The 44,759-nt window shown below is 72.0% G+C and carries 36 protein-coding genes; 17 read left to right on the forward strand and 19 right to left on the reverse strand.

The features are described 5' to 3' along the window. From ACFHWE_RS21045 to rimP, 4 genes are all read right to left on the reverse strand, one after another. Nucleotides 1-829, reverse strand: an 829-nt coding sequence (locus ACFHWE_RS21045; RefSeq protein ID WP_416603496.1) for a translation initiation factor IF-2 N-terminal domain-containing protein, incomplete at its 3' end; no start/stop codon positions are given. A gap of 212 nt (nucleotides 830-1,041) precedes the next feature. Continuing rightward, nucleotides 1,042-1,371, reverse strand: coding sequence for a YlxR family protein (locus ACFHWE_RS21050; protein ID WP_416603497.1), 330 nt, complete (start codon nucleotides 1,369-1,371; stop codon nucleotides 1,042-1,044). A 13-nt stretch (nucleotides 1,372-1,384) separates the two neighbouring features. Next, nucleotides 1,385-2,407 (reverse strand): transcription termination factor NusA, encoded by a 1,023-nt coding sequence (gene nusA, locus ACFHWE_RS21055; RefSeq protein ID WP_416603542.1) that lies wholly within the window; start codon nucleotides 2,405-2,407, stop codon nucleotides 1,385-1,387. 24 nt (nucleotides 2,408-2,431) lie between these two features. Next, nucleotides 2,432-2,914 carry a ribosome maturation factor RimP gene (gene rimP / locus ACFHWE_RS21060; RefSeq protein WP_416603499.1) on the reverse strand — a complete coding sequence of 161 codons (483 nt, stop codon included), beginning with the start codon at nucleotides 2,912-2,914 and terminating at the stop codon, nucleotides 2,432-2,434. 347 nt (nucleotides 2,915-3,261) lie between these two features. On the opposite strand from rimP, the gene ACFHWE_RS21065 reads away from it, so the two are divergent. Beyond that, nucleotides 3,262-3,855 carry a hypothetical protein gene (locus tag ACFHWE_RS21065; RefSeq protein WP_416603500.1) on the forward strand — a complete coding sequence of 198 codons (594 nt, stop codon included), beginning with the start codon at nucleotides 3,262-3,264 and terminating at the stop codon, nucleotides 3,853-3,855. Then, a complete protein-coding gene (locus tag ACFHWE_RS21070) occupies nucleotides 3,848-4,312 on the forward strand; it encodes a DUF4439 domain-containing protein (protein ID WP_416603502.1) in 465 nt (154 codons plus the stop codon). Before ACFHWE_RS21065 ends, ACFHWE_RS21070 begins: the two co-directional genes overlap by 8 nt. A gap of 52 nt (nucleotides 4,313-4,364) precedes the next feature. On the opposite strand, the gene ACFHWE_RS21075 is transcribed toward ACFHWE_RS21070, so the two are convergent. Continuing rightward, on the reverse strand, nucleotides 4,365-6,101 hold the full coding sequence (locus ACFHWE_RS21075; RefSeq protein ID WP_416603544.1) for a proline--tRNA ligase: 1,737 nt from the start codon (nucleotides 6,099-6,101) through the stop codon (nucleotides 4,365-4,367). Between the two features lie 151 nt (nucleotides 6,102-6,252). On the opposite strand from ACFHWE_RS21075, the gene ACFHWE_RS21080 reads away from it, so the two are divergent. Both ACFHWE_RS21080 and ACFHWE_RS21085 read left to right on the forward strand, forming a co-directional pair. Next, on the forward strand, nucleotides 6,253-7,101 hold the full coding sequence (locus tag ACFHWE_RS21080; RefSeq protein ID WP_416603504.1) for a spermidine synthase: 849 nt from the start codon (nucleotides 6,253-6,255) through the stop codon (nucleotides 7,099-7,101). A gap of 736 nt (nucleotides 7,102-7,837) precedes the next feature. Beyond that, nucleotides 7,838-8,188 carry a hypothetical protein gene (locus tag ACFHWE_RS21085; RefSeq protein WP_416603505.1) on the forward strand — a complete coding sequence of 117 codons (351 nt, stop codon included), beginning with the start codon at nucleotides 7,838-7,840 and terminating at the stop codon, nucleotides 8,186-8,188. Between the two features lie 34 nt (nucleotides 8,189-8,222). On the opposite strand, the gene ACFHWE_RS21090 is transcribed toward ACFHWE_RS21085, so the two are convergent. From ACFHWE_RS21090 to ACFHWE_RS21105, 4 genes are all read right to left on the reverse strand, one after another. Continuing rightward, a complete protein-coding gene (locus ACFHWE_RS21090) occupies nucleotides 8,223-8,522 on the reverse strand; it encodes a Dabb family protein (protein ID WP_416603507.1) in 300 nt (99 codons plus the stop codon). Between the two features lie 426 nt (nucleotides 8,523-8,948). Continuing rightward, on the reverse strand, nucleotides 8,949-9,218 hold the full coding sequence (locus ACFHWE_RS21095; RefSeq protein WP_416603509.1) for a DUF6406 domain-containing protein: 270 nt from the start codon (nucleotides 9,216-9,218) through the stop codon (nucleotides 8,949-8,951). A gap of 180 nt (nucleotides 9,219-9,398) precedes the next feature. Beyond that, the gene (secA2, locus tag ACFHWE_RS21100) at nucleotides 9,399-11,705 is read right to left on the reverse strand and encodes an accessory Sec system translocase SecA2 (RefSeq protein ID WP_416603510.1); all 2,307 of its coding nucleotides are present in this window, start codon (nucleotides 11,703-11,705) and stop codon (nucleotides 9,399-9,401) included. A 133-nt stretch (nucleotides 11,706-11,838) separates the two neighbouring features. Further along, nucleotides 11,839-12,453: a GTP-binding protein gene (locus ACFHWE_RS21105; protein WP_416603512.1), complete on the reverse strand. Its 615-nt coding sequence runs from the start codon at nucleotides 12,451-12,453 to the stop codon at nucleotides 11,839-11,841. A 569-nt stretch (nucleotides 12,454-13,022) separates the two neighbouring features. Between ACFHWE_RS21105 and hisS the strand changes: the two genes are divergently transcribed. The 4 genes from hisS (at nucleotide 13,023) to ACFHWE_RS21125 (ending at nucleotide 20,779) form a co-directional block, all read left to right on the forward strand. Continuing rightward, a complete protein-coding gene (hisS, locus tag ACFHWE_RS21110) occupies nucleotides 13,023-14,336 on the forward strand; it encodes a histidine--tRNA ligase (protein ID WP_416603513.1) in 1,314 nt (437 codons plus the stop codon). A gap of 190 nt (nucleotides 14,337-14,526) precedes the next feature. Further along, nucleotides 14,527-16,965, forward strand: coding sequence for an ATP-binding protein (locus ACFHWE_RS21115; RefSeq protein WP_416603515.1), 2,439 nt, complete (start codon nucleotides 14,527-14,529; stop codon nucleotides 16,963-16,965). 149 nt (nucleotides 16,966-17,114) lie between these two features. Continuing rightward, the gene (locus tag ACFHWE_RS21120) at nucleotides 17,115-19,637 is read left to right on the forward strand and encodes a LuxR C-terminal-related transcriptional regulator (RefSeq protein WP_416603517.1); all 2,523 of its coding nucleotides are present in this window, start codon (nucleotides 17,115-17,117) and stop codon (nucleotides 19,635-19,637) included. A gap of 293 nt (nucleotides 19,638-19,930) precedes the next feature. Next, the gene (locus ACFHWE_RS21125; RefSeq protein ID WP_416603518.1) at nucleotides 19,931-20,779 is read left to right on the forward strand and encodes an AMP-binding protein; all 849 of its coding nucleotides are present in this window, start codon (nucleotides 19,931-19,933) and stop codon (nucleotides 20,777-20,779) included. 55 nt (nucleotides 20,780-20,834) lie between these two features. Here ACFHWE_RS21125 and ACFHWE_RS21130 read toward each other — a convergent pair whose 3' ends face one another. Beyond that, entirely contained in the window at nucleotides 20,835-21,347 is a 513-nt protein-coding gene (locus ACFHWE_RS21130; protein WP_416603519.1) for an ATP-binding protein, read from the reverse strand. A gap of 650 nt (nucleotides 21,348-21,997) precedes the next feature. Between ACFHWE_RS21130 and ACFHWE_RS21135 the strand changes: the two genes are divergently transcribed. From ACFHWE_RS21135 to ACFHWE_RS21170, 8 genes are all read left to right on the forward strand, one after another. Then, nucleotides 21,998-22,708, forward strand: coding sequence for a Crp/Fnr family transcriptional regulator (locus ACFHWE_RS21135; protein ID WP_416603521.1), 711 nt, complete (start codon nucleotides 21,998-22,000; stop codon nucleotides 22,706-22,708). A 95-nt stretch (nucleotides 22,709-22,803) separates the two neighbouring features. After that, nucleotides 22,804-23,550, forward strand: coding sequence for a hypothetical protein (locus ACFHWE_RS21140; RefSeq protein WP_416603522.1), 747 nt, complete (start codon nucleotides 22,804-22,806; stop codon nucleotides 23,548-23,550). Nucleotides 23,551-23,569: 19 nt separating this feature from the next. After that, entirely contained in the window at nucleotides 23,570-26,215 is a 2,646-nt protein-coding gene (locus ACFHWE_RS21145; RefSeq protein ID WP_416603523.1) for a hypothetical protein, read from the forward strand. Then, the gene (locus ACFHWE_RS21150) at nucleotides 26,212-27,261 is read left to right on the forward strand and encodes a hypothetical protein (RefSeq protein WP_416603524.1); all 1,050 of its coding nucleotides are present in this window, start codon (nucleotides 26,212-26,214) and stop codon (nucleotides 27,259-27,261) included. Before ACFHWE_RS21145 ends, ACFHWE_RS21150 begins: the two co-directional genes overlap by 4 nt. A 130-nt stretch (nucleotides 27,262-27,391) precedes the next feature. Further along, nucleotides 27,392-28,612 (forward strand): OmpA family protein, encoded by a 1,221-nt coding sequence (locus tag ACFHWE_RS21155; RefSeq protein WP_416603525.1) that lies wholly within the window; start codon nucleotides 27,392-27,394, stop codon nucleotides 28,610-28,612. 5 nt (nucleotides 28,613-28,617) lie between these two features. Continuing rightward, a complete protein-coding gene (locus ACFHWE_RS21160; RefSeq protein ID WP_416603526.1) occupies nucleotides 28,618-30,093 on the forward strand; it encodes a hypothetical protein in 1,476 nt (491 codons plus the stop codon). After that, nucleotides 30,090-31,196, forward strand: coding sequence for a hypothetical protein (locus ACFHWE_RS21165; protein WP_416603527.1), 1,107 nt, complete (start codon nucleotides 30,090-30,092; stop codon nucleotides 31,194-31,196). Before ACFHWE_RS21160 ends, ACFHWE_RS21165 begins: the two co-directional genes overlap by 4 nt. Then, nucleotides 31,196-31,747, forward strand: a complete 552-nt coding sequence (locus tag ACFHWE_RS21170; RefSeq protein WP_416603528.1) for a Pycsar system effector family protein — start codon at nucleotides 31,196-31,198, stop codon at nucleotides 31,745-31,747. Before ACFHWE_RS21165 ends, ACFHWE_RS21170 begins: the two co-directional genes overlap by 1 nt. Nucleotides 31,748-31,785: 38 nt before the next feature. Here ACFHWE_RS21170 and ACFHWE_RS21175 read toward each other — a convergent pair whose 3' ends face one another. The 8 genes from ACFHWE_RS21175 to dxr form a co-directional block, all read right to left on the reverse strand. Next, nucleotides 31,786-32,628, reverse strand: coding sequence for a GNAT family N-acetyltransferase (locus tag ACFHWE_RS21175; protein ID WP_416603529.1), 843 nt, complete (start codon nucleotides 32,626-32,628; stop codon nucleotides 31,786-31,788). A gap of 80 nt (nucleotides 32,629-32,708) precedes the next feature. Further along, nucleotides 32,709-34,346 (reverse strand): alpha/beta fold hydrolase, encoded by a 1,638-nt coding sequence (locus tag ACFHWE_RS21180; protein ID WP_416603531.1) that lies wholly within the window; start codon nucleotides 34,344-34,346, stop codon nucleotides 32,709-32,711. 167 nt (nucleotides 34,347-34,513) lie between these two features. Continuing rightward, complete coding sequence (locus ACFHWE_RS21185) at nucleotides 34,514-35,290, reverse strand: IclR family transcriptional regulator (protein WP_416603533.1); 777 nt, start codon at nucleotides 35,288-35,290, stop codon at nucleotides 34,514-34,516. A 38-nt stretch (nucleotides 35,291-35,328) separates the two neighbouring features. Beyond that, nucleotides 35,329-36,453, reverse strand: coding sequence for a PDR/VanB family oxidoreductase (locus ACFHWE_RS21190; protein ID WP_416603534.1), 1,125 nt, complete (start codon nucleotides 36,451-36,453; stop codon nucleotides 35,329-35,331). Next, complete coding sequence (locus tag ACFHWE_RS21195; RefSeq protein ID WP_416603535.1) at nucleotides 36,450-37,520, reverse strand: Rieske 2Fe-2S domain-containing protein; 1,071 nt, start codon at nucleotides 37,518-37,520, stop codon at nucleotides 36,450-36,452. Before ACFHWE_RS21195 ends, ACFHWE_RS21190 begins: the two co-directional genes overlap by 4 nt. Before the next feature lie 174 nt (nucleotides 37,521-37,694). After that, nucleotides 37,695-38,849 (reverse strand): flavodoxin-dependent (E)-4-hydroxy-3-methylbut-2-enyl-diphosphate synthase, encoded by a 1,155-nt coding sequence (gene ispG / locus ACFHWE_RS21200; RefSeq protein WP_416603536.1) that lies wholly within the window; start codon nucleotides 38,847-38,849, stop codon nucleotides 37,695-37,697. A gap of 251 nt (nucleotides 38,850-39,100) precedes the next feature. Beyond that, complete coding sequence (locus ACFHWE_RS21205) at nucleotides 39,101-40,453, reverse strand: M50 family metallopeptidase (protein ID WP_416603537.1); 1,353 nt, start codon at nucleotides 40,451-40,453, stop codon at nucleotides 39,101-39,103. A gap of 21 nt (nucleotides 40,454-40,474) precedes the next feature. After that, on the reverse strand, nucleotides 40,475-41,689 hold the full coding sequence (gene dxr / locus ACFHWE_RS21210; protein WP_416603546.1) for a 1-deoxy-D-xylulose-5-phosphate reductoisomerase: 1,215 nt from the start codon (nucleotides 41,687-41,689) through the stop codon (nucleotides 40,475-40,477). A gap of 244 nt (nucleotides 41,690-41,933) precedes the next feature. Here dxr and ACFHWE_RS21215 point away from each other — a divergent pair, with 244 nt between their 5' ends. Then, the gene (locus ACFHWE_RS21215; protein ID WP_416603538.1) at nucleotides 41,934-43,574 is read left to right on the forward strand and encodes a CocE/NonD family hydrolase; all 1,641 of its coding nucleotides are present in this window, start codon (nucleotides 41,934-41,936) and stop codon (nucleotides 43,572-43,574) included. 272 nt (nucleotides 43,575-43,846) lie between these two features. Here ACFHWE_RS21215 and ACFHWE_RS21220 read toward each other — a convergent pair whose 3' ends face one another. Beyond that, on the reverse strand, nucleotides 43,847-44,419 hold the full coding sequence (locus ACFHWE_RS21220) for a DUF6879 family protein (protein ID WP_416603540.1): 573 nt from the start codon (nucleotides 44,417-44,419) through the stop codon (nucleotides 43,847-43,849). Between the last annotated feature and the right edge of the window lie 340 nt (nucleotides 44,420-44,759).

A 44,759-nucleotide genomic window follows, 5' to 3' on the forward strand; every position in this document is an offset into this window, starting at 1 on the left:
GGTCGCCGCCCTGGGGACCCGGACGCGGACCGCCCGGACCACCCGGACGCGGACCGGGACGGGGTCCCGGACGCGGGCCGCCGGAGGCACCGCCGGGGCGCGGGGCGCGCTGGTCGCCGCCCTGGGGACCCGGACGCGGACCGCCCGGACCACCCGGACGCGGACCGGGACGCGGAGCGTTCCCGCCCGGACGCGGGCCCGGACGCGGAGCGGTCGGCTTGGACCCCATGCCGGAGGCGTTGGACGCGAACGGGTTGTTGCCCGGACGCGGGCCGGTGGGACGCGGACCGCGGCCGCCCTCGGAGCGGCCCGCGCGCTCGCCGCGCTGCGGACGCTCGCCGCGGCCGCCCTGCGGGCCGGGCTTGGGCGCGGCGGGACGCGCGCCGGCGTCGCCGCGGGGCGCCTTGGGCCCCGGCTTGGGCGCGGCCGCCCGCGGGGCCGCCTCGCTCTTGGCCGCCTCGCTCTTGGACGCCTCGCTCTTGGACGCCTCGGCCTTGGCGGCCTCACCCTTGGGCGCTTCGCTCTTGGGGCCGGGCTTGGGCGCCGCGGGGCGCGGTCCCGGCTTGGGTGCGGGCCCCGGCTTGGGGGCGGCCGCACGTGTGGATCCGGACGCGGCGGAGCGCGGCCCCGGCTTGGGAGCCGAACCGCTCTTCTTCCCACCGCCCTGGGATCCGTCGTTGAAAGCCTCTTGCAGGCGTCGTACGACCGGTGCCTCTATCGTCGAGGACGCCGAACGGACGAATTCGCCCATCTCGTTGAGCTTGGCCAGGACGGCCTTGCTCTCTACTCCGAACTCCTTGGCGAGTTCGTACACCCGGACCTTCGCCACTACTCTCCTTCAGCTTCGGTCCGGGACATGGGCACGTGCCGGACCGTTGTCAGCTCGAGTTACTCATCGCTGCGTACTCATCAGGCGCTCATCGCAATCTCGACCTGCTTCCTCATCGCTACACAACAATGGGCCGGTTGTGCGTGCCGACACAGCACGGCACGCCGACCTCGGTGAGTACAACACCGACGATCGGCTCAGACATTCCAACCCTAACCGGAACCGGGCACGGTTCCGCCACTCGGGGCGGAGCCGATCAGCGCCTCCACGCGGGAGAGGTCCCACTGGCCGGAGCCGTGGGCGCCCCGCTCCCGGAAGGCCCGCGACCACACTCTGCGACGCACGGCGAGCTCCAGGCAACGCCGGTCGTCGTGCAGGTAGGCACCGCGCCCTGGAAGACGGCCCCGGGTGTCGGGCGTGATGACCGTGCCCTCGGCCACCAGCCTCACGAGGCCGGACTGGACTGCCCGTGACCGGCACCCCACGCACGTGCGCACGGGTCGGCCAAGACCGCCTTCTCCCACCCTATCGCGTCGTGACACGGGTTCGATCCGATCAGTCGGCCACCGGAGCGCCGTCGGCGTCCGCGCCGGTCCCGTCGGCCCCCTCCGCCGTGTCGGCGTCGGGCTGGGCGTCGGAGCGGATGTCGATGCGCCATCCGGTGAGTCGCGCGGCCAGGCGGGCGTTCTGCCCCTCCTTGCCGATCGCCAGGGACTGCTGGTAGTCGGGGACGATCACGCGGGCCACCTTGGCGGCCATGTCCAGGACCTCCACCGAGTTGACGCGTGCGGGCGAGAGCGCGTTGGCCACGAACACTGCCGGGTCGTCGGAGTGGTCGACGATGTCGATCTTCTCGCCGTGCAGTTCGGCCATGACGTTGCGGACGCGGCTGCCGAGCGGGCCGATGCAGGCGCCCTTGGCGTTCACGCCGCCGCGGTTGGAGCGGACCGCCATCTTGGTGCGGTGCCCGGCCTCGCGGGCGATGGAGGCGATCTCGACGGTGCCGTCGGCGATCTCGGGCACCTCCAATTGGAAGAGCTTGCGCACCAGGTTGGGGTGGGTCCGCGACAGGGTCACCGACGGACCGCGGTGGCCCTTGCGGACCTGCACGACGTAGGCGCGCAGCCGCTCGCCGTGCGTGTAGGTCTCCGTGGGCACCTGCTCCTGCGGGGGCAGGACGGCCTCCAGCCTGCCGAGGTCGACCAGCACGTTTCGGGGGTCCCGGCCCTGCTGGATGATGCCGGAGACGATGTCGTGCTCGCGCCCGGCGAACTCGCCGAGGGTCATCTCGTCCTCGGCGTCGCGCAGGCGCTGGAGGATGACCTGCTTGGCGGTGGAGGTCGCGATGCGGCCGAACCCGGAGGGGGTGCCGTCGTACTCACCGACCACCTCGCCCTCCTCGTCCAGCTCGGCCACCCACACGGTGACGTGGCCGCTGGAGCGGTTGAGTTCGACACGGGCGCGCTTGTCCGCGCCCTCCTCGCGGTGGTAGGCGATCAGCAGGGCGTCCTCGATGGCCTTGGCGACCAGCTCGACCGAGATGTCCTTCTCGCCCTGCAAGCTGCGCAGGACACTCATGTCAATATCCACGGGGCTCCCCCTCTAGTCCGCCGCGTCGGTGCCGGCGTCGCGGCGGAATTCCACCTGCACCCTGCCCTTGGCCAGTTCGGCGTGGGCGAAGGTGCGGGGCTGACCCTCGATCTCCAGGGTGACCCCCTGGTCATCGGTGCCGGTGATACGGCCGGTGACCTCTCCCCCCTCGACGAGGGCGGCCTTCACCAGCCGACCGCGGTTGCGTCGCCAGTGCCTCGGCTGGGTCAGCGGCCTGCTCACACCGGGTGAGGAGACCTCCAGGTTGTAGGGCAGCTCGCCCATGACGTCGGAGGATTCCAGGGCGCCGTCGACGTCCTGGGTGACCTCGCCGATCGTGTCCAGGTCAACACCGTCGTCGGAGTCCACGATCACGCGCAGCACCCGCTTCTTGCCCGCGGGCGTGAGTTCGACGGCCTCCAGTTCCAGCCCGGCCTTGGCCAGGACCGGCTCCAGCAGCTCGGCGATGCGCTCCTCGCGCGCCTGCGCTCCCATGTCGTGTTGCCCCTCCAACAGCGAAATCCCGCCCGCTCGGCCGGTGGGCCGTCGTGTACGGGGCGGTCCAGCTCTGTACGTAGTCTGCGACGTGTGGGTCCGCCTCCGGGAAGGCGGACCGGCCGCCCTCGCGTGTGAGGTGCGGTCGTGCTGCAAGGGTATCCACACCTGGGAGCGTTCCAGGTCCCCCGAAGCGGCCAGGGCGCGTCGGCGGGCGCCGGAGCGCCCGCCGGGGCGGGGATCGGGGGCTCCTTCCATGGAAGGATAGGCTCCGGCCGTGTGAGGGCGGCCGTCGCTTGCGGGCCGCGAGAACCGCGCCCGGGGCGCGGGACACGGGAGGAGGCCGGGTGGGCCGGGATCGGGGCGGAGTCAGCCGCCGTGCCGTGCTGGGCGCCGCGGTGGCCGGTGCCGCCGTCGGCCTGGCCGGATGCGGCCGGGTGGACTGGTACCCGCGGGAGGTGGCTCCGGAGGAGTACGTCCTGCGGTCGGTGCTCCGGGAGAAGGAGCGGACGGTGGCCCGCTACGAGGCGGCGCTGGCCGGCGGCGACCTCCCCGAGGAACTGCTGCGCGGCGCGCTGGAGCGCCACCTCTCCCACGTGGACGCGCTCACGGAGGCCCTGCCGGAGGACCCCCTCACGGCTGCCGACGGGAGCGGCGGGGCGTCCGGAGCGACGGCCGCGGCCGTCCCCGAACCGGAGGAGGTCCTGGACGCGGCCGGGCTGCGCGCGTTGGAGGCCGCCGCCGCGAGCACGCGCATCGACCAGGCCCTGGACGTCTCCGACCCGGGGATCGCACAGTTGATCAGCGGGATCGGCGCCTGCGAGGCCGGACACGCCTACCTTCTGGGCCGGCTCGAAGGGGCCGGGGGCGAAGAGGAGGACGGCACCGGCGGCGGGGCCGGGGAAGAGGCCGACGGGGAGGAAGAGGTCGCGGATGTCTGAGAGTCCCGCCCCCGGGGAGGGCGCACGCACCGCGGAGGGCACGGGTGCGGCGGAGGAGGCGCTGGCCGAGGCGCTCGGCGCGGAGCACGCGGCGGTGCACGGGTACGAGTTCGTCCGCGGCGCCGCCGGTGACGAGGGGCGGCGCGACCGCGCGCTGACCCACATGGACCACCACCGGGAGACACGCGACGCGCTGCACGCGGCCGCCGTGGAGCGCGGCTTCGAGCCGACCCCCGCCCGCCCGGCCTACCCGCTGCCCGAGGGGCGCGGCGAAGCGGCCCTGGACGGCTACGCCGTGGGGCTGGAGGGGGCCGCCGCTCGGGCGTGCCTGTGGCTGTCGGCGGCCGGGGACGCCGGGCTGCGCGCGCTCGCGGCCCGGACCCTGCAGGAGGCCACCGTGCGGGCGCTAGTGTGGGGCGGCGAGCTCGACGCCCTGCCCGGGTTCGACGAGGCGTGACCGCCGCCCGGGGGCGCCGCGGACCTTCCGCGCGCGGCGTCCCCGGGCGGACTCAGGCCTTGCAGGCGGCCTCGGCGCGGTCGACGGCATCGGCCAGGGCGATCTCCTCGCGCTCACCGGTGGCGCGGTCGCGCAGCTCCACGAGCCCGTCCTTGAGGCCGCGGCCGACGATGACGGCGGTGGGGATGCCGAGCAGTTCGGCGTCGGTGAACTTCACCCCGGGCGAGACGCCCTTGCGGTCGTCCACCAGCACGCGCAGGCCGCGCGCCCGGAGCTCCCCGGCGATCCGCAGCGCCTCCTCGATCTGCTCGCCCTTGCCGGTACCCACCACGTGCACGTCGGCCGGGGCGACCTCGCGCGGCCACACGATGCCCTTGTCATCGTGCGACTGCTCCACGATCGAGGCCACCGCGCGGGAGACGCCGATGCCGTAGGAGCCCATCGTGACCCTCTTGGGCTTGCCGTCGGGGCCCAGTGCGTCCACACCGAAGGCGTCGGTGTACTTGCGGCCCAGTTGGAAGATGTGGCCGATCTCGATGCCGCGCGCGGTGTACAGCGTGCCCCGGCCGTCCGGCGAGGGGTCGCCGTCGCGCACCTCGGCGACGTCGATGGTGCCGTCCGGGGTGAAGTCGCGCCCCGCGACCAGGTCCAGCACGTGGTGGTCGGTCTCGTCGGCGCCGGTCACCCAGGAGGTGCCGGTGACCACACGCGGGTCGACCAGGTAGCGGACCTTGTTGTCGATCAGGGCGCGCGGGCCGATGTAGCCCTTGGCCAGGAAGGGGTTGGCGGCGAAGTCGGCCTCGTCGAGGAGGGCGACCTCGGCGGGTTCCAGGGCGGCCTCCAGGCGCTTGAGGTCCACCTCGCGGTCACCGGGCACGCCGATGCCGAGCAGCTCCCAGTCCTTCGCTCCGGGCTCGCGCGTCTTGACCAGCAGGTTCTTGAGGGTGTCGGCCTCGCTGAAGTCGCGCCCCAGGCCGGCGGCGTTGAGGAAGTCCACCAGTGTGCGGATGGTGGCGGTGTCCGGGGTGTGGTGGACCCGGGCCTCGGGCAGCCCCTCGACCGGGAGCGCGGGCGGTGCGGGGGTGGCGACGGCCTCGACGTTGGCGGCGTAGTCCGATCCCGTACTGCGCACGAAGGTGTCCTCGCCGGTGGCGGCCACGGCCAGGAACTCCTCGGAGGCCGACCCGCCCATGGCCCCGGAGGTGGCCGAGACGACCACGTACTCCAGGCCGAGGCGGTCGAAGATGCGGATGTAGGCGGCGCGGTGGGCGTCGTAGGAGGCCTGGAGGCCCTCGTCGTCGATGTCGAAGGAGTAGGAGTCCTTCATGTGGAACTCGCGCCCGCGCAGCACCCCGGCCCGGGGCCGCGCCTCGTCGCGGAACTTCTCCTGGATCTGGTACAGGACGACGGGGAAGTCCTTGTAGGAGGAGTACTCGCCCTTGACCAGGAGGGTGAACAGCTCCTCGTGGGTGGGGCCGAGCAGGTAGTCGGCGCCCTTGCGGTCCTTGAGGCGGAAGAGGGTGTCTCCGTACTCGGTCCAGCGGCCGGTCGCCTCGTAGTACTCCTTGGGCAGCAGGGCGGGGAGGAGGACCTCCTGGGCGCCGATGGCGTCCATCTCCTCGCGCACCACCCGGGACACGTTCTCCAGGACCAGCTTGCCCAGGGGCAGCCACGAGTAGACGCCGGGGGCGGCCCGGCGCACGAACCCGCCGCGCACGAGGAGCTTGTGGCTGGGCACCTCGGCGTCCGCCGGGTCCTCGCGCAGGGTGCGCAGGAACAGGGTCGACATCCGCAGTAGCACGGCCACTCCTCGTTGCTGGCGCCCGGCGGGCGCGCTGTGGGGACACTCGGAAGACCCAGGTTAGTGCCCTCGGGAGCGCACCGCGCCGTGTGCGGGAGACCGGCCATAGTCTGGGACGGAGCGAACGGGGGAAGGGGCCATGGGCGGACGCAGGGCGCGTGAGCGCGAGAGGGAGGAGGACACCGGGGTGCCGGGGGCGGAACTGCTGGCCGACGCCGACCGGGCCGACTCCTGGTTCCTGGTGGTGGAGGGCACGCCGCAGTCACACGTGGATCTGTCCGACCCCGCCTACCTGGACTTCTCCTACGTGCGGCGGATGGCGCACGCCGCCGACCTGGTGGCCCCGGAGGGCGAGCCGGTGGAGGCCCTGCACCTGGGTGCCGGGGCCCTCACCCTGGCCCGCTACATCGCGCACACCCGGCCGGGTTCGGACCAGCGGGCGGTGGACGTCGACGCCCCGCTCGTGGAGATGGTGCGCCGCCGGCTGCCCTGGGACCGGCGGGCACGGCTGCGCGTGGGGATCGGCGACGCCCGGGAGTGGATCGCCGCCCGCCGTGACGCGAGTGCCGACCTGGTTCTGGCCGACGTGTTCGCGGGAGCGCGGACCCCGGCGAGGCTGACGTCGGTGGAGTTCTACGCCGAGGCGGCCCGGGTACTGCGCCCCGGCGGGTTCCTGGTGGTGAACGTCGGCGACGGGCACGGCCTGGCGCACGCGCGCGGCCAGGCCGCCACCGTGCGGGCGGTGCTGCCGCACGCCGTGCTGACCGCCGATCCGGGTGTACTGCGCGGACGCCGGTTCGGCAACCTGGTGCTGGTGGCGGGGCACCGGCCGCTGCCCGCCGACGAACTGGGGCGCCGGGCGCACCGCGACCCGGAGATGGCGCGCCTGGTGGAGGGGCGGGACCTGGACCGGTTCACGTCGGGCCGGGTACCGGTCCGCGACGCCGACGCCGTAGACTCCCCCGCTCCCCCCGAAGGGGTGTTCTAGGCGGCGGCCGTACTCCCCGGGGAGTAGGCACGGCACGGGAGACCGTTCCTGGGGACGGCTCGCCTCCCCGAGGCGCCGGCCGTACTGTCGGTGGTGTGGTGGCACGACTTCCCGGGCCCGCGCGCCGACACCCGGAGGTTCCGGCGGCGGTCTCGGTTCTGGTGTGGACGGCGCTGGCCCCGATGGTTTCGGTCATGTTCCTCGGGCAGGTTTGGCTCTACCGAATGACGCGCCATCCGGTGTCCGGTCCGGGTTTCCTCGTTTGAGCCCGCGCGGGGACACCGCAGGCCACCCCAGTTCCCGGGGTCGCGCCGCGACCGGCGGGCCCCGGATGACCGTACGCCGTTCCGGCGTGGCGGGTTGTCACGGCGGCGCGCGGGGCACCCCTGTCCCTGGGACGCGCACCCGTGATGCCCCTCCCGTCGCCGGGAGGGGGACCGGCACCGTCGGCACGGGTACCGCCGAGACCCCGAGGAGGAATCGTGACCGACACACCGACCACTCCCCCCGCCCTGGGCGGGTGCAGCTGCGGCTCCGGGTGTAGCTGCGGCTGCCAGAGCGGCAGTTCCTGCAACTGCGGGGGTGCCTGCTGACAGCGGCGCACCGCGGGCGGGCCGTCTCTCCCCCCGGGGGGCGGTCCGCCGGTCGCCGCCGCGCGTAACGCGACAATCGGCGATGTTGTCTATACCCTGTGTGACATCGCGAGGTTGCGCGTCCACGCGTTGGGAGATCAGCGATGGCATCGTTCACCACTCCGACGCCGCGGGGAGGGGCCCCCTCCGAGCACGCACGGCTGCTCCGGTGCGTGCAGGGGATCCGGGACCGCTCGACCCGCGCGGTGCCGTGGGAGCCGGACACCGTCGGCCTCCCGAAGGCGCGTTCGTCCAGCGCGCTCTCCCGGATCAACGACGTCGCCTTCTACGCGAACGCGCGCGAGGAGGTCACCGCCCTGGCGGGGGTCTGCCTGGACCTGCTCCTCCTCCACCGCCCCGGGGAGGGCGACACGCCCGACGGGGACGGATGCCTGGGCTGCTGCCTGTCTTGGCCGTGCCCGACCTTCGGGGAGATCTCCCGGCTCCTGACCTGACCCCGGCACGGCCGCCGCGGTCGGGGAACGGACTCTAGGTTGGGAGGCGGAACTGGACGGCGGCGCGCCCGGCGAGCATCGGGCGGATGACCTTCAGCGCGGCCTGGTGCGCGGGGTGGTCCCGGTAGGCGGCGAACCCGTCCTCGTCGTCGAGGTCGGCCACCACTGCGAAGTCGTGGTTGCCCTCGCCCAGCCCCAGGTCGGACCCGAAGGCGTAGGAGCGCAGCGCGGGAACGGTGCCGGGCAGACCGGCGAGGAGCGCCTCGACCTCGGCGACCTGGGCCGGGGTGACGTCGTCCCGCCACGAGAAGAGTGCGATGTGTCGGATTCCCATACGGGAGAACCTATCCCCTCCGGCCTCCACGAGGGGCGGGGCCAGGCCCAGGGGCGGGGGACAGCCCCTGGGACCGGCCGGAGCGGTGGGGCGCAGCGGCCCGCCGACCCACGAGGGCATGCCCTCCGAGACCTCGTGCGCCCGATACGGGGCGCGCCCCACCCCGCCGACGTTAACGAACAGGCGATAACGCGAACACCCTCCAACGGGTAACCGGAATGTCTCGATCACCCGAAACCGACACCCAAGGGAAACACCGCACACATAGGAATCGTCCGACTCCGCTCCGCACTCGGCGTCCGAACTCGGCGGGGAAGCGGCCGATCGGGGGCCACCCCCTCCCGAGCAGCGGGAACGAAAACGTGGCAGTGGGTTGCAATTCCCATCAGAAAACAAGGAAAAGGCCCCGGTTTCCGGGGCCCGCGATCAACTGATCCGTGTCGCCAGGAGATACGCCGTGGGCGCGTCGGCGTCGACGATATCCGTGACTTTCCAGGCCCGGCCGCCAACGGTGAAGACATCGCCCACACGGACGTCGATCATCGGGGTGGGGCGCCACTCTTTGGGACCGCCGATCTTGGCGACAGGCTCGCCGTCCTCGGAGATCCAGAACTGGCCGCCGCCCACTGGACCGCCCTCGAAACGATCGTTTCTCCCGTAACTGATCTTCTCCTGCTCGCCGATCTCATGAACCACTGTGGCCTCAGTCTCACCGTCTCGGATTCCGTTGAAAACTCCGCCATGTTAACCCGGAACCGGCAATGCCACACCGATCCTTCGGGCCGCATCGACATTTTGGACGAAGGATCTGACAAAAGTAATGCGCGGGCGGGACTTTGGTCCCAACCCGCGCACCGACCGAAACGGCGGCCCCGGTCAATCGCCGTTGGCGGATCCCCTGCCGCCCTTGAGACGGCCCACCAGGGTCTCCAATGCGGAGCTGAACGGGTGGTCGTGCACCATGTACGTCCACGTCATGGACGGGCGCTTGACCCCCACGTCGCCGACGTCCAGCGCGCCGTCGCGCACCTCCAGTTCGGCGAAGCTGTCGGCGGCCCGCTCCCGGGCCTCGTCCAGGAAGCCCTTGAAGACGGGCACCGCCTCGCGGTTGAACTCGTCCAGCGGGTCCCTGCGGCCCAGGAACCTCAGGTGGATGCCCTCCCGCAATTCGGACAGGAAGGCGTTGTGGTCGGTCCACCCGCGGTCCAGGTGGTAGAGGGTGATCAGGCGGGCCGCCTGCGCGACCTCGTCCCCGCCGAGCTCCCCGACCAGTTCGGCGTGGCGCTCCTTGCGGTCGGCGGCGATGGTGCGGTCGCCCTCGTCGCCGGTCAACACCTTCTCCCGGTGCTCCAGGACCACGTCGCGCTGCACGTCGATGAGCTGGTTGTAGCGCCACGTGTTGCGGTGCACCTCCAGCAACTGCCCCTCGGAGACCCGCTGGGCGTGGTCGACCTGGGCCAGCCACCCCTCGTCGGTGATCTCGCCGTCGTCCGCGGTCCGGTACCCGGTGGTCTCCGAGGCGTGGTTGACCAGCAGGTCGTCGTCCATACTGACGAAGAAGACGGAGTCGCCGGGGTCACCTTGGCGCCCCGCGCGCCCCCGCAACTGCCCGTCCAGGCGGCTGCTGGGGTAGCGTCCGAACCCCATGACGTAGAGACCGCCGGTGCCCACCACGCGCTCGCGGTCGGACATGTCGCTGCCGCCCAACCGGATGTCGGTGCCGCGCCCGGCCATCTGGGTCGAGACCGTGATCGCGCCGTAGGTGCCGGCCTCGGCGATGATCGACGCCTCGTCGGCGTCGTTCTTGGCGTTGAGGACCACGCACTCCAGGCCCGCCTCGGCCAGGCGCCCGGCGAGCACCTCCGACTCGGCCACGTCCTGCGTGCCGATGAGGATCGGGCGGCCCGTCTTGTGGACCTCCTCGACCCGTTCGACGAGCGCGTCCTCCTTCTCCTCGCGCGTGGCGTACAGGCGTGTGCCGTGGTCCTCGCGCACACATGGCTTGTTTGAGGGGATGACGGCGACCTCGAGTTCGTAGAACTCGCGGAGCTGCTCGGCCACGGCCATCGCCGTACCGGTCATGCCCGCGTGCGTGGGGTAGCGCAGCACCAGGGACTGGACGGTGATGGAGTCGAGCACCTCGCCGGTCTCGCTGAGGGCCACCTTCTCCTTGGCCTCGACCGCGGCCTGGAGCCCGTCTGGCCAGCGCTGGAGCAGCGCGATCCGGCCGCGGGACTCGTTGATCAGGCGCACCTCGCCGTCGCGCACGACGTAGTGGACGTCGCGCTGGAGCAGGACGTGGGCGTGCAGCGCCAGGTTGACCTGCGGAAGGACGGTGGTGTCGTCCTCGGAGTAGAGGTCCACCCCTCCCAGGGCCTTCTCCACCGCGTCGATACCGGCGTCGGTGAGCTGGACGTTGCGGCCCTCGCCGTCGACCTCGTAGTGCAGGCGCGGGCTGAGCGTCCGGACGACGTCGGCCATCTCCACGTCCGCGGCCACGCTCTCCGCCGCCCCGGCGAGCACCAGGGGGACGCGCGCCTCGTCGACGAGCACGGAGTCCGCCTCGTCGACGATCGCGACCTCGGGCACCGGGACGACGCGGTCGGCGATGTCGGTGACCATGCGGTCGCGCAGGACGTCGAAGCCGAGCTCGCTGACGGACACGTAGGTGATGTCGCACGAGTAGGCCTCGGCGCGCTCCTCGGGCGCGGAGTCCTCGTTGATCCACCCGACGCTCACGCCGAGCATGTCGTAGAGCGGACGCATCCACTCCGCGTCGCGGCGCGCGAGGTAGTCGTTGACGCTCAGGACGTGCACCCGCTTGCCGCGCAGGGAGAACCCGGCGGCGGCCAGGGCGCCCGCGAGGGTCTTGCCCTCACCGGTGGCCATCTCCGCGACGCGACCGTCGAGCAGGGCCATGGTGCCGAGCAGTTGCACGTCGAAGGGGCGCTCGTCCAGCGCGCGCCGCGCGGCCTCACGGCCCACGGCACACAGCGACACGAGGTCGTCACGTTCGTAGGGAAGCTCGGCGTTCCCGAGTTCGATGGCCCGTTCCGTCAGCTCGTCGTCGCCGAGCTCACGCAGACCATCCTCCTCGGCCTCGATCGCCGGCAGGAGCTTGGTATAGGGCCGCAGGTCCACCGCTCCGGGCTTGCCCAGGAGTCGGCGTACGCTTTCCGCCATTCGTCCGAACACCACGCCAGGGTAACGCCGGGCGCAAGCCCTTGCTTCCCCCGCACCCCTGAGCCGTCCGGACCACAGGCGACGGATGGAAGCGCGCGAGGACGGTGGCGGTCCGGGGGCGGAGAGACACGCCCTAGACGAGTTGGCGGACCGAGCGCTGCCGGGACTCCACGGCCATGGCGTGCTTGACGAGGGTGACCAGCACCCCCACGACCGAGTTGCGGTCGCGGGCGTCGCAGTGGACGACGGGAACCTCGGGGGTGAGGTCGAGGGCGTCGCGCAGGTCGTCGGCCGTGTAGGGGCTCTCGGGCGAGAAGTCGTTGACCGCGACGACGAAGGGGACCTGGTACTGGCGCTCGAAGTAGTCCAGTGCCTGGAAGGTGTCCTCCAGGCGCCGGGTGTCGGCCAGGACCACGGCGCCCAGGGCGCCTCTGACCAGGTCGTCCCACATGAACCAGAACCGCTGCTGTCCGGGGGTCCCGAACAGGAACAGCGTCAGGTCGGTCTCCAGGGAGATGCGGCCGAAGTCCATCGCGACGGTGGTGCTGGTCTTGTCCGGCGTGTGGGAGAGGTCGTCGACACCGGCGCTGGCCGCGGTGACCGCGGCCTCGGTCCGCACCGGCGGGATCTCGGAGACGGCGCCGACGAAGGTGGTCTTGCCGACCCCGAACCCGCCGGCCACGATGATCTTCGTGGACAGTCCGGTCGCTGTTCGGCCGTGGCTGGCGTTGCTGGCTGCGTGGATCACCGTTGGGTCCTCACGGGAAGAGCCGGGAGTGCGGCCGGGGCCCGGATCACCGGGGCCGGGCCGTGGAGGGCAGGGCGCCCCGGATCCGAACCGCGACCGGGGGCACCGTGCCTGGAACCTAGCACCGGACCACCGTCGGTGAAGGCGTTTCGGGAGAGAAAGAGGCACAGGGACGGGAATCGCGTGCTTCGCCCCACCGCCCGGCGGCAGTTCACGGGCGTACACCGGTTCCCGCCCCGCGTGGGCGTCTTTATCTGATTGTGAGCGACCGTATCCGGCCGCGTCCGGACCTGTCCCCGACCGGCGGCGGAGTCTACGGTGGGTGCGGACCCCCGCCGAAGCGCGGTCGCGGACGGCTCCTGGCACGGGCGCGCGGCCACCGCGGGGGGCGGCGCCCCGTCGGCCCGCACCCGTCCACGCGGACCGGCGGGGCACCGCCACACGGCCCCGGCCTCCGCCGCACGGTTGGCTCTAGGATGGAGACCACCCCTCCCCGTGCCGTGCCCGACGGTCCGTGCGGGGAGCGGAGCACACCCGTCGATCTCTCCCGAGGGAGCCGAGAACCCCACATGTCCCAGCAGCGTGTCGTCCGCCCCACCCCCATCAGCGGTTTCCCCGAGTGGACCCCCCAGGTCCGGGCCGTGGAGCAGCGCTGGCTGGACCATATCCGGGCCGGGTTCGAGTCCTTCGGGTTCGCTTCGGTGGAGACGCCGTCGGTGGAGAACCTGGACGTCCTGACGGCCAAGGGCGAGACCTCCCAGGAGGTCTACACGCTCCAGCGGCTCCAGGCCGACGCCAAGGACGACACCGACGCCAGGCTCGGGCTGCACTTCGACCTCACCGTGCCCTTCGCCCGCTACGTCGCCCAGCACTTCAACGAGCTCGCCTTCCCGTTCAAGCGCTACCAGATACAGCGCGTATGGCGCGGTGAGCGCCCTCAGGAGGGCCGGTTCCGCGAGTTCACCCAGTGCGACATCGACGTGATCAACGTCGACTCGGTGCCGCTGCACTTCGACGCCGAGCTGCCGCGGATCGTGCACGGGGTGCTCAGCGGCCTGGACCTGCCTGCCTGGACGCTCAACGTCAACAACCGCAAGGTCCTCCAGGGATTCTACGAGGGGCTCGGCGTCAAGGACCCGGTCGCGGTCATCCGCGCCGTGGACAAGCTGCACAAGATCGGCGACGACGGCGTGCGCGAGATCCTCCTGGGCGAGGGCCTCGACGACGGACAGGCCGACGCCTGCCTGTCCCTGGCACGCGTGCGCGGGGCGGACGCCGTCGAACGGGTCCGGGCCCTGGGGGTCTCCTCCGACCTGCTCGACGAGGGGCTGGAAGAGCTCTCCTTCGTTCTGGGGGACCTCGCCGACCTGCCCGAGGGCGACGTGGTCGCCGACCTGTCCATCGCCCGCGGGCTGGACTACTACACCGGCACGGTCTACGAGGCCTCCTTCGACGACGACCCCGGTTACGGGAGCATCTGCGCGGGCGGGCGCTACGAGGACCTGGCCGGGCAGTTCATCCGCCGCCGCCTGCCAGGCGTGGGCATTTCCATCGGTCTGACCAGGATCTTCGCCAAGCTCGTGGCGGAGGGCCGCATCGCGCCCGGGCGCGCCTGCCCCACCGACGTGGTGGTCGTGGTGCCCGGCGCCGAGCAACGGGCCGAGGCCCTGCGCACCGGGGCGCTCCTGCGCGAGCGGGGCTTCAACACCGAGGTGTTCCACTCCGCGGCCAAGGTCGGCAAGCAGATTCAGTACGCCTCGAAGAAGGGCGTCCCCTTCGTGTGGTTCCCGCCGTTCGGTGCCGACGGCGGGCACGAGGTGAAGGACCTGGAGTCGGGCGAGCAGGGCCCCGCCGACCCCTCGACCTGGACCCCGGAGCGGTAGCCTGGTGTGGCCGCGCCGTAGCACGTTCGCGGTCGGCATGGGCGGTTTCGGACCGCCTGTGCCGAAACCGGCCAATGTGGAGACAGGTACGGGCGTCCGGTGCGACACTCGGTACAAAGGCCGTGTCCTTCCCGCCCGCAGCGCCCTGGGCGCGCGGCGGACCGATCCGCCGTCCGAGTAAATCGAGGCCATGTCCCACCCCCGCCACAACCTTCCCCTGTCGGCAGGCGAGTTCGTACGATTCGTCGGCCGTGAGCGCGACATCATCGATCTGAGCAGAATCCTGGGCACCTCCAGGATGATCACGCTGACCGGAACCGGCGGTATCGGCAAGACCCGTCTCGCCCTCCACCTGGCCGAGCGCGTCCTGCGCCGCTTTCCCGACGGTGTGCGCTTCATCGACCTCAGCGAGGCCGCCACCCACCGCCAGGTACTGGCGGCGGTGGCGGCCGGCCTCCAGGCGGTCGAGGACGACTCCCGCACACCGATGGAGGCGGTCATCACGGCGCTGCGCACCCAGGACCTCCTGCTGCTGCTGGACACCTGCGAGCACGCCGTGGAGTCGATGGCCGAGCTGTGCCGGGAGATCCTGCGGCACTGCCCCCGGGTCCGCATCCTGGCGACGAGCCGCCAGCCCCTGCACATCCCCGAGGAGAACATCTGGCGGGTGCCGCCCCTGTCGCTGCCCGCGCGGCCCACACCCACGGACCCGAACGCGGCCGACCCCGCCCCGCTCCCCCGGCGCGACACCCAGCGCTACGAGTCGGTGCGCCTGTTCGTCACCCGGGCCCACGCGGCCCGCTCGGGCGGGTTCGAGATGACGCGCGAGAACTCCGGCTACATCGCGGAGATCTGCCGGATCCTGGACGGCATGCCGCTGGCCATCGAACTGGCGGCGGCCCGGGTGCGGGTTCTCTCCGTCCAGCAGATCCTGCACAGGCTCGACGACCGGTTCCGGCTGCTCACCAGCGACGGCTCCGAGGACCTCCCCCCGCGCCAGCGCACCCTGCGGGCGGTGCTGGAGTGGAGCCACGACCTGCTGACGGAGCCCGAGCAGCTCCTGCTGCACCGACTGTCGGTGTTCACCACCTGGTGCCTGGAGTCGGCCGAGGAGGTGTGCTCCGGGGACGGTGTGGACCCCGCCGACATCTTGCCGCTGCACTTCTCGCTCCTGGACAAGTCCCTGGTGGTGATGGACGCCGAGGTGAACGGCACCGCCCACTACCGGCTCACGGAGACCGTGCGCGCCTACGCCGCCGAGCGGCTGGCCGCCGAGGGCGGGGAGGAGGAGCGGTGGGAGCGGTACCTGCGGCACCTCGTCCACTGGTTGGAGGCCCGGGCCGCGGACGTGGGCAAACCGATGCCCTGGGGGGAGCGCCTGGGCCTGGTGCGCTTCATGGACCACCACCGGGAGAACCACACGCGGGTCGTGGAGTGGGCGGTGGCGCACGGACGGGTGGAGGACGCCCTGCGCGTGTGCGTGGCACTGCGCCCCTACTGGACCGTCCGCGACCTCTCGGCCGAGGGCAGCCGCGTCCTGGAGCGGGTGCTGGAGACCGACCCCGACGACCAGCCGCCGGTCCTGCGCACGCGGGCCCTCGCTCTTCAGGCGGAACTGCGCCTGGAAATGGACTCCGCGCCCCGCGTCCTCGCCCTGGCCCGGTCGGCTCTGGAGGCCGCTCGCGCCTGCCGCGAACCGGGGGCCGCCGCCTCCGCCCTGACCACCCTCGCGGAGCTGGCCCTGCGCACGGGGTCCGCGGACGAGGCCTACGGGCACGCCGAACAGGCGTGGAGGTGGGCGCGGCGGGCCAACGACCCGGTCACCGACGCCGCGCTCCTCATGGTGCGGGCCCTGCTGTGCAGGCGCCGCGGGGAGGCCGACCGGGCCGTCGGCCACCTGGAGCTCGCCATCGCGGCGGCCCAGGAGCTGGGCGACCGGTGGACGGTGGCGCGCGGGCTGCACGGACTGGGGTCGATCGCGGCCGAGCGGGGCGAGGCGGTGCGGGCCCGCGCACTGCTCTCGGACGCCCTGGAGGTCTTCACCAAACTGGGTGCGGCGCCCGCCACGGCGCGCTGCGCCCGGGACCTGGGCCGCCTCCACCTCGCCGAGGGGGAGACACTGGAGGCCCAGGAGCCCCTGACGACATGCCTGCTGGTGAGTTTCGCGTCGGGGCAGCGGATCGCCGTGGCGCGGGCCCTGGAGGCACTGGCCGACCTGGCTCTGGCCGAGGGCGAGGCCGAGCGCGCGGGGGCCCTGGCGGGGGTGGCCTCCGACCTGCGGACGTCGCTGGGCCGGCCCTCGGCCGAGACCGTCCGGCTGAGATCGGTGGTGGAGCGGCAGGTGGGCGCCCCCGCGGCCGCCGACTCCTGGAACGCCTGGCGGCACCTGCCCCTGGAACAGGTACGCGACCGGGCCCTGGCCTTCCCCCGTTCGGGCGGGCCCTCGTCCCTGACCCCCCGGGAGCGGGAGGTGGCCGAACTCGCCGAGACGGGCCTGTCCAACCGGGAGATCGCCGAACGGCTCATCATCAGTCAGGCCACCGCGGCCCGGCACATCGCCAACATCTTCAGAAAACTCTCCATCTCCTCCAGGACGCAGTTGACCGGCTGGGCCTCCGCCGAGGACTGAGCCCGGGGCGCGCCGGGACGCGCGGAAGCACTTGCACAGTGCGCGTGCACGCGCTAAACCAGAAACCCGAGAGTCCCTCCTCCCGACACCGTCCGCAACCCCTTCCGTTCCCGGGTGGGGCCCTCCCGACCGCCCCTACATTGAAGGCCATGGCACCTCTGACCGCGCCCGCACGCCACAACCTCCCCCGGCCGGGTACCGGGTTCGTGGGTCGTGAGCGGGACCTGAGTGACCTGCTCCGGCTCCTGGACACACGCCGCTCCGTCAGCCTGTGCGGCTCCGAAGGCATCGGCAAGACCCGGTTGGCGCTGCGCGTGGCCGAGCAGGCGACGGTGTCCTTCCCCGACGGGGTGTGGTTCGCCGAACTGGGCGACGCCTCCTGCGCCTCCGAGGTCTACGTGCGCATCGCCGAGGCCGTGGGGGTGATCGAGGAGCCCGGACGGCCGCTGTCGGCGACCGTTCTGGCGGCTCTGCGCCCGCGTCGGCTCCTGCTGGTGCTGGACCCCTGCGACCGCGCGGCCGACGAGGTGGCCGGGGTCTGCGAGACCCTGCTGGAGGCCTGCCCGGGGGTGGCGCTGCTGCTGACCGGCCGGGAGCCGGTCCACCTGACGGGCGGGACCGTGTGGCGGGTGCCTCCGATGGCCATGCCGGTGGCGGCGCGCGGCGCCCCTCCGCCCGACCCTGCGGGCGCGGAGGCGGTGCGCCTGTTCATGGACCGGGCCCGGGCACGCGACCCCAGGTTCTCGGTCTCCTCCCACGAGTGGGAGACGGTGGCGGAGCTGTGCGACCTGGTCGGCGGTGTCCCCATGGGCATCGAGGTGCTCGGGGCGAGCGCCCCGGGGATGGGCCTCGACGCGCTCGCCGCGGGGCTGCGGGAACACCTGGCCTCACCCACCGCACGCCCCGGGCCGGGGCAGGCGGTGGCGCGCAGCGACGTGCTGCCGCTGGTCCTGGGCTTCGTCCACAAGGACCTGACGGGGCCGGAACGGGCGCTGCTGGCCCGGCTGTCGGTGTTCCGCGGCTGGGACCTGGAGCTGGCCGAGCAGGTGTGCGCGGACTCCGAGGTGCCGGAGGCCGACATCCTCGACCTGCTCTCCTCCCTCCTGAACCGGTGCCTGGTCACCGTGTGCGGGGAGGTCGAGGGTCGGGTGCGCTACCGGCTCACGGGGGCCGTGCTGCGGTTCGCCCAGGGGCTGCTGTCGGCGCGCGGCGAGGAGGCGGGCTTCCACGAGCGGCTGCGGGACCGGATGCTGCGGCTGGTGGAGGGGCTCAGCCGACAGGTCGGGGTGAGCGAGTCGATGCCCTGGGTCGACCGGGACTTCGACCGGCAGCGGATCAGGACCGAGTACGAGACGCTGCGCTCTGTGCTGCACCGGGTGCACGGGCAGGGGGCCATCGAAGCGGGGCTGAGCCTGTGTGTGGGACTGACCCCCCACTGGGTGAGCTACCACAGCGCCTTCGAGGGCGAGCTGTGGATGGGCCGGTTCATGGAGCCCGACGAGGCGGCCAAGGCGCCGTCGTGGGCGCAGGCCCTGGTCTGCCGGGCGCAGTTGGCGCGCGTGCGGCGCGACGACGACCGGGCCCTGGAGCTGGGCGAGCGGGGGCTGAGGCTGTCCCGGGAGGCCGGGGACGACGTGTTCGTGCGCGTGTGCCTGAACATGCTCGCGCTCGTGGAGGTGCGCACCCGCTCCCGCGACCGGGCGGCCGTGCGGGTCGAGGAGGCCCTGCGGCTGTGCCGCGACTCCGGGGACCTGTTCGGCGAGGCGATCGCCCTGGGCACCCGGGCCGCCCTGGTCGCGCAGCAGGGCGACCTCACCGGCGCCGACCAGTACTTCAATGCCGCGCTCACCCTTCTGCGGGGCATGGACCACCGCTGGGGCGTCGGCGTCATACTCATGGGCCAGGCCGTCGCGGCGGAGGCCGGCGGCGACCTGGTGACCGCGGACCGCTCCTTCCGGGAGGCCCTGGACACCCAGCGGGTCATCGGTTCGGTCCCCGACGAGGCGCGCTGCCTGGCCGGGATCGGTCGTGTCGCCCACGCGCAGGGCCGCAGCGAGCAGGCCTACGACTACCTGAGCGAGGGTTTGGGCCTGAGCCACGCGGCGGGCCAGCGGGCCGACGCCGCGCGTGCGCTGACCGCGATCGCGCGGGTGGCCTTCGACGGCGGCGAGAAGGAACGGGCCTGCCGCATCGCCGGCGCGGCGGCGGCCGTCCGGGAGCAGTTGGGCCGGGACCCCGAGCGGGCACCGTGGCCGTTCGGGGACGCCGAGCGGCTCCGCCGCCGCAAACGGCAGTTGATCGGCTGGTGGGAGCGCGGCCGGGAGATGGAGTTGGCCGAGGCCGTTCAGGAGGCCGAGCGGCTGGCCGAGGAGGGTAACGGGCACGGCCCGGCGCGCGGGAAGGGCGCCTCCCGGGGCACCCGGGGTGCTCGGAGCGGCGCATCCGGCGCGGCTCCGGCGTCGGCGGACGGCGCTCAGCCGAGCCTCACCCGGCGGGAGTGGGAGATCGCACGCCTGGTGAGCGCTGGCAAGAGCAACCCCGAGATCGCCCGGGCGCTCTTCATCACGCCGTCGACCGCGGCGCGGCACGTGGCCAACATCAACCGCAAGATGGGGTTCAACTCGCGCAGCCAGATCACGGACTGGGTGGAGCGCAACGGCACCGCGAGCTGAAGGCTCCGGTGCCCGGAGGTCCGGCACGGTCCTGGGCGTTTCCCGAATCTACATATGCATATGCACCGCATAGTGCATGTGCATTCAACCGTGAAGGCGCTAAGCTGCAGGCAACTGGGGAACGGACCCGTGACACCGGCCCGCCCCGGGCCGGAAGGACCGCTCCGGAAGCGCCGCGTCCCGGAGATCGGGACGTGTGTCCGCACCGGATGCGGATGTGATCCGGGCTCGCCACGTGGAGGGGGCGTGACGAGCCCGGGTCGCCACAGCGCCGCGGCAGAGTTGGGGTTTGCATGGGGGTAGGGCTGATTTCGGGACCGGAACGACCAGGACGCCACCTGCCGCGCAGGGACGACCCCATCGGATCCCTGACCGGCGGGCTGTGCGAGCGGCTCCGGCTGCGCCCCGCGCTGGGCGGGACGATCCGCGGCCGGGGCAGCAGGGTGGACGCGCTGACGTTCGCCGCGACGGTGGAGCGGGCCGCGGCGGGACTGAGCCACCGGGGCATGTGCTTCAGCGACGTGGTGGGGATCCTCGCCCCGGTCTCGCCGGAGCGCCTCCTGGCCACGTACACGGTGATGAGCGTCGGGGGGCGGGCACTGCCACTGTCGACCTCGTCCGACCTGGAGACCCAGGGCGCGATCCTGGCCGAGACCGATGCCCGTCTGCTCCTGGTCACCGCGGACCTGGCCCCCACCGCGCTGGAGCTGGCCGAGCGCTCGCGGGTGCGCCAGGTGATCGCCTTCGGTGACGCGCTGGGGACCACCCCCTTCGACGAACTGCTGCGCCCCAGCCCGGACGGCAGCGGCTACCACCCCTCACGGGGGCTCTTCGACAACGGCATCCTGGGTTATGAGCGGACCAGTGACGGGGTGCTGGCCACCCTGTACCCGCACAGTGACCTGATGGGGCGCTTCTCGCTCCTGCGCGACCGGCTGGCGCTGTCGGCCGACGACGTGGTGGCGGTCGACGAGCGCGGCGACGAGCCCACGCGCGTGGCCCTGGTGGCCCTGGCGCTGTGGACCGGTGCCTGCGTCGTGGCCGGTGCCGACGCGCCCCTGCCGGAGGGGCGCCGGGTGACGGTCCTGTGCGAGCCCGACCCCGTCAGGGTGGCGCACCCGGCACCGGGGAGCGGACACTAGGAGAGGGTCGCCCGGCCCCATGCGCCGACGCGGGTGCGGCGAGCGCCGACCGGCGTCATGAGGGGGCCGGGTCATCGATCTCGAACCAGGCGACGTGGGTCGTCCCGGCCCGGTACTCCCCGCTGCGCGTGGCGCAGTTGTCGACGATGAGCCGTCCGCGGCCGTAGTCCTCGCCGTCCTCGCGGGTGTACCCGCCGTCACCCTCGCGCTCGCCCTGGTCGGCGACGGCGACGCGGAGCCGCCCGTGGCCCGAGCGCAGGAAGAGCGTCATGACGCCGCCGCTCTGCCCCGAGCGCGAGTGCAGGAGCGCGTTGGTGGCGAGTTCGCTGGCGGCCAGTTCGGCGTCGTCCAGGGCGTCGTCGCCGTGCCCCTTCCCCGAGAGGAACCCGCGGACGCGGGAGCGGATGGACCTGATGGCGGTGAGGTTGCCCGCGCAGCTCCAGACGGTGTGGTCGGTGGCGTCGCCGGAGGGGTCCCCGGCCTCGGTCCCGGGCGGGAGGGGTTCGGCGTCGCGGAGTCCGGGCGCGTCCGAGGACGCCTGATCCCGGAGCTGCCTCGTCTCCGCCATCCGGTCACTCCCCTCACCCGCGACGGACGCGCGGGGTGCGCCGCCTACAGCACACAACCTTAGACAAGGGCGGTCCGGGGCAGGGACGGCACACCCGGTTTCGGCGCGGCCGGGATCGGCCATACGGATCCGTCGAGTGTTCCCCCTGTTACGGACAGGGATCAGAGTACACACCATGACCACGATAATGTGATATGCAACACACTGCGTGGCGCGATCGTTCGACAGACAGGCGCCGATCAAGGAACGATGACCACCACCGAACCGGCGCTGCGCGGCGCGGGATGGCCTCCTCGGGGTTCGTGCGGTCCATGGAGAAGGGCCGCCGCCCGGCCCCGGCCGCGCAACTGGGCCCGGACTCCCCATGGACCCCGCCGCGCTGGCCCCGGCCTGACCATCTGGGGCGGGGCCGCGGGGCCGTCTGGCCCCGGAGCATTCCGCACCGCCCCGGGCGCCCTGTCCTCAAGGAGACATTGGCCTTACCAAAAGGACCATCAAATAGGACTTTTCGGGTTTTCATCAGGCAATTTGTGACTCAGCCGTTTATGAATGCTCTCGTCGGCGCATGACATTCGCGTAGCTCCCGGGAACCTGAGGCACCAGCCACACCTCAGGCCACTCCCACGGGTTTCGGCGCGAAAGGAACCTCATTGGACGCGAGCCGTGAGCACACCTGGCCACCGCATTCGGCCCTGGCCGGCCTCGACGAGAAGGACGTCGAGTACCTGCTCACCCTCGGCAGACCCGTCGACCACCCGCAGCAGAGCACGCTGATGAGACTGGGAGAGCGGACCAGCCACGTCCTGGTCATCCTGGAGGGGCACGTCAAGGTCACCACCGTCTCCAGGACGGGGAAGACGGTCCTGCTCGCCCTGCGTTCGCGGGGCGACCTGGTCGGGGAGCTGGCGGTGATGGACGAGAGCCCCCGGATGGCCACGGTCGAGACCGCGGGCCCGGTCTCCTCCCGGGTGCTGTCCGCCCGTGAGTTCCGCACCTTCCTCGAACGCAGCCCCGAGGCGGCCCTCACCATCAGCGCCTCCATCGCGGCCAAACTGCGCTCGGCCACCGAGCGCATCCTGGACTACAGCACCCACGACGCCCGCACCCGCCTCGCACGGGTCCTGATGCGGCTGATCCGCGACCACGGCGTCACCTCGGACGAGGGCATCGAACTCGACATACGTGTGTCCCAGCCCGAGCTCGCCTCGATCACCAGCCTCTCCGAAGCCGCGCTGTACAAGGGTCTGGCCGACCTGCGCCACAGAGGCATCGTCACGACCGGTTACCGGAGATTCACGGTGACCGATGTCCCCGCTCTCGCGGAGACCGCGGGATTCCCGCCCCGGACCCCCCACTCGTAAGGGGTCTTCCTCCCCCGCTCTGGAACACCATGGCAGACCCGCGCCCCCGGCGTGGGTCCGCAGAGCATGGACCGACACAGCAAGGGATGCAGCAGATGATCGATCTCAGGCCCCTACGCCGTCTTGTCATCACCCTGGACGCGGAGAACTACAGCGGCCGCGACCTCGACGGGCAGGGCGACATCCAGACCGGCATCGCCCAGGTCCTGCACGCAGCAGGCGCCGAGCAGCGGATGCACGGACTGGACTGGGACCGGCAGCCCCAGGGGGACGCCGTCCTAGCGGTCCTCCCCCCGGGAGCGGTGGAGGCAGAGGCCGTCTCCGACTTCATCGGCGCCCTCTACACCGCACTGCACCACCACAACCGGTCCCGCAACGAGGCCTACCGGCTACGGGTACGGGCCTCCGTCGACCAGGGCAACATCGCCCGGGCCGACAGCGGTTTCGCCGGTAACGCGGTGGTGTCGGCGTGCCGGGTCCGCGACTCGGACCTGCTGCGGGACATGCTCCGCACCAACCCGCACGCGGACCTGGTCGTGGCCGTCTCCGACTCCGTCTACACCGATGTGGTCGCCCACGGCGACCACGAGCTGTACCGGTGGTCCTTCGAGCCGGCACTCGTCGAGGCCAAGAACGGCTTCAGCGCCCGCGTGTGGGTTCACGTACCGGAAGCCCCGAACGACACCCGCGAACCCCACGACAGCACCCCCTCCGACGACCGCGGGCGCGCCGCCTCGATCACCTTCGAGAAGGGCGTCGACGCCCGCGGCTCGCAGGGGGCCAACTTCGGCTCCGTCGAAGGCGACCTCAACAACCGCTTCGGCGCCCCGCCGAGCCTCTGACCCCCCGAAAGGTCCACCCATGGCCAAGAAGGACGCCAACGGCAAGGACTCGCGCAAGCGCGGACGCGACCACGAGGACGAGCCCCGCGGCACCGCCCAGGACGACGGCCCCGACGAACCCCCCGCCCTGGAACCCGATACGGGTCCCAAAGCCGAATGGCCGGGTGCCCAACGGTTCCCCGCCCCCCCGCCGCTCCTCGGACAGCACGCCCAGGAGGACGGGGAGGAGGGCCGGGAACAACACGAGACGAAGGAACGGAAGGACCGGGCACGGAAGGCGCAGGAGGCGGACGAACAGCCCCCCGGCTGGGCCAACATCAAGGAAGAGGAGCTCCGCAACAACGAGGACACGCAGAAGGCCCGCAGGAAGGGGAGGTCCCACGACGGGCACAACCTCGGTTACGGGTCGAGCCGCCACTCCTTCGGCAACGTCAACGCCTCAGCCTCCTTTGGCGCCAGCTTCGGCCATGTGGGCGGCGACTTCAACAACTACTTCCTGTACAACACCGAGCGCGCCCCTCGAAGCGGCCACTACAGCGAACAGGACCTCGACGGCATCTCCGGACGCCACGTCGCCGCCCCCTCGGACGAATTGCTCATGCGCACCCTCGGCAAGGAGGGTGTCGTGTTCCTGCGCGGCACCGCCCTGTCCGGACGCCGCACCAGCGCCCTGTACTGCCTCGACCAGGCGGTGCTCGCATCGGGAGACGAACGGCGCGTGAGCATCCTGCGTTGCGGTGAGGATCTGACCGAACTCCACGCACAGGTCGAGGCGGACAGCCACGGGCCGGGCTTCCTCCTGGACGCCACCGGGGCGAAGTGGCCCCGCACAGCCACCGAAGCGGAGTTCCGCGCCGCCTTCGGCGGGTTCGCCTCATCGGGCAAGCGCGCCGTCGTCCTCGTGGACGAGCCCCTGCTCGCCACGCACCTGGCCCCGCTGGTCGTCGACCACATGGGACCGCCACTGGACACAGTGATCGGACGTCACCTGGCCTTCCTCATGGCCGGGCGCGACGAACAGCCCGGGGAGAAGGCGCGGAGGACGGTCCAGGGCATCAAATCGGGAACCGAGCCGGACGCGGCGAGCGCCACCGCCTGGCTCAGGTCCATGACCTTCCCTGAGGAGGCCGTGCTGCTGGCCAGAACTCTCGATCTCGCGGACCAGGGCGAGGCCGGATCGATCGACAAGGCCGCCGCGGATCAGAGGAGGTACTGGCTCGACCAGTACGCGCGGAGACTTCTCGCCACCACCGATGCCGCACGCACCCCCCGTGACCAGTCCCACATCCTGGCCGGCGCGGTTCTGAGCGGCCACCCGGAAAGCACCATCAGTGCCGCGGCCGAGGTCCTGGCCGACGTCCTGGAGGAGGGGCGCGAGGAGCGACCGGCGGCACCTCCCCAGTTCACCGAGCCCGGAGAACGGCGACTGCGGCACATGCGGGTCGAGGAGGTGACCGACCAGGGTCCTGTCCTGGTACTCCCCCAACCCGAACTCGGCGCCGCGCTGCTCCACGTCACCTGGTTCGAGTACTCGCGGACACAGAAATCCCTGGTCGAGTGGCTGGCCCTGCTCTGCGAGGACGAGAACTCCACCATCGGGGCGGTGCTCTCCGCCACACAGGCCCTGGCCCAGCTCGCCGCGTACGAGCAGAGCACGGTGTTCGAGCGGACCGTGGAACGGTGGCACGACTGGGTCGACCACGACCCTCCCGTGCACTGCCTGTGGGCGTCGTCCTGGCTGCTGGAGAGGCTGGTCTTCAACCAGTCGCCCACCCCCGGGACCCTCGACGACTCAGGGCCCGACGATCCCCGAGGCCGCATCGTCTCGAACGTGGCCCGAAAGCTGCGCGCCTGGGCCGACCCGGAGCGGCTGGAGGAAGCGCATGGAAGCGGCCGGGCGGCTCCCGCACACTTCCCCAGGTGGATCACCGCGATGATGGCCTACGGCACCTACGTCTCGACGGTACCGCCCGTCCGCGACGACCTCGGCGACGTCCTGCGCAAGGCCGCCCACCTGAGCATCCGCACCCGGAGGATCGCCCTGCTGCTGGCGTCCCCCAAGACCGCCACCGAGCTGTACAAGCTCTCGGAGTTCTACGGGAACGTGCTGGTGTCCAGCACGACGGACGCCTACCGTTCCGGGGCCCGGAAAGAGGTGGTCGAAGAGCTGTGCCGCTGGGTGGACGAGCGCTCGCCCGCGCTGCTCCTCATGGCGTGCCGTGTGATGCTCGGCATCGCCGCGATCCGTGGCGATGCACCGCGGGAATGGGCGGGTGCCGGGCATGTGGAGGGTGACACCGCCCCGTTCGACCTGCTCCTGTGGCTGTCCTCCGATGGGGCGGAGCTTCCGCTGGGAGCCCGTGAGGGAATCCGCTCACTCTGGATCGCCTCACTGAGCCACCCCGACACCAGACAGCTCGCCTGGCGCAGGCTCTTCCGGTGGGACCTCCAAGCCCACCCGCCGGGCACGGCCCATGGCGACACCGGGGCCGCCCCGCCCGCGACGGCAGGCATGCGCCGCTTCCTCGACGACCTGTTCCGGGAGATCGGTGGCGACCTCCGGCTGAAGCTCCTGTGGAAGGAGCTGGGCACCTACCGCAGACTGCGCCACCGTGTCGCTCCCGACCAGTTCCCCGACACCGAGGCCCCAGGAGGGTTCCGATGACCGATGACCGTGACCGGGGAGGGCGCACGTGGTGGTCGCCCCGAACCTGGCGGAAACAGTGGCGGCGCTTCCTGCGCTGGCTCGGCGCGTGGGCGGCGGACCAGCCGGCGGACCAACAGGAGACCACGCGCCTTCCCGAACCCGGCCCCCTGATCTCGAAGCCCTTCGTGGTGCCCTCGGAGAAGCTTCGGACGTTCCGCACCCCCGCCAAGGGGGACGGTTTCACCTTCGAGGTGCAGGCGAACGTGGTCTGGAGGGGCCACGTGACCGACGACAGCGAGCGCAACGTGCAGGAGTCCCGGGAGCGGGTCGAGAAAGCGGTGGAGGAGCGCCAGAAGTCCATCCGCCGGGAGCTGATCACCCTGATCCGGCCCATCGCCCGCACGTTCGCGCCGTTCCAGGCCGCCGAGCTGGAGGACCACCTGTACACGGTGGTCCCCGAGCTGCTGGCGACCCGCATGCGGGTCGCCAAACCCACCAACACCGACTCGACCGCGGGCCGGGTGGACGAGCACCGCTCACGCAACATCCACGTGCCCAGTGACGACGGCTACGAGATGGAGGTGTTCCTGTGGGTCGACTCCTGCCCCGAGATCCGGCGGTTGCAGCAGCAGATCTGGGCGTCCGCCACCATCGCCGCCGGTAAGGGGGTCGTGGAACGCCAGAGTCTGGAGACGCGGACGTCCCTCCAACGGGCCTGGCGGGACGTACTGACCGCGCTGCTGGTCTCCATGGGCGTGGACGACCCCAACCAGGCCCGCTGGACCGAACTCCTGGCCCTCCAACTGGCCCACAGCGAGGAGCCGGAGGAGACGGCGAGGATCATCGTCCAGCAGATCATGCAGCGGCACGCACAGGCCAAGAAGCTCCACGAGGAGCTCGCCGAGTACCTGTGGGCCGCGGACGGCGCCGACGGCCGTGTCCGCACCATGGACTTCGCCCTGGGAGCGGACACGGCCCTGGACCGGCTGATGAAGACCCTGGGCGTCCCCGACCTGGCGGACACACGCTCCGAAGGGCTCTCCGGCAACGGAACGGACCGGTGATCCGGTGCCCGGACCCCCTACTGGTAGGGGGTCCGGGCCAGGCTCCGGCGGTGAACTCGAATCAGAACCGACCCCCTGGAGGACTCCGATGCCCCCCGTCCGCCGTTTCCCGCTCCCAGTATCTGCATTGTTGGCATTCATCCTCGCTCTGTCCGGCTGTAGCTCGCTGATACCGGACGAGCCGGACCCGTGCGACCACGGCTCCGCCTCCCTCTCCGCGGAGGGGGTGACCGCCGAGCGTGTGGTGATGGTCGACCGCTCCTCCTCCCTGTGGCAGCGAGAGGACGGCATGCCGGACCTGAGGCAGGTCCTGGCCGATCTCATCATCGACGAGGAGCTCTACGGCAAGTCCGAACGACGCCTGGTCACGCTCGGGCTGTTCGACGGTACGGGCGGTCGCAGTTCGGCCACCACCTGGGAACTGCCCGGAACCGACGTGGTCGAGGACCGGGTGGACGACGAGCGGGAGGCCTTCGCCGACTGCGTCCGGGACGTGTACCTGACCGATGCGCTCTCCGACGGCCCGGTGGCCGAGGGCACCGACGTGCTCGGCGGCATCGCCGGCGGCGAGGCCCGCTTCGTCACCGGACGCGAGGCGGAGGGCGTGCTCCGCCACCTGGTGGTGGTGACCGACGGCTTGGCCAACGGCGGCTGCCTCGATCTCACCGAACTGGCGGACGAGTGGGCCGAAGCCCCCGAGGCCGCCGCGGAGGCGGTGGACCTCTGCCGCGACAGCAACGAGTGGCCCGAGGGCGACCTGGCCGGAACCGAGGTCGACATCCACCTGATGATGGCCTACTCGGAGGACGGCGACCGGCGGAGCGACGTCTGGCTGACCGAATTCTGGCGTGAGGTGTGCGAGGCATCCGCCGCCGAATGCGCCGTCGGACAGCCCGTCGGAACCCACGACGCCGAGACGATGGACGGCCCCGCCCCGGAGTTCACGCAGGACGCCCCCGTGCACGTCCCCGAATGGGAGGAGCCGTGCGAGATACAGGAACTGCCGGGGGACCTGCTGTTCCCCCACGATTCGGCGACCGCCCACCCCGAGGCCCTCGCCCTCCTCGACGAGCTGGCGGAACGCAACCGTGACTGCGCCGGAACCGTGACGGTGACCGGTCACACCGACTCACAGGGCGGTGACACCTACAATGACCGGCTCTCCCTCAGCCGCGCCGAGTACGTCGCCGACCATCTGGCCGACCACGGCTTCTCCGACGTGACCGCCGTGGGCCGGGGCGAGCGCGACCTCGCCTGCCCGGGCGACTACACCGACAACGACGACGTCGACCACCCCTGCCCGACGGCCAACCGGCGCGTGGTCGTCGAATTCTCCTCCGAGGAGGCCTGACAGCCATGACGGAATCGAACTCCGACGACGACGTCGAGTATGTCGTCGACCCCTACGGATACGACCGGGAGGCGGAGGGCCGCGACCCGGACGACTACCCCTACCGGATCGACCGCCGCTACAACCCGCACCCGATCAGCCCGGTCGGCCGGTCGATGGTGGACGAGCTGGTCGAAGGCCGGGGCGAACCCGTCCAGGACGGTGACCCGAACCTGGTGGAACCCGGAGAGATGGCCTGTCTGGTGCGTGCGCGCCAGAACGCCACCCAGGTACTGATCGACCAGGGCGTCAGCCTGAGGGCGCAGGCGTGCGGCGCGACCGAGTCCTACGCGAAGGCCAAGCAGGAGGTGGCCGGGCTGGAACGGCTCAGGGCCCACGCCGAACACCGGATACACACGGGTTCGGCAAAGCTGCGTGACCTGAAGGAGCGGTTCGCCCATGTCCCCGACAAGCTGAAGCAGCCTCCCCAACGCCTGCTCATGGTGCTGGTCTACGTCTCGATCGTCGCCTTCGCGATCCTGGACATGTGGTTCTTCTACAAGTTCACCGCCTACTACTGGGGGCTGGACCCGGAAACCGACCAGCTCCAGATTCTGGCCGTCGGCCCCCTGCTCGGCGCGCTGGTGGCGATGCTGGTGTGGGTGTGCGGCCTGCTTCTGGGGCGGAACCTCTGGTATCTGCGCGCCGAGTTGGCCGGGGCTGCCGAACGCCCCGAGACCGCGGACGACCGTTCCCGGGCCCGGGTCGCCGCGCGACGGATCGGGCGTGTGCTGAAAAGGAGCGTCCTCCCCCTGGCAGGTCTGCTCATGGCCCTGTCGACGCTGGCACTGGTGGGTTGGTTCGGCTACTACCGGGCCCTGGACGACTTCAGTGCGGTCCCGGAAGTGGCCGTCGCCTGGCTCATCCTCAGCCTGGGCCTGGGCGCCATGGTCATGAAGGCAGTCGAACAGAACCCCTACATCGACCGGCGGGCCGCCGCCCTGCGCGGTGTGAAGAAGGCCCGGCAGGACTTCGAAGAGGCCGTGACGGGAACCCGCAAGGCGGTGGAGAAGGCCGAACAGCACTCCTACTCCCTCCAGGGGCGCCGAGACGAGGCTATGGGGCTCGCCCGCAACGAGCTGGACCACGCCTGGAGCATGGCCGTCCTGCCCGCACGGCACAGGTCGGGCCGTTCAGGCGGCAACGCCCCGGCCCCCGCGGTCCTAGACGACGCGGGGCCGGGCGTCCAACGCCTCAGCCGGGTCCCCGACGACGAGGAGATCCGCGCGTTCTTCCAGGTGTTCGGGGACATCCCGGTGCCGCTCCCGGCACTGGCGTCCGTCCACACGGTCAATGAGCGGCTCGCCCGGATCGACCTGGACGGACTCAACGAACGGCTCGAAGCGCTGTCCGTCCCGCTGCCGGAGGTGGAGGACTTCGACGGCGCGCACGGAAGCGTTGAGAGCCGCGGCACCGTTCCCGACGCGGAGAGGGAATCATGACCGAGACGACACCCGCCGATGCTCCCAAGGCCGCACAGGACGCCGCCACCCGTGCGCGCCTGTGGGAGATGGCCGAGGAGGCGCGGGCCCTGGCGCAGAGCCACTCGGCGGCCGAGGAGGCCCTGGACCGGCTCGACGACACCGACCCTCCGCCCCGGGAGGAGCGCGACGCGACGGACGCCGACCACGCTCTGGTCGCTCCGCCCGACCCCATGCCCGAAGCCTTCGACGACGGGACGGAGCCGGACGGGGAGCCCCCCGAACCGGAGGAGCCGACGGTCTTCACCTGGGGGGTGCTCGCCCGCGGCGCCTTGGCCCTGGTGAATGCCGTCCTCGTGGCGGCTGCGGGTGCCCACCTCCTCCAGGGGCCCTTCCGGCCTCCGGTGACGGTTCCCTGGGAGCCGGCACTGCTGTGGGTTCCCGGTGCCCTGACCGTCCTGGCCACCGCCGGTGCGGCGCACGCGCTGCGGCGTACGGCGTCCGCGGCGCACACGGCAGCGGGGTCCCGGCGGGGCGACGACGAGCGGTGGTCGGTTCCGGCGGCCCTGGTGTTCGTGTGCGGGGCGGCGACCACCGCGGTGGTCCTGGCCCTGTGGACCCTGGTGTGGACCGGTGACCCACCGCTGACGGCCCTGGGCGCCGCGGTCGGGGTGATCGTCTCCCTCGCTCTGGTGCCGCCGAGGGCACCGGACCACCGGGCGGAGACCTCCCCCGGATCACTCATGAGGAGGTCCTCCGAACGCGGCGCCGCCCGCGAGCGGCGCCGGGAGAACCGCCGCGTCGCGCGTCGCTGGCGGCAGGAGAGGGGGCGGGCCCGTGCCGCCATCCGTGCCCACACCAGGGCCTGGCAGTCGGTGCACCACCGGTGCCACGCGGAGGTGGAGTCGGGCAATGCGCAGGCCGAACGCCTGGCCCAGGCCCTGTACGACCTGCGCGGCGACATGTTCGGGCGCGAACTGCCCGGGGACTCCGACGACGCGCCGGCGGTCCCCCCTCTGGTGGGCACTCTGGAAGTGGTGGTCCACAACCTGACCGTCTACCATCCCGACCGCCTGACACGGCGGCTGCGGGAGAACGGCGAGCGGGCGGCGGGTGAGGTGTGATGGCTGGACGGTCGCACTTCCTGCGCCGCCGGTCCGATCCACCGGAGGCCGATCAGCACGAGGAGCGGGTCCGGGCCTACACGGCGGCCCTGCTCGCGGAGACCCGGGAGGAGTTGGCCCGGGCCGACCAGAAGGCGGCCATCCTGCTGGCCGCCGCCGGTGTCGTGATCGGCGCGCTCTTCGCCTCGCTTCTGGGAGGGGGCGGCCAGCCCGAGGGGCTGGGTCCGCTCTGGCGCGCGCTCTGGTGGGGCGGCGCGCTCACGGCTCTTCTGGGAGCGGGGTGTTTCGGCTTCGCGGTCCTGCCCCGCACCGTGCACCGGGCCGGGCGGACGGAGATCGTGGGCTTCTACGGGGACGTCGCCGCCTATGCCGATGACGGGGCGCTGCTCAGGGCGCTGGCGGTGTCCAGCGACCACACGTTGGACCGTGTGGTCTCCCAACTGCGCGCCATAGCGCACATCGTGGTGCTCAAGTATCGGCTGGTGCGGTGGGGCATCCTTCTGTTCGGAGCCTCGGTGCTGTGCCAGGCGGTGGTGCTCGCCTTCGCGTGAGACGGCGCCGCCCCGCACGGCCGTTCGGGGCGGCCTTCTCAGAACAGCACCGACATGACCTCGCCCACCTGGCGAAAGCCCACTCTGCGGTAGGCGGCGCGCGCCGCGGTGTTGAAGTCATTGACGTAGAGCGTGACGCGGGGGGCGATCTCGGCGAGGGCGTAGCGGACCACGGCCGCCATCCCCCCGGCGGAGTAGCCGCGTCCGCGCAGTTCGGGGTGGACCCACACGCCCTGGACCTGGCAGGCCTGCGGGGTGACCGCGCCGATCTCGGCCTTGAACACCACGCGCCCGTCCTCGATCCGGGCGAACGCCCGTCGGCCGCGGACGAGTTCCTCGACCCGGGCGCGGTAGAGGGCGCCGCCGTCGCCGGAGTCCGGCGGGACCCCCACCTCCTCGGTGAACATGGCGACGCAGGCGGGCAGCAGGATGTCCAGCTCGGAGCGGCGGACGCGGCGCACGGCGGGGTCGGGGCGCACGGCCGGGGGGCCGTCGATCTCCAGGACGGGCTGGCTGGCGCGGATGGCGCGCGCGGGGCCCCAGGAGGGGGCGAGCTGTTCCCAGAGGTCGTTGACGGCCTCGACCGGGCCGACGATGGAGGAGCAGCGGCGCCCGCGCCAGCGGGCATGGTCGGCGAAGGTGCGGATCGCGGACGGTCCGGCGTTGATCGGGACCAGGTTGGCGCCGGAGTAGCACAGGGCGCCCAGGCGTCCGTCCTCGACGTGCCCCCACAGTTCGGTGCCGCTGAGACCCGAGGAGATGCGGGTGGCCATCAGTCGCGAGGCGACGAAGACGTTGCCCACGGGATCGGCGTCGAGGATCGCCTTGACGGCCGGCCGGTCCCGCTCGCCGAGGATCCGTACCGGCGAGGTCCGAAGCATCGCGTATCCCCCATCGTTGTCGATCCTGCGATGCGCGCCGGAAGGGAGGGCCAGAGCCGGTTCGCACCGCTTCCAGAGTATTAGACCGGCTGTCGGCACTCATCGGAACGCTCCAGCCAGACCGGGCCGACGGGTTCGGCCCGTGCGGCCGGGGCGCCCTGGCCGGTGCGGGGGGCGGGTGCGCTCCGGGCCGCACAGGCGGTGTCGGGCCCCCGGCCGGTGCGCTCGGGCAGGCGCCCGTCGCGCAGGTAGGCGGTGACGGTCTCGTCCACACAGGTGTTGCCGCCGAAGGTGATGCCGTGGACCCTGCCGCCCTCCTCGGTGACCAGGACCGATCCGGGCAGGCGGGCGCGCAGGGCGTGGGCGCCCTCGACCGGGGTGGCGCCGTCCTCGGTCCCGTGCACGATCAGGGCGGGGCCGGTGTAGGCGGGGTGCTCCCCCGGGCCGTCGCCGACCTGGAACCAGTCCCCGGACTCGGCGGGCCAGTCCATACACGGAGCATTGTACCAGGTGTTGTGCCACCCCATGAAGGGGGCCGCCACGTGTGCCTTGGCGGCGTCACCGCGCCAGGTGTCCCAGTCGTCGGGCCAGTGCGCGTCGGTGCACTGCACGGCCAGGTAGCCGCCGTAGGCGCGGTCTCCGTCGGGCGCATCGCCGAAGCGTGTGTGCAGGTCGACCAGGGCGGCGGGGTCGCCGTCGTTGACGCGGGAGGACAGGGCGCGGGCGACGCCGGGCCAGACGGCGTCGGTGTAGGCGGCCACGAGGACGGCGGTCTCCAGTTCGGTGGGGCCGACGGTGCCCTCGTCCGGTGCTTCGGCCAGTTCCGAACGCAGGCGGTAGTAGGCGTCGGTGACCGCGCGTTCGGTGGTGCCCAGGCGGTAGACGCCGTCGTGGCGGGCGGTCCACGCGAAGAAGTTGCCGATGGCGCGGTCCAGGGCGCGGCTCTGGCGGTGGTTGCTCTCGTACCAGGGGGTGTCCGGGCCGACGGCGCTGTCCAGCACGAGCGCGCGGATCCGCTCCGGGTAGAGGGCGGAGTACACCGTGCCGAGATAGGTGCCGTAGGAGTAGCCGAGGTAGTCGATCCGCTCACGGCCCAGGGCGGCGCGGACGGCGTCGAGGTCGTGGGCGGTGTCCTCGGTGCGCATGTGGTCAAGCAGCGCCCCGGTGTTCTCCCCGCAGGCGTGGGCGTAGGCCGCGGCCGCCTCGCGCAGCGCCGCCTCGGCGGAGGCGTCGGCGGGCACCGTGTCGGGCCGGACGGGGGCCAGGTGGCCGGGGTCGCAGACGATGCCGGGGGTGGAGGCGCCGATGCCGCGGGGGTCGAAGGCGACGACGTCGTAGGTCTCGCGGAGTTCGGCGGGCATGCGGCGGGCGGTGTGCACGGCCCAGTGCCGGGCGCGGCTTCCGGGACCGCCGGGGTTGACGAGGAGGGTGCGCTCGGAGGCGCCGGTGGCGGGCACCCGGCTCAGCGCGAGTTCGACGGTGGCCTCCGATCCGTCGGCGGGCGCGCCGTCGGCGGTCCGGGCCAGGGGGACCTCCAGGCGGGCGCACTCCAGGGCCTCGCCCTCGGCGGCCTCCAGGTCCGCGCATGGCCCCCAGGCGAGGCCGGGTGCGGCCTGTTCCGTGTCGGGGGCCGGGTCCTGGGCGGTGGTCGGGGCTGCCGTGGCGAACACGGCCAGGAGGGCCCCCGCGGAGACGGCTGCCCGGGTTCGTCGTCGCATCCGTGTCCTCCCCCGCCATGGCGTCTCCCTGCATTGTCACCATTGCGGAGAGCGAAGACAGGAAGCGACACGGACCCCAGGGGCTCCCTCTTCGACAGCATGCGCCTGATTCGCTCATAGCTGTATGAAGAGCACACAGCGCACCCGATCCGTGTCGGCGATACGGATCAGCGCACCGCCGGGCCCGAACCGAGCGCCCGGGAGATCCCGCGTGCGGCCGCCTGCACGACCGGTGCCAGCGCCGCGGGGCGGGCCTCGCCCATCCGCACCACCAGCGACACCGCCGCGACGACCTCTCCCCGCGCCCCCGTGACCGGGGCGGCGACGGACAGGGCGTCGGTGGTCACCTGGCCCGCGCTGACCGCGTACCCCTGGCGGCGGACCTCGGCGAGCAGGGCCCGGAGCCGTGCCGGGTCGGTCACGGTCATCGGCGTGTGGGACCGCAGCGGGCCGCGCAGCACCCCGTCCTGCACGTCGACGGGGGCGTGCGCGAGCAGGACCAGGCCCACCCCGGTCGAGTGCAGGTCGAAGCGCCCGCCGACCCGGGTGAGCACGGGGATGGCGTGCCGTCCGGCGATGCGTTCGACGAACACCAGCTCGTGCCCCTCGCGGACCGCCAACTGCACGTTCTCCCTCGTCACCTCGTACAGGTCCTCCAGGAAGGGCATGGCCGCCTCGCGCAGGCCCAGCCCGCGCGGCGCGAGCGAGGCCACCTCCCACAGGCGCAGTCCGATCCGGTAGCGGCCCTCGGCGTCCCGTTCCAGGGCGCCCCACTCCACGAGTTCGGCGGCCCGGCGGTAGGCCGTGGACAGGGAGAGGCCCGACCGCCGGGCCATCTGGGTGAGGGTCAACTCCGGCGCACGGGGGGTGAAGGCGTCCAGCAGAGCGAGCACCTTGGCTGTGACCGACCGCCGGTCGGGTCCCCCGTGCGTCTCGTCGGCCACGTCCGCCCCCTGTTCTCCGAGACCGTCCCGCTGGTCCCTCAGAGTTCGAGCACGAGCCGGGGCGTGCATGAACGGGACACGCAGATCATCATCATCTTTCCCGAGTCGCGCTCCTCGTCGGTGAGCAGGGCGTCCCGGTGGTCGGGGACCCCGTCGAGCACGGGTGTCTCGCAGGTCCCGCACGTGCCCTCGCGGCAGGAGGAGAGCACCTGGACGCCGGCGTCCTCGACCGCCTCCAGGATCGAGCGGCCTGCGGGGACGCGGACGGTCACGCCCGTCTCGGCGAGTTCGACGTCGAAGGCGTGCGCGGGCCCGCCGCGTTCCTCCCCCGGCCCGAACCGCTCCACTCTCAGTGTGCCCGGCGGCCAGGCGGCGGCACGCTCCTCCACCGCCGCGATGAGCGGTTCGGGCCCGCAGCAGTAGACCAGGGTGTCCCCGTCCGGGGCGGCGGGCAGCGAGTCCAGGTCGAGCAGCCCGGCCTCGTCCTGGGGCACCACCGTCACACGGTCCCCGTGGGCGGCCAGTTCCCGCCGGAAGGCCATGGACGAGAGCGTGCGCCCCCCGTAGAGCAGCCGCCAGTCGGCTCCGGCGGCCGAGGCGGCGGCGACCATGGGCAGCAGCGGCGTGATACCGATGCCCCCGGCGACGAACACGTACCGCCGCGCGGGCAGGAGCGGGAAGCGGTTGCGCGGCCCGCGCAGCCGGACCGTGCTCCCCTCCCCGAGCCGCTCGTGCACGAACCGGGAGCCGCCGCGCCCGCCGGGGACCTCCAGCACGGCCACGCGCAGCACCTCGCGCTCTCCGGGGTCACCGCACAGCGAGTACTGCCGGACCAGGTCGGGCCCCAGCAGCAGGTCGACGTGCGCGCCGGGCTCCCAGGGGGCGAACACGCCCCCGTCCGTCCGGGTGAATGTGAGCCGCAGCACGCCCTCGGCGACGGTCTCCCTGCTCTCCAGCCGGGCATCGAATTCCGGTTCGCCCCCCTCCCCAGGCCCGGGGGTGTGCCCGACGGGGTGGTCCAGCACCCACTCCCAGAGCACGACCGGGTCCTCGAACAGATGCTCGACGCCGCAGTGGCACACCGCCCGGAGCAGGTCGGTGCCGAGCACCCAGTGGACGCGCACGATGCCCTCTCCGCTGAGCATCGGCCGGTTCACCGTCATGTCCACGCCCTCCCGGCCGCCCCGGCCGCCTCTCCGCGCCCCTCGGCGGCCATCGCCCTGAGCATGCGGCGCGCGGCCAGCCCGCCGGTGTCGATGTTGACCGACAGTTCCTGGTAGCCGTCGGCCTCCTGCTCGACCACCTTCTCCAGCAGGTCGAGGGCGACGACGTCCTGCATGACGACCGTGCGGTTGCTCTCGGCCAGGAACGCGGTCACGTCCTCGTCGCCGAGGGCGAAGTCCCGCGCCACCGCCCAGAAGTCGTGTGTGCTGTGCTCGGTCTCGGGGGTGATGGCGTACACGACCTCGACGTGGAAGGCGTCGGGGTCGGTGCCGTCGTCGCCCGGCAGGACCCCCACCGGGGCGATCCGGCTGTGCAGCAGGTACAGGCACGGCGGCCGGTACTCGATGTCCTGCCAGCGGGTGATGCGGCCCCGGATGCCGGTGGACTCGGCGTAGAACGGCGGGCAGGCGGCGTCGGCCATGTGGCGGCTGACGTAGACCACCCGCCCGGCCTCGTCCACCTCGGTGGTGATGGGGGTCTCGGCGACCTCGGGGGTACCGATGTAGCCGCCGTGCAGGTAGGTCTCGTGGGAGAGGTCGAGGAGGTTGTCCACGAGCAGGTCATAGCGTGCGGCGAGCGGCTCCATCCCCTTGACGACGGTGTAGCCCGCGTCGTCCAGCCAGGGTGCGCGGGGGATGGGGGTGGACTCCGCCCGGTCGGCGTCGCCGATCCACACCCACACGAACGAGTCCTGCTCGACCACGGGGTAGGCGGGGACGCGCGCGGTGCGCGGGATGCGCTTCTGGCCGGGCACGGAGACGCAGGTGCCGCGCCGGTCGTAGGTGAAGCCGTGGTACCCGCAGACGATCCGGTCGCCGTCCAGACGGCTCTCGGAGAGCGGGTAGCGCCGGTGCACGCAGCGGTCGGCGAGGGCCACGACCGCGCCGTCCTCCTCGGCTCGGTAGAACACGATCGGCTCGCCGAGGATGGTGCGCGCGAACAGCTCGCGGCCGATCTCGTCCCCGTAGGCGGCGACGTACCACTGATTGCGGACGAACTCTGCCATGGACCGGTGCCCTTTCGTCGGTGGCGCGGATCACCATGCTGTGTGACCCGCACCCCTCGACGCAGTAGGACTTTCACCCAGTGCAAGCGTTCCCGACCGCGGCCGCCCCACGCACGAGGGGGCGGGGCCGGGCTGTCCCCGGCCCCGCCCCCGGAGCGTGTGTCCGGTGCGGCCTCAGCCCGCGACGGCGACGGTGGGCTCGCCGGGCTCGACGGACTCGCCCATCTCCTCGGCGATGCGCATGGCCTCCTCGATGAGGGTCTCCACGATCTGCGACTCGGGGACGGTCTTGATGACCTCGCCCTTGACGAAGATCTGCCCCTTGCCGTTGCCCGAGGCCACACCGAGGTCGGCGTCGCGCGCCTCACCCGGGCCGTTCACCACACAGCCCATGACGGCCACGCGCAGCGGCACCTCCATGCCCTCCAGGCCGGCGGTGACCTCCTCGGCGAGCGTGTACACGTCCACCTGGGCGCGGCCGCAACTGGGGCAGGAGACGATCTCCAGGCCGCGCTCACGCAGGCCCAGCGACTCCAGGATCTGGGCGCCGACCTTGACCTCCTCGGCCGGGGGCGCCGACAGGGAGACGCGGATGGTGTCGCCGATGCCCTCCGAGAGCAGCGCACCGAAGGCCACGGCCGACTTGATGGTGCCCTGGAAGGCCGGTCCGGCCTCGGTGACGCCCAGGTGCAGCGGGTAGTCGCACTTGGCGGCCAGCAGCCGGTAGGCGTTGACCATCACGACCGGGTCGTTGTGCTTGACCGAGATCTTGATGTCGCGGAACCCGTGCTCCTCGAAAAGCGAGCACTCCCACAGCGCCGACTCCACGAGCGCCTCGGGCGTGGCCTTGCCGTACTTCTCCAGCAGCCGCTTGTCCAGCGAACCGGCGTTGACCCCGATCCGGATGGGCGTGCCCGCCTCGCCGGCGGCCTTGGCGATCTCGGCGACCTTGTCGTCGAACTTCTTGATGTTGCCGGGGTTGACGCGCACGGCCGCGCATCCGGCGTCGATCGCCGCGAACACGTACTTGGGCTGGAAGTGGATGTCGGCGATGACCGGGATCTGCGACTTCCTCGCGATGATCGGCAGCGCGTCGGCGTCGTCGTTGGTGGGCACGGCCACGCGCACGATCTGGCAGCCGGCGGCGGTCAGCTCGGCGATCTGCTGGAGGGTGGCGTTGATGTCGGAGGTGCGGGTCGTGGTCATCGACTGCACGGACACGGGCGCGTCCCCGCCCACGGGGACGTTGCCGACCATGATCTTCCGCGACACGCGCCGGGTCGCCAGGGGGCGCGGCGGGGTTACGGGGATACCGAGATCGACGGACACGCTTGATTCACCTCGTCGTCTGCCGCCGGGAGGAGGCGGCCTTGATTCGTCCGGATGCGAGAACACAGGGCGCACGGCCGTCGGGCACGGGGCCGCGCCCGCGGCGCCGATCACCGGGCCGCCGCCGAAAGCGTGGGCCCAGGTTACCCGCAGCGCGGGGACCAAGGGGCCGAAACCGTCCGCCACCTCCCCCAACGGGCGTCGGCGGCCCGATCTTCCCCCGCGCGCAACCCCGCGTTCACCCTCCGGCGTCAGCCGAAGAGCCGCACGGGGTTGAACAGGTCGGCGATGAGCAGCACCACGCTGAACACCAGGAAGCACGCCACCACCACGTAGGCCACCGGTGTCAGCATCGCCACGTCCACCGGGGCGGGGGCCGGGCGGCGGGTCAGCTTCGACCAGGCGCGCTTGAGCCACTCCCAGAGCGCGCCCGCCATGTGGCCGCCGTCCAGCGGCAGGATGGGTACCAGGTTGAAGGCGAACAGGAAGAGGTTCACCCCGGCCAGCATCTGCATCATGATCGCGGCGGTATCGGCCACGGGCAGGCCCTGGGACATGATCTCGCCGCCGATGCGGGAGATGCCGACGATGCCCACCGGGGAGTCCTGGGTGCGCTCCTCGCCCAGGAAGGCGGCGGCGAACACCTCGGGCACCTTGCTCGGCAGGTCGATGAGGGCCTGGCCCACGCTCACCAGCATGCCGCCCATCTCGGCGGCGGACTCGCCCAGGGTGAGGGTGGACCGCTCCTGGGTGAACACGATCCCGAGGAAGCCCACGGTCTCGGTCTGGTAGACGCGGTAGCCCTGGTCGTCGTGGACCCAGTCGCCGTCGGCGTCGGTCTCGTAGAGGATCTCGCCCTCGGCGTCGCGCGCGGGCAGCTCGTTCTCGATGATGTCGACGTCGAAGGGGACGCGCTCGCCGTCGCGCTCCACCACGATCTCGGTGGCGCCCAGGGAGTGGCGGATCTCCTGGCTGGCGCTGTTCCAGTCGGGGGTGGGCACGCCGTCCACCTCGACGATGGTGTCGCCGGCCGCCAGGCCCGCCTCCGCCGCCGGGGTCGGCGGGTGCTCGTCGGTGCACTCGGTGGCGGTGCTGGTGGCGGGGACGACGCACTCGGTGACCGCGCCGATGGTGGTGGTGCTCTGCGGGACGCCGATGCCCATGAACAGCACGCCGAGCAGGATCGCGGCGAGGACGAGGTTCATGCCCGGCCCGGCGAACATGACGATGAGCCGCTTCCACGGCGCCCGCTGGTAGAACTGCCGGTCCTGGTCCTCGGGGCCCAGTTCGACGAAGGAGGCCTCGCGCGCGTCCTCGGCCATGGCCCGCCAGCGGGAGAGCGGGCGGTCGCCGCCGCTCCTGCGGGCGGGCGGCATCATGCCGACCATCCGTACGTAGCCGCCGAGCGGAACGGCCTTGACGCCGTACTCGGTCTCGCCCCTGCGGAAGGACCACAGGGTCTTGCCGAAGCCGACCATGTACTCGGTGCACTTGACGCCGAACATCTTGGCCGTCGAGAGGTGGCCCAGTTCGTGCCAGGCGATCGAGAACAGCAGTCCGAACACGAACAGGACGATCCCGATCGCGGTCATCAACGCGACCATGCAGCTCTCCTCAACCGGTGTTCAGCTCCGGCCCGTCAGCAGTTCACGCGCACGCACGCGGGCCCATGTGTCGGCGGCGTACACGTCGTCCAGGGTCAGGCGGGCCGGGGGGCCGCCCGGGGATCGCTCCGACCGCTGATGCTCAGAGACTACCCGCGACACGGTGTCCATGATGGCCGGAAACGCGAGGTTTCCCTTGAGGAAGGCGTCGACCGCCTCCTCGTTGGCGGCGTTGTAGACGGCCGGGGCGGTCCCGCCCGCAGCGCCCACCTCGGCGGCCAGGCGCACGGCGGGGAAGGCATCGTGGTCCAGTGGCTGGAAGGTCCACTCCTGGGCGCGGGTGAAGTCCAGGCCCGGCCCGGCCTCGGGCACCCGGTCCGGGGCGCCGATCCCGTGGGCGATCGGGATGGCCATGCTGGGCGGGCTGGCCTTGGCGATGGTGGAGCCGTCCACGTACTCGACCATCGAGTGCACGACGGACTGCGGGTGGACGACCACGTCGATGCGGTCGAAGGGGATGTCGAACAACAGGTGGGCCTCGATGACCTCCAGCCCCTTGTTGACCAGGGTGGCGGAGTTGACGGTGATGACCGGCCCCATGCTCCACGTGGGGTGGTTCAGCGCGTCCTCGGGGGTGACGGAGGCCAGTTCGTCGCGGCGCCGGCCGCGGAAGGGGCCGCCGCTGGCGGTGACCACGAGGCGGCGCACCTCGCCGCGTCGGGCGTGCACGTGCCCCTGGGCGAGGCTGGCCAGCTCCCCCTCGGGCACGCGGGGGAAGCACTGGGCCAGGGCGTAGTGCTCGGAGTCGACGGGGACGATCTGCCCGGGGCGGGCCGCCTCCCGCACCAGGGGGCCGCCGATGATCAGCGACTCCTTGTTGGCCAGGGCGAGCGTGCGCCCGGCGCGCAGCGCGGCGAGGGTGGACTCCAGGCCCAGGGCCCCGGTGATGCCGTTGAGCACGACGTCGCACGCGGCCCCGGCGAGTTCGGCGACCCCCTCGGCGCCGACGAGGACGGTGGCGCGGCTGCCCTGCTCGGCGAGGACGCGCTCCAGGTCGGGGGCCTTGGCGGGGTCGGCGACGGCCACCAGACCGACCCCGAGTTCGACTGCCTGTTTGGCGAGCAGGTCCACCCTGCCGCCGCCCGCCGCCAGGCCCGCCACGCGGAAGCGGTCGGGGTTGCGCTGGACGATGTCGACGGCCTGCGTGCCGATGGAGCCGGTGGAGCCGAGGAGCACTACTGATCGCTGCTGTTGTCGCACGCGGTCATTGTCCCGCACCGGGACCGCCACCGCACCCGGACCGCGAATCCCGGTATCCGCTGGGTTTCAGGGGGTTTACATCCGCGCCCGCACCCCTTAACTTTACTGTTGAGTAAGTTACCTCACAGTAACTCGTGTCCCCCACCACACCGACCCCGACGGCGAAGGCGCGCGCCATCGGAGCCTCTCCCCTGTCCCCCAGTACCGGAGGTTCCCCGCTTTGCGGACCGCGACCGAGACACCCCCCTCCCGATCCCGAACCCGCCGCGCCCTCACCCGCCTGCTGTCTGCGGGCACGGCGGCACTGCTCACCGCCGCCCTCCTTCCCGCCGCACCGGCCGCCGCCACCACGGTCACCGTCACCCACGAGACGATCATGAGCCACGACGGCGCGCGGCTCTCCGCCAAGGTCATCACCCCCGGCACCGACGGCCCGCACCCCCTGCTGGTCATGCCCGCCGCCTGGGGCACCCCCAACCTCATCTACGTGGGCGCCGCCCACCGCCTGGCCTACGAGTCCGGCTACCAGGTCGTCGCCTACACCTCACGCGGCTTCTACGACTCCGGCGGCGGTATCGAGGTCGCCGGCCCCGAGGACCGCGCCGACGCCAGCGCCGTCATCGACTGGGCCCTGGCCAACACCGACGCCGACCCCGACCTGATCGGCATGGCCGGCATCTCCTACGGCGCGGGCATCAGCCTGCTCACCGCCGCCGAGGACGAGCGCGTGGACGCCGTCGCCGCCCTCAGCGGGTGGGCCGACCTGGAAGCGTCGCTGTACCCCAACCGGACGATCAACGAGCAGGCCGCCGAACTCCTGCTGCTGGCGGGCAACCTCACCGGCAGCCCCGGCGACAAGCTCCGGATGATCGAGGAGGAGTACCGCGACGGCAACGTCGCGCCCATCGTCGAGGCGAGCGTGGACCGCTCCGCGATGAACAAGGTGGGGGCGATCAACGCCAACGGCACCGCCGTGATGATGGCCCACACCTGGAACGACGGGATCTTCAACCCCAACCAGATCACCGACTTCTACGAGGCGTTGGAGGGCCCCAAGCGGCTCATGCTCGCCCCCGGCGACCACGCCACCCAGGACGCCTTCGGCGCCCTCGGCCTGCCCGACGAGGTGTGGTCCGCCGCCGGTGACTGGTTCGACCACCACCTGCTGGGCGAGGACAACGGGGTCGCGGACGCCGACCCGGTGCGCGTCAAGCCCAACAACGGCCGCGGCGACTGGACCTCCCACCCGGACTGGGCGTCGGTGACCGGCCAGGCCGACGAGTACTACCTGGACAAGCCGAGCACCAGTTGGCTGCGCTGGCAGAGCCGGGGCGCCATGGCGGACGAACCCGCCACCGGCTGGAGCTACCGCTACCGGTCCGGGTACGGGACCAACGCCCAGAGCGGCACCATCCTGCTCACCGGCGCGCTCCAGCAGTTCTTCGACGTGCCGACCGGCGTGTCCCTGCCCAGGGTGGACCGCTACCACTCCGCCGTGTGGACCAGCCCCGCCTACCCCGACGGCGCCCGTATCGCGGGCACCCCGAGGGCGGAGTTCACGGCCGCGCCGACCTCCGCCGACCAGACGCTGTACGTGTACCTGTACGACATCGACGCCTGGGGCCGCGGCGCGCTCGTCTCGCACGCGCCCTACAGCCTGCACGGCGCCACGCCGGGTGAGCCGGTCCAGGTGGGCGTCGACCTCCAGGACATCGTGTGGGACGTGCCCGCCGGGCACCGCCTCGCGGTGGTGGTCGACAGCGGCGACCTGCGCTACAGCGAGGAGAACGACCCGTGGGACCGGGTGACGGTGGGTTCGGACGAGGAGTCCCCCGCCCGCGTCACCGTCCCGCTGGGCTAGAGCGGACCGGTGCGCCCAACGCGCCGGGACGCACCGGTCCACCGCCCGGCCGTCCGCGACTCCCGCCGCGGGCGGCCGGGTCCTTGTGTGCCCGAGGTTCGCCCCGGGGCGAACTTCGAGGCGAAGGTTCGTCCTGGGGCGAACCTCGATCCGGCGCGGCGTTCGTCCGGGCGTCCACAGCCCCGCGCCCGCAGCGTGCCGAGGAGGCGGAGACGTACCTGGCCGAGGCGCTCGACGTGTTCCGCTCCCTGGGCGATCCGCTGTACGAGCCGCTACCGACCGGCCGCCTGGGCGTGCGCCGTGGTCCCGGGTACCGCCAGGGGTTCGTTGCGGACCGCCTTGAGCAGTTCGGCGAGGGGGAACGAGCGCTGGTGGAACTCCTGCCACGCGGCCCTGGCCTCCGTGAGCCGCACCGGGTCCTCGTTGTTGTTGATGTAGAGCAGGCGCCCCTGGTCGTCGTAGCTCAGGTCGAGGACGGTGGTGTCGTCGAAGATCCAGGTGTCGGTGTAGACCAGGTCGGGGACGTCCTCGCGGAAGATGAAGCGGATGTCCTCGCCCGCGGCCCCGTTGACGGCGTAGTACCAGTCGATCTCGAACTGGAGGTAGGGGGTGAGGTGGCGGTCGATGATGTGGACCCGGCCCATGTACTTTCCCGCGGCCACGCACGCCCGTATGTTGTCCGCCCACTCCCTGTTGCGGTCTGGCGGCAGCGGCGCACCGCTCATGCAGAGGTCGTAGTTCTCCCTTTCCTCTCCGACATCATAGGCTCCGAGGGTTTCGATGCGCGTGGCCGATGAGGAGAAATCGATAAAGTAGCGCCCGAACTGCTCCACATTAATGATCATGGGATCTTTCCCTTGTGTCGTTCGTGTTCCGGGCGGGCCGCTCCGAACCCGGGAAGCGCCGCACGCGCGACACCCCCGAGTCGGGGACGGGGTCAGGATCCGTCGCTGGCCAGGGCCCTTTCGAGGATGGAGCGGGGGATCTCGACCAGGTTTTCACCAGGCGGAAGGCTGATCCCCGCACGTTCTCCGTCGACGGAGAAACCCTGTACCACAATGGTCTTGTTCTCGGTTTCGTAGACCGCCGGGCAGGGACCGTTCCCACACCCGGATCCACCGATCGGTGGTGTCAATTCGTTGAAGCAACGCCCTCGCCCTGGCCCTCCAACAGCTGCTTGTGGAA

The sequence above is a fragment of the Nocardiopsis sp. LOL_012 genome (assembly GCF_048060475.1).
GTDB lineage: Bacteria > Actinomycetota > Actinomycetes > Streptosporangiales > Streptosporangiaceae > Nocardiopsis.

Excerpts from the sequence above, each read along its gene's own strand:
- nusA (WP_416603542.1), bottom strand. The coding sequence starts at position 2,407 with ATGAGTGTCCTGCGCAGCTTGCAGGGCGAGAAGGACATCTCGGTCGAG.
- rimP (WP_416603499.1), bottom strand. The coding sequence starts at position 2,914 with ATGGGAGCGCAGGCGCGCGAGGAGCGCATCGCCGAGCTGCTGGAGCCG.
- ACFHWE_RS21070 (WP_416603502.1), top strand. The coding sequence starts at position 3,848 with ATGTCTGAGAGTCCCGCCCCCGGGGAGGGCGCACGCACCGCGGAGGGC.
- ACFHWE_RS21075 (WP_416603544.1), bottom strand. The coding sequence starts at position 6,101 with ATGTCGACCCTGTTCCTGCGCACCCTGCGCGAGGACCCGGCGGACGCC.
- ACFHWE_RS21080 (WP_416603504.1), top strand. The coding sequence starts at position 6,253 with ATGGGCGGACGCAGGGCGCGTGAGCGCGAGAGGGAGGAGGACACCGGG.
- ACFHWE_RS21085 (WP_416603505.1), top strand. The coding sequence starts at position 7,838 with ATGGCATCGTTCACCACTCCGACGCCGCGGGGAGGGGCCCCCTCCGAG.
- ACFHWE_RS21090 (WP_416603507.1), bottom strand. The coding sequence starts at position 8,522 with ATGGGAATCCGACACATCGCACTCTTCTCGTGGCGGGACGACGTCACC.
- secA2 (WP_416603510.1), bottom strand. The coding sequence starts at position 11,705 with ATGGCGGAAAGCGTACGCCGACTCCTGGGCAAGCCCGGAGCGGTGGAC.
- hisS (WP_416603513.1), top strand. The coding sequence starts at position 13,023 with ATGTCCCAGCAGCGTGTCGTCCGCCCCACCCCCATCAGCGGTTTCCCC.
- ACFHWE_RS21115 (WP_416603515.1), top strand. The coding sequence starts at position 14,527 with ATGTCCCACCCCCGCCACAACCTTCCCCTGTCGGCAGGCGAGTTCGTA.
- ACFHWE_RS21120 (WP_416603517.1), top strand. The coding sequence starts at position 17,115 with ATGGCACCTCTGACCGCGCCCGCACGCCACAACCTCCCCCGGCCGGGT.
- ACFHWE_RS21125 (WP_416603518.1), top strand. The coding sequence starts at position 19,931 with ATGGGGGTAGGGCTGATTTCGGGACCGGAACGACCAGGACGCCACCTG.
- ACFHWE_RS21130 (WP_416603519.1), bottom strand. The coding sequence starts at position 21,347 with ATGGCGGAGACGAGGCAGCTCCGGGATCAGGCGTCCTCGGACGCGCCC.
- ACFHWE_RS21140 (WP_416603522.1), top strand. The coding sequence starts at position 22,804 with ATGATCGATCTCAGGCCCCTACGCCGTCTTGTCATCACCCTGGACGCG.
- ACFHWE_RS21145 (WP_416603523.1), top strand. The coding sequence starts at position 23,570 with ATGGCCAAGAAGGACGCCAACGGCAAGGACTCGCGCAAGCGCGGACGC.
- ACFHWE_RS21150 (WP_416603524.1), top strand. The coding sequence starts at position 26,212 with ATGACCGATGACCGTGACCGGGGAGGGCGCACGTGGTGGTCGCCCCGA.
- ACFHWE_RS21160 (WP_416603526.1), top strand. The coding sequence starts at position 28,618 with ATGACGGAATCGAACTCCGACGACGACGTCGAGTATGTCGTCGACCCC.
- ACFHWE_RS21165 (WP_416603527.1), top strand. The coding sequence starts at position 30,090 with ATGACCGAGACGACACCCGCCGATGCTCCCAAGGCCGCACAGGACGCC.
- ACFHWE_RS21170 (WP_416603528.1), top strand. The coding sequence starts at position 31,196 with ATGGCTGGACGGTCGCACTTCCTGCGCCGCCGGTCCGATCCACCGGAG.
- ACFHWE_RS21175 (WP_416603529.1), bottom strand. The coding sequence starts at position 32,628 with ATGCTTCGGACCTCGCCGGTACGGATCCTCGGCGAGCGGGACCGGCCG.
- ACFHWE_RS21180 (WP_416603531.1), bottom strand. The coding sequence starts at position 34,346 with ATGCGACGACGAACCCGGGCAGCCGTCTCCGCGGGGGCCCTCCTGGCC.
- ACFHWE_RS21190 (WP_416603534.1), bottom strand. The coding sequence starts at position 36,453 with ATGACGGTGAACCGGCCGATGCTCAGCGGAGAGGGCATCGTGCGCGTC.
- ACFHWE_RS21195 (WP_416603535.1), bottom strand. The coding sequence starts at position 37,520 with ATGGCAGAGTTCGTCCGCAATCAGTGGTACGTCGCCGCCTACGGGGAC.
- ACFHWE_RS21205 (WP_416603537.1), bottom strand. The coding sequence starts at position 40,453 with ATGGTCGCGTTGATGACCGCGATCGGGATCGTCCTGTTCGTGTTCGGA.
- ACFHWE_RS21220 (WP_416603540.1), bottom strand. The coding sequence starts at position 44,419 with ATGATCATTAATGTGGAGCAGTTCGGGCGCTACTTTATCGATTTCTCC.